The following is a 57,671-nucleotide window of genomic DNA, read 5'->3' on the forward strand; positions in this document are numbered from 1 at the left end:
TACTGCGTCGCACCAGCCGATTTCGTGGCCTACGTGCCCGATGCCGTGCCCGCCGAGGTGGCGGCGTCCGCGTTGCTCAAGGGGATGACCGCACACTATCTGCTCAAGTCGGTCTATCCGGTGCAGCAGGGCGACACGGTTCTGGTGCACGCCGGCGCCGGTGGTGTGGGACTGATCCTCACGCAGTGGGCGACCAGCATGGCGGTCAAGGTGATCACCACCGTCTCGACTACCGCGAAGGCCGAACTGTCCCGGCAGGCCGGCGCCGTCGAGGTCCTCGACTATCCGGAGGACCCCGAGGAGTTCGGTGCCAGGATCCGTGAGCTCACCGGCGGCCGGGGCGTCGCCGCCGTGTACGACGGGGTGGGTGCGTCGACGTTCGACGCCAGCCTCGCGAGCCTTGCCCTGCGCGGCACGCTCGCGCTGTTCGGCGCGTCCAGCGGCCCCGTGCCGCCCTTCGATCCACAGCGCCTCAACAGTGGGGGTTCGCTGTTCCTGACCCGGCCGACGCTGGCGCATTACACGCGCACACCCGACGAGTTCTCCTGGCGGGCCGGCGAACTGCTCGACGCGATTGCCACGGAGGCCATCTCGGTCACGGTGAGCGAGCGGTACCCCCTGGCCGACGCCGCCAACGCACACACCGACCTGCAGGGTCGCAAGACCGTGGGTTCAGTGGTGCTGGTTCCGTAGCCGTGCCCGACGACCTGATCGTGACGCGGGCGATCGTGGTGCCCGCGTCCGAGCTGAGCGAGCGCTTCTCGAGGTCGTCCGGGCCGGGCGGGCAGGGGGTGAATACTGCGGACAGCCGCGTGGAGCTGTCCTTCGACGTGGCCCGCGCACCGTCGGTGCCCGAGTGGTTGCGCTACCAGATGCTCTGCCGGCTGCGTAGCCGCCTGACCGCAGGCGTTCTCACCGTCACGGCCAGTGAACACCGCGGGCAGCTGCAGAACCGTGCCGCAGCCCGCGACCGCATGGCGCGCCTGCTCCGGGAGGCCGCTGCCGCCCCTCCGCCGACGCGTCGACCGACCAAGCCGTCACGGCGCGCGAAGGAACGTCGACTCGCCGACAAGAAGCGGCGGGGTGGCATCAAGCAGGGACGCGGAGGCGGCTGGGACCCGACCTAGATCAGTGGAGCAGCGTCGGCAACGCCAGCGCGGAGTCGACGGCCAAGGCGCAGAACACGACTGCTAGATAGTTGTTCGACTGCAGGAACAACCGCAGCGGCTTGACTGCCTCGCCGCGCTTCACCCCGGCATACAGCTGGTGGGCCATCGTCAGGAACCACGCGCCCGCGATCACGGCCACGGCGGCGTACAGCCATCCCGTGGCCAGGGCCAGCGCCAGCGTGGTCAGCACGGTCAGCCACGTGTAGATCAGGATCTGCTTGGTCACCTGACGTTCGGTGGCGACGACGGGCAGCATCGGCACGCCCGCGGCCTTGTAGTCGTCCTTGTAACGCATCGCCAGCGCCCAGGTGTGTGGCGGCGTCCAGAAGAAGATGATGCCGAACATCACCAGCGCCGGCCAACCGATGGTGCCGGTGACCGCGGACCAGCCGATCATCACCGGCATGCACCCCGCGGCGCCGCCCCACACCACGTTCTGCGACGTGCGCCGCTTCAGCAGCAGCGTGTAGACGAAGACGTAGAACGCAATGGTCGCGAGGGCCAGCACACCCGACAGCAGGTTGGTGGTCCACCACAGCCAGGCGAACGAAGCGACGGTCAACACCACGCCGAACACCAGCGCGTGCCGCGTCGGCACCGCGGCCCGGGCCAGAGGCCGCAGGGCGGTCCGCTTCATCACCTTGTCGATGTCGGCGTCGGCGACACAGTTCAGTGTGTTGGCGCCCGCCGCGGCCAGCATCCCACCAAAGAGGGTGTTGAGGATCAGCAGCGGGTCGACGGTGCCCCGGTCGGCCAGCAGCATCGCCGGGATGGTGGTCACCAGCAGGAGTTCGATGACCCGAGGCTTCGTCAGTGCCACGTACGCCAGCAGCGTGGTACGGGTTCGGCGCCAGCGCGACGTCGGGTTAGGCGCCTCGCGAAGGATACGGCGCTCGCGAATGCTCACGCAGTTGGTCTCCTCGGATATCGCGGCAGCACATGGCTTCTACTACAGGCGATGGTAGACCGTGGAACCGAGTGCTGGACAACGCAGGGTCACCGTAGGTGAACGCAGCACCAACTCGGCGACGCAGACTGCGGCGGTGAAGTGGTCCGCACTAGGGTATTCACTGACAGCTTGCCGACCCGAGGAGCTCGATCGTGACCACAGTGGAAGACATTTCCGCCCTTACCCGCCCACACCACCCGGACGACTGGGCCGATGTCGATTCCGTCGCCGTCGACACGGTGCGCGTGCTGGCCGCCGACGCGGTACAGAAGGTGGGCAACGGCCACCCCGGTACCGCGATGAGCCTGGCGCCATTGGCGTACACGCTGTTCCAGCGTCAGATGAGGCATGACCCGTCGGACGTGCACTGGCTGGGCCGGGACCGGTTCGTGCTGTCCTGCGGCCACAGCAGCCTGACCCTGTACCTCCAGCTCTACCTAGGCGGTTTCGGGCTGGAGCTCGAGGACATCGAAGCGCTGCGGACGTTCAAGTCCAAGACGCCGGGCCACCCCGAGTTCCGCCACACCAAGGGTGTGGAGATCACTACCGGCCCGCTGGGACAGGGCTTGGCCTCCGCGGTCGGCATGGCGATGGCGTCGCGCTACGAACGCGGTCTCTTCGACCCCGACGCGGCGCCGGGCACCAGCCCCTTCGACCACTTCATCTTCGTGATCGCCTCGGACGGCGACATGGAGGAAGGCATCACCAGCGAGGCCAGCTCACTGGCGGGCACCCAGCAACTCGGCAACCTGATCGTGTTCTACGACAAGAACCAGATCTCGATCGAGCACGACACCAACATCGCCCTCTCGGAGGACGTGCCTGCCCGGTACCGCGCCTACGGCTGGCACGTGCAGGAGGTCGAGGGCGGCGAGAACGTCACCGGCATCGAGGAGGCCATCGCCGCGGCGAAGGCCGTCACCGACAAGCCGTCGTTCATCGCGGTGCGCACGATCATCGGCTATCCGGCGCCCACCAAGATGAACACGGGCGGCGTGCACGGCTCGGCGCTGGGCGACGACGAGGTGGCCGCCACGAAGAAGGTGCTCGGCTTCGATCCGGAGAAGAAGTTCGAGGTGCGCGACGAGGTCATCGAGCACACCCGCAAGTTGGTCGAGCGCGGCCGCGAGGCCCACGAGAAGTGGCAGCCCGAGTTCGACGCGTGGGCCGAGCGCGAGCCAGAGCGCAAGAAATTGCTCGATCGGCTGATCGCCGAAGAGCTGCCCGACGGTTGGGACGCCGACATCACGTACTGGGAGCCGGGCTCCAAGTCGGTCGCCACCCGAGCCGCCTTCGGCCAGGTGCTCAACGACGTCGCGCCGAAGCTGCCCGAACTGTGGGGCGGCTCGGCCGATCTCGCCGGAAGCAACAACACCACCATCAAGGACGTGAAGTCGTTCGGTCCGCCGTCCATCTCCACGGAGGACTTCAAGGCGGACTGGTACGGCCGCGTGCTGCACTTCGGCATTCGCGAGCACGCGATGGGATCGATCCTCTCCGGCATCGTGCTGCACGGGCCCACGCGCGCGTTCGGCGGAACGTTCCTGCAGTTCTCGGACTACATGCGGCCCGCCGTGCGACTGGCGTCGCTGATGGACATCGACACCATCTACATCTGGACCCACGACTCCATCGGCCTCGGCGAGGACGGACCCACCCATCAGCCGATCGAGCACCTGGCTGCGCTTCGGGCCATCCCCAACCTGTCGGTGGTGCGCCCGGGCGATCCGAATGAGACGGCGTACGCGTGGCGCAGCATCATCGCGCGCGGCAACGGCAGTGGTCCCGTCGGTTTCATCCTGACCCGGCAGGGCATCCCGGTGCTGGAGGGCACGAACTTCGAAGGGGTGTCGAGGGGCGGCTATGTCCTCGGCGGGGGCACACCCGCCGACGATGCGGACGTCATCATCATCGGCACCGGCTCGGAACTGCAATTGGCGGTGGAGGCGAAGAAGTTGTTGGCGGAGAAGGACATCAACGCGTACGTCGTCTCGATGCCGTGCGTCGAGTGGTTCGAGAGCCAGCCCAAGGAGTATCGCGACAGCGTGCTGCCACCCGAGGTGTCGGCGCGCGTCGCGGTCGAGGCTGCCGTCGCGCAGAGCTGGCACAAGCTGGTCGGCGACACCGGCGAGATCGTCTCGATCGAGCACTATGGCGAGTCGGCGGACGACAAGACGTTGTTCCGCGAGTTCGGCTTCACGCCGGAGGCCGTCGCCGCGGCCGCCGAACGATCACTCGACAACTAAGGAGACTCATGACTCAGAACTCGAACCTCGCGGCGCTGAGCGCCGAAGGCGTATCGGTATGGCTGGACGACTTGTCGCGTGAGCGGCTGCAGACCGGCAACCTGCAGAACCTGATCGATACCAAGAGCGTGGTGGGCGTCACCACCAACCCGTCGATCTTCCAGGCCGCGCTGTCGAAGGGGGACGCCTACGACGCGCAGGTCAAGGAACTCGCCGAACAGGGCGCCGACGTGGAGGCCACCATCCGGACGGTCACCACCGACGACGTCCGCAACGCGTGCGATCTCTTGGCCAAGGCCTACGAAGCCTCCGACGGACTCGACGGGCGGGTGTCCATCGAGGTCGACCCGCGCATGGCGCGCGATCCCGACAAGACCATCCTTCAGGCCGTCGAACTGTGGAAGATCGTCGACCGGCCCAACCTGCTGATCAAGATCCCCGCCACCGAGGCGGGTCTGCCCGCGATCACCGCCGTGATCGCCGAGGGCATCTCGGTCAACGTCACGCTGATCTTCTCGGTCGAGCGGCACCGGTTGGTCATGGACGCCTACCTCGAGGGTCTGGAGAAGGCCAAGGAGGCCGGCCACGACCTCTCCAAGATCCACTCGGTGGCCTCGTTCTTCGTGTCTCGCGTCGACTCCGAGATCGACAAGCGACTCGAGGACATCGGCACCGAGGAGGCGCTGGAGCTGCGCGGTCAGGCCGGCGTCGCCAACGCCCGCCTCGCCTACGCCGCCTACCAGCAGGTGTTCGTGGGTGGCGAGCGCTACGCCAAGCTCTTCGCCGACGGCGCGCGGGTGCAGCGGCCGCTGTGGGCATCGACCGGCGTCAAGAATCCGGATTACTCCGACACCCTGTACGTCACCGAGCTGGTCGCCAAGAACACGGTGAACACCATGCCGGAGAAGACGATGGACGCCGTCGCCGATCACGGTGAGATCAAGGGCGACACGATCAGTGGCACCTCCGGCGCGGCGCAGATCCTCTTCGACCGGCTGGCCGCCATCGGCGTGGATCTGACCGACGTCTTTCTGACGCTGGAGAACGAAGGCGTCGACAAGTTCGAGAAGTCGTGGGGCGAGCTGCTCGAGGCGACCCAGGGTCAGCTGGACGAGAAGAAGTCCTGAGCCGACCCGTGGGCAGCACTGCGGCGGGCAAGGACTGGCAGAACCCGTTGCGCGACAAGCGGGACAAGCGCCTGCCCCGCATCGCCGGTCCGTGCGCGGTGGTGATCTTCGGGGTGACGGGAGACCTGGCCACCAAGAAGTTGATGCCGGCGATCTACGACCTGGCGAACCGCGGCCTGCTGCCGCCCACGTTCTCGTTGATCGGATTCGCCCGGCGCGACTGGGCGGACCAGGACTTCGGCGACATCGTCTTCAAGGCGGTGCAGGCGCACGCCCGCACGCCGTTCCGCCAGGAGGTGTGGGACCGGCTGAACGAAGGCATCCGCTTCGTTCAGGGCGCCTTCGACGACGACGACGCGTTCGCCCGGCTGTCGGAGACGCTGGCGAAGCTCGACGCCGAGCGCGGCACGGGCGGCAATCACGCGTTCTACCTGTCGATTCCGCCGAACGCGTTTCCCATGGTGTGCGAGCAGCTCTCCAAGTCGGGGTTGGCCCGTCCCGACGGCGATCGGTGGAGCCGCGTCGTCATCGAGAAGCCGTTCGGCCACGATTTGGACAGCGCGCAATCGCTGAACAAGGTGGTCAACAGCGTCTTTCCGGAGTCGTCGGTGTTCCGCATCGACCACTACCTGGGCAAGGAGACGGTGCAGAACATCCTGGCGCTGCGGTTCGCCAACCAGCTGTTCGACCCGATCTGGAACGCGCACTACGTGGACCACGTGCAGATCACCATGGCCGAGGACATCGGCTTGGGCGGGCGGGGCGGCTACTACGACGGAGTCGGCGCCGCCCGCGACGTCATCCAGAACCACCTCACCCAGTTGTTGGCGCTAACCGCCATGGAGGAACCCGTCAGCTTCAGTCCCGCCGAGCTGCAGGCCGAGAAGATCAAGGTTCTGTCGGCCACGCGATTGGCGGAACCGTTGGACGAGAACACTTCTCGCGGCCAGTACACGGCGGGCTGGCAGGGCGGCCAGAAGGTGGTCGGGCTCCTCGAGGAGGAGGGCTTCTCCCCTACGTCGACCACCGAGACCTTCGCAGCGATCGCTCTCGAGGTGGACACGCGGCGATGGGCCGGCGTGCCGTTCTATCTCCGAACCGGAAAGCGGCTCGGCCGAAGGGTGACCGAGATCGCGCTGGTGTTCAAGCGCGCCCCGCACCTGCCGTTCGATGCGACCATGACCGACGAGTTGGGCAAGAACGCCCTGGTGATCCGAGTGCAGCCAGACGAGGGCATCACGCTGCGATTCGGTTCAAAGGTGCCCGGCCACGCGATGGAAGTCCGTGACGTCAACATGGACTTCTCGTACGGCTCGGCGTTCGCCGAGGACTCCCCCGAGGCCTACGAGCGGCTGATCCTCGACGTCCTGCTCGGCGAGCCATCACTGTTCCCGGTGAACCAGGAGGTCGAATTATCCTGGGAGATACTCGATCCCGCGCTGGAGTACTGGGCGTCACACGGTAAACCCGACCCGTACGAATCGGGCGGCTGGGGGCCGGATTCGGCGTCGGAGATGCTCCGCCGGACCGGCCGGGAATGGCGGAGGCCCTAAGTGATCGTCGATCTCGAAGCCACCACCACCACGGCGGTCAACAAGAAGCTGGACGGCCTCCGCGAGGAGGGTGGCGCCTTCACGATGGCCCGTGTCCTCACGTTGGTCATCGCACCCGACAGTGAAGCCATCCTCGAGGAATCCATCGAGGCGGCCAACGCCGCGAGCCGCGAGCATCCCTGCCGGGTGATCGTGGTCCTTCCGGTCGATCGCGACGCCGCCGATCCCCAATTGGACGCGCAGATCAGGGTCGGGCACGACGCAGGTGCCGGCGAGGTGGTCGTGCTCAAGCTGCACGGCCCGCTCGCCGCGCACGCGAGCAGCGTCGTCACGCCGTTCCTGTTGCCGGACACTCCGGTGGTGGCGTGGTGGCCCGACGTGGCGCCCCGGGTACCTGCTCAGGATCCCCTGGGCCAGTTGGCCATTCGGCGGATCACGGATGCCACCTACGGAACCGATCCGCTGGCCTGCATCAAGAGCCGGCTGGAGGGCTACACCGCAGGCGACACCGACCTGGCGTGGAGTCGGATCACCTACTGGCGCGCGATGCTGACCTCGGCGCTGGACCAGGGACCGCACGAGGACATCCAGTCCGCGCTGGTCTCGGGCCGCAAGGAGGAACCGGCCCTTGACATCCTCGCCGGGTGGCTGGCCAGCCGCATCGACGGTCCGGTGCAGCGCGCCGTCGGTGACCTCAAGGTCGAGATCGTGCGTGCCAGTGAGACGATCACGCTCAGCAGGCCGCAGAAGGGGGTGACGGCGACGTTGACCCGGACCGCGAAGCCGGAGGCCAAGCTTCCGTTGGCCCGCCGGGAGACTCGCGACTGTCTGGCCGAGGATCTTCGGAGGCTCGACGCCGACGAGATCTACCTCGCAGCACTACAGGGCATCGACAAGGTGGAGTACCGGTCATGAGCGACAACGTCATCGAGACCTACGCAGATGCCGACGCCCTGGTGGCGGCGGCTGGCGATCGGCTGGTCATCGCGATGGCGGGGGCCATCGCCAAGCGTGGGGTCGCCTACGTCGTCCTCACGGGTGGCGGTACCGGCGTCAAGATGTTGAAGCACCTCAGGGACCACGGTGAGGCGGTCGACTGGTCGATGGTGCACCTGTTCTGGGGTGACGACCGCTACGTCCCGGCCGACGACGACGACCGCAACGACAAGCAGGCCCGCGAGGCGCTGCTGGATCACATCGACATCCCCGACGCCAACGTGCACGCCATGCCCGCCAGTGACGGTGAGTTCGGCGATGACATCGATGCTGCGGCGCTGGCCTACGAACAGGTGTTGGCCGCCAACGCAATCGGCGGCGCACCCACCCCGGAGTTCGACGTGCACCTGCTCGGCATGGGCGGTGAAGGGCATGTCAACTCGCTCTTCCCGCACGCCGCGGCCACCCGGGAGACCGAACGCATGGTCGTGGGCGTGACCGATTCGCCCAAACCGCCCCCTCAGCGCATCACCCTGACGTTGCCCGCGGTCGTCAGGTCGCGTGAGGTGTGGCTGGTCGTCTCCGGTGCGGAGAAGGCCGAGGCGGTGGCGGCCGCGATCGGTGGGGCAGCAGCGGACGACGTGCCCGCCGCAGGCGCCGCCGGGCGCGACACGACGGTGTGGCTCCTCGACGAAGCGGCCGGCGCAGACCTGTAGCAACCGCCATACTGATCCTCATGGCAGACGAAGGGGTCGGTCCCGGCGCCGCAGGCGGTCGAGGACGGAGTCGCACGGCCACCGGTCGGCAGCGCATCAGGACCCTGACCCAGGCCGCGCTCAACGCCGACGTCACCGTCGAGCAGGTCGACACCTTGCTGACCGCACTCGGTGAGACGCTGCACGATCTCGACAAGTCCACCAGCGGGCTGGACACCACGCTGGAGCGCTTCAACGAGACCATCACCCGCATCGACGAATTGGCGCCACGACTCATTGGAGTCGTGGAACGCCTCGAGGCGATCGTCGACCGGGTGGAACGCATCGTGGGCATCGGTGAGTCGGTGATGGCACCGTGGTCCGCGACGGAGCATGCGGTGCGGGGCGCACTGAACGCGGTGCGCAGGAGCACCGGTCTGTGAGCGGCCAGGCCTAGTGCCCGGCCCACTGGACGTACTGCCCGTGGCCCACGGCGTGGGGCTGCCCTGGGACGTGCCGGTCGACGACGCGGTCGCGGTGATCGCGACCGCCCGTGCGGCCTGCGGCGACTCGTTCGTGCTGCGCAGCGGCGGCGACTACCTGTTCACCTTCTCCCCGGTCGGGGTCGAGTCGTTCTATGCGCTACCCGAGGATGTGGCCAGCAAGGGACTCGCGGACTACCTGATGTTGCGCCGCAAGCTGCCCGACGAGGTGTTCGCCGGCCGTCGGGTACTGCCCGGCTCGCTGTTCCGTCGCGATGACGTGTCGTCGTATCTGACCAACCTCGACCACGCCCTGGATGCGACCGAGGCCGAGCTTGGCGAGCGGGGCACGCTCGAGCTCTTCGCGCTGACCCGGCGGCTGGGCCACCGCATGGGACTGGCCTCCTGGGCGGGCCCCGGCTGCGCCGACGGCGAGGCCTTCGAACGGCTGGTACGCGCGTTCGACGTCCTCGACGGGTCGGACGCGTTCGTCCATCCCGATGCCATGGCGGCGGTGGCGGCGTCAGATCAGCGCGCCGAGCGCGCCGCCCTCGAGGAGGTGGCCGTGGTACTGGAAGATGCCGTGCGGCAGCATGATCCGGAGGCCAGCCCCGGCGGAGGGCTCTTCGACCGAATCGTCGACGCATGGGCGTCGGAGGCCGGCGAGGTCCGCCGTCGCGGTATCGCGATGGACGTCGCGCTCATCCACATCGCCTCGATGTCCAACCTGATGGCCGCGCTGGGCTGGGCGATCGTCGACCTGCTCGAACATCCCGACCAGCTCCGCGAGGTCACCGCGGGCGACGGAGCCCTCGCGCAGCGCTGCGCCCTGGAGAGCACGCGGCTGGCGCAGCGGTCGATCATGGCCCGTGCCGTGGTGCAGTCGGTTTCCTTCGATACCGGCGCGGGTGTCGTCGACGTCCCCCCGGGGTGGACCATCGCCACCCTGCTGCCGCTTCTCAACACGTCCGCGGCCGCCGGCCTCGAGGTCTGGGAACCTGCGCGCTGGCACCGGCACCGTCTGGCCGACACCTCCGCGTTGGCCTCTCCCCTACTGGTCACCGCCTTCGGGCACGGCAAGCACTCCTGCCCGGCCCAACCGTTCTCACTGGCCGCGATGACGATGGCGATGACGCGCCTGCTCGGCCGGTACGCAATGACGCCTGGATGGACGCATTACCCGCGCCCGGTGCCCGCCCAGATCGGCGGAGTGGCGAGATCCGCCGACTCCTGCCGAGTGGACTACGTGCGGCGCTGAATTCGCGGGCCCGCCCCTGTATTCCGACCCTCTATATTCAAGCGATGTCCATCGCCCCGTCCGACATCCTGCTCACTGATCGCGTCGCCGTGGTGACCGGCGGCGGCGCGGGAATCGGGCGCGGTATCGCCGCGGGCCTGGCTGCCTTCGGAGCGAAGGTGGCCATCTGGGAGCGCGACCCCGCCACGTGCGCAGCGGCGGCCGAGGAGATCGGCGCCCTCGGCGTCGTCACCGACGTCCGCGAGAGCGACCAGGTCGACGAGGCGCTGACCCGGACGGCGGCCCAGCTCGGGACCGTGACGATCCTGGTGAACAACGCTGGCGGGGTGTTCAACTCGCCAATCCTCGACACCAGTGAGAACGGGTGGGACGCCCTCTACCGCGCCAATCTGCGGCACGTGCTGCTGTGCACCCAACGCGTGGCCCGGGGTATCGTCGGCGCCCGACTCTCGGGCAGTGTCATCAGCGTCACCTCGATCGAAGGCGTCCGGGCCGCGCCGGGTTACGCGGCCTATGCCGCGGCCAAGGCCGGGGTGATCAACTACACCAAGACCGCGGCCCTCGAATTGGCCCCGCACGGTATCCGGGTGAACGCGCTGGCGCCCGACATCACGTTGACCGAGGGGCTCGCGCAGCTGGCTCCGCCCGGGGCAGAGCAGCGCTTCGGTGCCACCGTGCCGATGGGCCGCGCTGGTCACGTCGACGAGATGGCCCGCGCTGCAGTCTTTCTGGCTTCCGACATGTCGAGCTACCTCACCGGTCAGACCCTCCACGTAGACGGTGGAACCGATGCCGCGGGCGGCTGGTATCACCACCCCGAGACCGGCGTCTACGTGCTCGGACCGAGCAGCTGAGGACTCAGACGAAGTCCGATCCACCGTCCACGTTGACGGTGGCGCCGGTGACGTAGCCGTTGCGGCGGGACACCAGATACGTCGTGACCGAGGCGATCTCCTCGGGCAACCCCGCCCTGCCGAGGTCGCACGGCTGGTGAAAGTTGTTCTCTATCCACGTCATCACGTCCACCGGGTTGGTGGCGTCGAGCCCGTCAATGGCGAGGATGTCCTTGAGGTTCTCGGTGAAACTGGCCGTTACGATGGTGCCGGGGCACACGCAGTTGACGAGGATGCCGTCCTTGGCAAGGCTTTTCGACAGGTTCTTGGTGACACTGCTCAGCGCAGTCTTCGACGCGGTGTAGGCGACGATCCGGGGGCTCTGCCGCTGGATCGAATGCGCGGACAACGTCACGATGCGCGCCCACTCCGCCGACCGCAGCATCGGCAGTGCGGCCCGGACCGACCGGACCCCCGACATGGTGCCGAGCGCGAACGCCGCGTCCCAGTCGTCGTCACCCATCTCCTCGAAGTAGCCGTCGCTTGGGCCGATGGTATGGACGAGGCTGTTGAGTTCGCCCCAACGATCGGCGACTTCGGCGAAACCCGCGGAGATGGACTCGGCGTCGGCCATGTCGACGCTGATCCCGCACGCGTCGGGCGCCCCCGCGGCGAACAGCGACTCCACCGCCGAGTCGAGCGCAGCCCGCCCTCTCGCCATCACCGCAACGCGAGCGCCCTCGGCGGCCAGCGTCTGGGCGATCGCCAACCCCATACCCTTGCTGCCGCCGGTCACCACTGCCGCCGCGCCCGCTAGTCCCAGATCCATGCTTCTCCCGCTATCCGTGCGGCCGCGTCGCGGCGAGGTGGGTGGTGCTCTCGTCGAGAACGTCGGCAATGGACTCCGGTGCCACGCCGAGACCGCGAAGGCAGAAGGTCAGCACCGTCCTGCGCACCTCGCGGCGGTCTTGATCGCCGCTCGCCCACTGTTTTTCGACGCTCGACCACAGCGCGCCATGGATCGAGAGAGCGTGGGCGGCGGGTTCGACGTCGGTGAAGCTGCCCAGTAGCAGGCCCCGCGCAAGCTCATCGATCAACGGTGCCATGATCTCGGCGTACGCGGCGCCGACGACTTCCGGGGCGGCGAACATCTGCGACTGCGCCTCGAGGGACATCTGCCGCAGATCAGACTCGATTCGTTCGTCGAATGCCAGATCCAAGCGCCCGTCGATCCATGCGACGACGGCGTCGATCGGGTCCGAGCTGGTGGCCATCCGCTCCCTCAGCCTGCGGGTCTCGGCGCGTGCCATGTCGAGGAACACGGCCGACACCAGCTGGTCCTTGGAGTCGAAGTGGCGGTAGAACGCCCGTGTGCCGATGCCCGCGCCGGTCAGCACCTGCGCGACGCTCACACCCCGGACGCCCTCCTCGCGGACGACCGTCGCCGCGGCGGCGATGATGGCCTTGCGAACCCTGGGGTCGGGGTCCAGCCGGCGAGACGACCGCGAGGCATCCTCCGTCATGGCCTGTCCATCACGCTGAAGCGTCGTAGGTCGCCAGGTATCCGGCGAACGCCTCGCGAACCTGCCCATCGGTCAGCCCAAAGTCGGCCAGCTCGTAGGTGTGCGTCCCCCGCTGGCCGGGCTGGTGCCCGTCGGCCCACTCCCGCACCTTCGCCCGCGCGGCGTCGCCGAACTCCAGGCCCAGCTTCTGGTAGCAGTCGGCGACCGTTTCGACGGGGTCGTTCTGCAGGTCGGCGAACGATACGTCGACGAAGCGCTCGTCACCGAACTGCCGGCGGAAGTCCATCGCCCGCTGCGTTCCCTTGGCCCACCACGCCAGCTGCTCGGCGCCGAGTTCGTGCAGATCCCTACGGTCGCTGCTCCAGCTGCGGACGTAGGCGATGAGACTGCACACCGATCCCAGCACCTTGGCCGGATCACGATGGCTCCAGAGGAACTTGGCGTTGGGGTATACCTCGACGAAGGCGTGGAGGGCGAACACGTGCACCGGCGTTCGTAGCTGCCAGAGGCTCGGCTTGCAATGCCACTGAAGGAGTTTGAGCACCTGCCGGTGGTATTCGTAGGTTTCCCGCATGTCGGTCTCCAAGAGCCACTCGATGTAGCTGGGGACGCGGACCACACCGTCGAAGTGATAGGTCCGGAAGCTCATGCCCATCAAGTCCTGGCACTCGGTCGCGGCCTCTGGTCCCATGCTCATCATGGTTTTGAACTCGGGAAACATGGTGTCGATCATCGTGATGCCCTCCGCGGCCTGCGCGATCCGCGGGTCGGTGAACTGCGTGGCGGCCTCCGGTGGGGGCGTCGGCGCCTGTGATTCCCAGGTACGAAGTGACCTGAACTGCGGGTCATTGGCCACCAGCTGACCCAAAGCCGTTGTGCCAGTGCGCGGTAGACCGAGGATGACCACCGGACCATCGATGACCTCGTCGGCGATCTCCGGATGCTGCTTGTAGGTATCGATGACCTTCAATCGCTGAATCAGCGCATTGCTGATGGTTGCGTGCTGGATGACGGTACCCAGTTCGTTGAGGTCGGCCTCGGTGTTCAGCCCGTCGACGGTGCGCTCGAGCCCCTCCCGGTAGTAGGACGAGCCGAAGTCGTCGAGTCCCGTCGCGGCGCGGGCACCGTCCTGCAGCTCGTCGGCGGAGAAGCTCATTGGTAGAACCTCTTCTGCACGGCGCGGCGGCGCGCCTCGATCACCCGGACCCGTTCTTCACGCGTGGTCATCGTGGTGTCGGCAGGCAGCGCCGCGCGCACGTCGTCGACCTTCACCAGGCGCGTGCGCGGAACGGGCGCGGTTTCGGTTCGCACACAACGCAGGAGCATCGCACCGTTGCTATGCCCCGCGGTGTCCAGCCAGTTGGCCACGCCGGGATCCCGGGCCGCGAGCACGAAGCGCACCAGCCCATCGGAGTCCACCACCGTCTGGTGTCCGTTCAGGCTGGACTGGTGGCGGCCGTAGTGGATGGTCTCCAGCCACGGGTTGCCGAGCGAGATGCTCCAATAGACCCCTTTCGGCGGCTCGACTTCGACCACCAGCGCCTCGTCGGGCTCGAGTTCGAACCGGCCGATCACCGGCCGGTTCTCGGCCGCCGCGCCCATGGCTGACATGTCCATGGGCGGGATGAAGTCGTTGGCCTGAGGCATCGCGCCGAAATCGAGGAAGAACTTCAGGTTGTCGTAGACGAACTCCCCCACGGCGTAGAGCTGCCGTGCCACCGAGAGACCGGGCTCCACCGATCGGTCTGAGGGCTCGACGCCGTCACCGATACGCTCGACCTGCAGTGCGGCGAGCACCTCGGTGTCCCAGTCGTACAGGAAGTTTCGCACCGTCAAGGTTGGGTGCTGACCGGCGAGCTCCAGCCAGTTCCCGTCGTGCTCGTCAGCCGACAGGATGACCTCGAAGTTGCCGTCGGCATCGACCTCGAGGTCGTCGACCAGAACGTTCGCGGTGGCGGCCATCCCGTCCATCGTCTGCAGCCCGACGTAGCGTGCAGTGCCCCGGTTGCCGCGGAGACGATACGTCTCACCGGCCCGGAAGCTAGCGTTCAGGTAGACGCAATCGGGGCATTCCAGACCCCAGGTGACGATGTCGTCCATGCCGGCCCGGGTCACCGCGAGCACGGGGTCCGGATCCACGCGCAGCGCCGTGTCGATGCCCACCGCGAGCAACACCATCAGGTGACGCATGCCAGAGGCGAAGTCGATGCGGTTCTTGTTGACCGGCGTCGACACCACGAGTTCCTGGGCGGCGGTCAGGCGCTCCTGAAGGTGGGCCCAGGCCGGAACGAGCTCGGGATCGCGCCCCTCACCACCCGAGAGCGCGAACTCGGCGATGGAGTGCGGCAGCCATGCCATGGGGTTCTTCCAGGCGGCAGTCTCGGTTCCGTCGGTCACGTGCGCTTCGCTCTCCGTCCACGTCGTGCGCCGACGATGAAAACGACGTTTTCACTTCGGCCCACCGGACATTACACCGAAGGCCGATATTGTCAATGCACGCCCGGCCGCGCCCGGCCTGGAGTCGACGGTGCCTAGCCGCTGTTGCGCAACGCCGTCGCCAACCCGCTCATGGTGAGCAGGATGCCGCGCTGCACCAGTTCGTCCTGGTCACCCGACCGGAAACGACGCAACAGTTCGACCTGCAGGTGGTTCAGCGGTTCGAGGTACGGGAAGCGGTTGAACACCGAACGCGCGAGGGCGGGGTTGTCCGCCAGCAGATCGTCCTGCCCGGTGATCTGTCGGAGCATCTTGAGGGTTCGGTCGTGTTCGGCCACGATCTTGTCGAACACCCTGTGCCGCAACGCTTCATCCTCGACCAGTTCCGAGTAGCGGGCCGCCAGACCCATGTCGGCCTTGGCCAGCACCTGGGCCATGTTGGACAGCACCGAGCGGAAGAACGGCCACTTCTCGTAGAGGTCCTGGAGCACCGCGAGCCTGGCCTCCTCGCCATCGGACCCGTCGGCGACCCACTCCTCGAAGGCCGAGCCCGTTCCGTACCAGCCGGGCAGCATCACCCGCGACTGGCTCCACGACAGCACCCACGGGATGGCGCGGAGGTCGGATATCGCCGTGGTGGGCTTGCGGGAGGCGGGTCTGCTGCCGATGTTCAGCGCGCCGATCTCGCTGACCGGCGTCGACGCCTTGAAGTACTCCACGAAACCCGGTGTCTCGTGCACCAATTCGGAGTATGCGCGCTGGGCCCTGGCGGCCAGATCGTCGAGCACCTCGTAGGCGGGTTCGGCCGCGTCACCGAGCCCCTCGACGTCGAGCAGCGTGGACTCCAGCGTCGCGGCGAGCAGGGTCTCCAGGTTGCGGAGCGCGATGGTGGGTTCGGCGTACTTGGCGGCGATGACCTCACCCTGCTCGGTGATCCGCAACGAGCCCTTCACCGCACCCGGCGGCTGCGCCAGGATGGCGTCATAGCTCGGGCCGCCGCCGCGGCCCACGGTGCCACCGCGACCGTGGAACAGCCGCAAGCGAATTCCCGTCTTGCGAGCGGACTCGACGAGGTCCAACTCGGCGCGGTACAGCGCCCAGTTGGCGGCGAGGTAGCCGCCGTCCTTGTTCGAGTCGGAGTAGCCGAGCATCACCTCCTGATGCTCGCCGCGAGCGTGGACCAGGGCGCGGTACAGCGGAATGTCCAGCACCGCTTCGAAAATCGACGACCCTCGTTGTAGGTCGTCGATGGTCTCGAACAGCGGCACGACGCCGACCGGACTGTAGGGCTCGTCGCCCGATGCGTCCAGCAGGCCGGCCTCCTTGAGGAACACCGCGGCTTCGAGCATGTCGGAGACCGACTGGCACATCGAGATGATGTAGTTCGGCACCGCGGCGGGCCCGAACACCTGCACGGCGCGGGCGGCTGCCGCGGTGATGTCCAGCTCCTTGCGGGCCAGCTCGGACAGCTCCGCACCGGGGCTTACCAGCGGTCGGCGGGTGGCGAGTTCGGCCGCCAGGATCTCTACTCGGTCTGCCTCGGACAACGATCTGTAGTCGGGGTGCACGCCCGCCCAGGCCAGCAGCTCGGCCATCACCTCTTCGTGCACCTCGGAGTTCTGCCGTAGATCCAGGCCGGACAGGTGAAACCCGAAGACGTGCACGGCTTCCCGCAGGCGAGCCAGACGGTCGTCGGCCAGTACGGCGCTACCGTTGGCCCGCAGCGACGCATCGACGACGTCGAGATCCGCCTGCAACTCCGCCGGGGTTCGGTAGCCGTCCAGCCCCAGGTCGAGTTGATGCTCGGGCTGGCGGTCCAGAATCTCGGCTGCCGTCGCCGTCAAGCGACCGTGGATCACCCGCAGCGCACGACGGTACGGCTCGTCGACGCGCGCGGGCTCACCAACCGTGTCGGCCAGCGCGCCGAGCTCGTCGCTGATGCGCACCAGACGCACCGACATCGACAGTTCCTCCTCGAGCGCGGTCAACTCGACGAAGTAGTGCGCGAACGCGGTATAGGCGGCGTTGCCGGTCGCAAGTCGAACGACCTCGGCCGTCACGTTCGGGTTGCCGTCCCGGTCACCACCGATCCAGGAGCCGGGGCGCAGGATGGGCTGTTCGAGCACGTGGGCGCCGGGCCAACGCGCCCGCAGCGCGGTGCGCACCTCGGCGTTGACCCGCGGGATGACCTCGAAGAAGGCAGCCGGGTAGTAGCGCAGGCCCGTTTCGATCTCGTCTTGGATCTTCAACCGCGACAACCGGATCAGCGCCGTCTGCCACAGGACGAGGATGTGGCGGCGCAGCTCCTGCTCGATGCTCCTACCGTCGTCGGTTCGGCTCTGGCCGTGCAGCCGCTGGCGCATCAGCTCGGTGATCCGATGCTGGGTGTCGAACACCGTCCTTCGACGGGTCTCGGTGGGATGCGCGGTGATCACCGGTGACACCAGCGCGCCCGTGAGGGCGTCGACGACGGTGGCGGAATCCAGCTCGGCGGACTCCAGCTTCAGATAGGTGGCAGCGAGGCTGCCGCGCTGCGGCGGTTCACCGGCCTCCACGTGAACGGCGCGCCGGCGTTCGCGGTGGATGTCCTCGGCGACGTTGGCCAACAGTGCGAAGTGCGTGAAGGCCCGGATGACCGGGATCGCCTCGTGGATGTCGATACCGTCGAAGAGGCTCGCCAGCTCGGCGCGGTCGATCTCGGAACGCCGCACCTGGAACGACCCGACACGGGCCCGTTCGACGAGGTCGAAGACGTGTTCACCGTTCTGTTCGCGCACCGTGTCGCCGAGGATCGTGCCGAGGAGCCGGATGTCCTCGCGCATCGGTTCGGTCGCCTCTCGCCCCACCTGGGTTCGGCGAACCGAGCCGATGGGTGCGAGAGCGGTGTCGGGTGCATCGGCCATGAGGTCAAGTATCGACGTACCGGGATCGGGTCGCAGTACGAGCCCACGGGTCGGGTTCGTCGGGTTCGTTGGCGAGGAGTCGGGTAGCGTCGGCGCAGGCGTCCAGGGCGCCTCCGGTCCGCGGAAAGAGGCCCAACCATGGCCCCATCTCTGCCCACCAATCCCTCCCTCGAGCGTTTCCGTCGGGACGCCCGCCGGCTGCAGCGCGCGGTGCGGGACGGCTCCGACGACGGCCATGACGAGGCTCTCGCCCTGGTGTCACGGCTCCATCCGAACGGAAGGCCCCTCGACGCAACCACATTCGCGTTGACGGCGGCCCAACACGTGGTGGCACGGCAGGTGGGCTTCAGCAGCTGGCCGCGACTACGCGCCTATCTGCACACGGCCGAGGATCTCCGCCGTGACCCGACCGTCGTCAGCGACGGTGACCCGGTCTCTCACTTCCTGTCGCTGGCATGCCTGACCTACTCCCAGGTCGACGGCCCGGCCCGGTGGTCAGCCGCCGGCGAGATACTGCGCGCCCACCCCGACCTGCCCGAACGGAACCTCTACGTCGCGGCGGCCGTGGGTGATGCGTCGGCGGTCCTGGCGCATCTCCGGGACCGTCCCGACGGGGCGCGCGAACGGGGCGGGCCGTCCGGGTGGACGGCGTTGTTCCATGTGGCCTGTGCGCGGGTGCCGCAACGGGATCCGCTGGGGACGGCTCGGCTCCTGCTCGACGCCGGCGCCGACCCGGACGCCGGGTACCTGTGGCTCGGTCTACCGACCCCGTTCACCGTGTTGACCCTCTGCTTCGGCGAGGGTGAGGCCGGCCCCGGCAGACAACCGCGGCACCCGGCCGGTGCGGAGCTGGCCGAGGTGTTGCTCAGCCGCGGCGCCGATCCCAACGACGCGCAGACGTTGTACAACCGAATGTTCGGCCGCGATGACGGCCACCTGCGGATCCTGCTGGCGGCCGGACTTGGTCACGGCGACGGCGGGACGTGGCATCGACGCCTGGGCGAAGCGCTGGAGGGCCCACTGGAGATGGTCCAGCGTCAGGTCGACTGGGCGCGGGACCGCGGGTTCGCCGAACGCCTCGAACTCCTCGCTGCCCACGGTTTCACCAGCGGGCGGCCGCCTGACGTCCCGTCACCGTGGCGGCCCGACGGTCCGGAACCGCCCATCGCCTCGGCGGGCACGCCGGATGGCGTCCGGGCGCTGGCGGAGGCAGGCGGTGACCTCGACGCCCTCGTCGACGGCCGCACGATGCTGCACCACGCCGCGTGGATCGGGGACGTCGAGCTGGTTCGGGCGCTGCTGGAGTGCGGGGCGGATCCCGACGTGCTCGACGCCGAACACGGCACCACGCCCCTGAGCTGGGCAGAATACGGTCACGCCGAGGTGACCGCGGCGATCTTGCGGCTCAGGCGCCGTACTTGATCTGCAGCGCGACGGCGATGATGGAGACGAGCCAGATGCCGGTCACGAAGTAGGTCAGCCGGTCGAGGTTCTTCTCGACCACGGTCGAGCCGGACAGACTGGACTGCACACCACCACCGAAGAGCGTCGAGAGACCGCCACCCTTGGCCCGATGCAGAAGCACCAACAGGATCACCAGGACGCTGGTGACGACGAGGGTGATCTGCAGAGCGAAAATCATGGTCGCCAGGATACCGGTCGCAGACCCATGCTCAGGGCAGGGGCCCGCCGGCGGCGATCGCGGACAGGATGGCGAACTGCTCACCATCGAGGGAGGCTCCGCCGACCAGGGCCCCGTCGACGTCCGCCTGCCCCACGATCTCGCCGACGTTCTTGGCGTTCACCGAGCCGCCGTAGAGCACGCGTACGGCCGCGGCGACGTCCACCGACGCCAGGTTGACCAGCTCGCTGCGGATCGCGGCGCAGACCTCCTGCGCGTCGGCGGCACTGGCCACCCGACCGGTGCCGATCGCCCAGACGGGCTCGTAGGCGATCACGCTGGCGGCGATCTGCTCGGCCGACAACCCCGCCAGCGAGCCCTTGAGCTGATCGACGTTGTAGGCGACGTGGTCTCCGGCCTCGCGGATCTCGAGCCCCTCGCCGATGCAGATGATCGGGGTCAGACCGTGCTTGAGTGCGGCAGCGGCCTTGGCGGCGACCAGCGCGTCGTCCTCGTCGTGATAGATGCGCCGCTCGGAATGACCGACGACGGCGAACGTGCACCCCAGCTTGGCGAGGAACGCGCCGCTGATCTCACCGGTGTAGGCACCGGAGTCGTGCCGGGACACGTCCTGCGCCCCGTAGGTGAGCCTGAGCTTGTCGCCGTCGACGAGGGTCTGCACACTGCGCAGATCGGTGAACGGCGGGATGACCGTCACGTCGACCTTGTCGAAGTACTTCTCCGGCAACGAGAATGCGATCTTCTGCACCAGGGCGATGGCCTCGAAGTGATTGAGGTTCATCTTCCAGTTGCCGGCGATCAGCGGCTTGCGTGACACGGGAGCTCCTAGTGGTCGAGGGCGGCCAAGACTTCGAGACCAGGCAGGTCCTTGCCCTCAAGGTATTCCAGCGATGCCCCACCCCCGGTGGAAATGTGCGAGAAGCCGTCCTCGGGAAGTCCGAGCTGACGTACCGCGGCAGCCGAGTCACCGCCACCGACGACGCTGAACGCCCCCTTGGACGTGGCGCCGATGACGGCCTCTGCGACACCCTTGGTGCCCGCGGCGAACGCCGGGAACTCGAACACGCCCATCGGGCCGTTCCAAAAGATGGTCTTGGCGTTGGACAGCAGTGCGGTGAAGCGCTTCACCGACTCGGGCCCGATGTCCAGTCCCATCCTGTCCTCCGGAATCGCCTCCGCGGACACGGTTTCCGCGGGTGACTCAGAGGAGAACTCCGCCGCCACGACGATGTCCACCGGAAGGTGGATGACGTCGCCGTAGTCCTCGAGAAGCTTCTTGCAGGTGTCGATCATCTCGGGTTGCAGCAGTGACTTGCCCACTGAGACACCTTGGGCGGCAAGGAAGGTGAAGCACATGCCCCCGCCGATGATGAGGCTGTCGGCCTTGGACGCCAGGTTCGCGATGACGGCCAGCTTGTCGGAGACCTTCGAGCCGCCGAGCACCACGGCGTAGGGCCGTTCGGTCGAGGACGTCAGCTGCTCGAGCACCTTTACCTCGGTGGCCACCAACGTGCCCGCGTAGTGGGGCAGCAACGTCGCCACGTCGTACACCGACGCCTGCTTGCGGTGCACGACGCCGAAGCCGTCGGACACGAAAGCGCCGTCGTCCCCGACGAGTTCGGCCAGCGCCTTCGCCAACGCCAACCGTTCGCCGTCGTCCTTGCTGGTCTCCCTGGCTTCGAAGCGGATGTTCTCCAGCATCAGGACGTCACCGTCGGTCAGGCCTTCGGCGCGCGCGAGCGCATCGGAACCCACCACGTCGCCGGCGAGTTGGACGTGCCTGCCCAGTTGCTCGCCGAGCGCAGCGGCGACCGGCGCGAGGGAGTACTTGGGCTCCGGTCCGCCCTTGGGCCGGCCCAGGTGGGCGGCGACGACGACCTTGGCCCCCGCCTCCGAGAGGGCCTTCAGCGTCGGCACGGAGGCGAGGATTCGGCCAGGGTCGGTGATGTGGCCCTCGTCATCGAGTGGCACGTTCAGGTCGGAGCGCACCAGCACGCCACGGCCCTCGACGCCTTCGGCCAGCAGGTCTTCGAGCGACTTGAGCGAGGATTCAGCCACGGCTTGGCTTACAGCGACTTGCCGACGAGCGCGACTAGGTCGACGAGGCGGTTCGAGTAACCCCACTCGTTGTCGTACCACGACACGACCTTGGCCTGGTTGTCGATCACCTTGGTCAGGCCGGAGTCGAAGATCGAGCTGTGCGGGTCGGTGACGATGTCGCTGGAGACGATCGGTGCGTCGTAGTACTTGAGGATGCCCTTGAGCTTGCCCTCCGCGGCGGCCTTCATCGCGGCGTTGATCTCCTCGGCGGTACCCGGCTTGGCCAGCTCCACGGTCAGGTCGGTGCAGGAGCCCGTGGGGATCGGCACCCGCAGCGCGTAGCCGTCGAGCTTGCCCTTCAGCTCGGGCAGCACCAGGCCGATGGCCTTCGCGGCGCCGGTCGAGGTGGGCACGATGTTGAGCGCGGCAGCGCGAGCGCGACGCAGGTCGCTGTGCGGGCCGTCCTGCAAGTTCTGGTCCTGAGTGTAAGCGTGGATCGTCGTCATCAGACCCCGGATGATGCCGAACTCGTCGTTGAGGACCTTGGCAAGCGGCCCAAGGCAATTCGTGGTGCACGAGGCGTTGGAGATGATGTTCTGGCTACCGTCGTACTTGTCGTCGTTGACGCCGAGCACGATGGTGATGTCCGGATCGGTGGCCGGGGCGGAGATGATGACCTTCTTGGCTCCTGCGTCCAGGTGCCCCTTGGCCTTGGCCGCGTTTGTGAAGATGCCGGTTGACTCGACGACGACGTCGACGCCCAGGTCGCCCCACGGCAGCTCCGCCGGGCCGGCCTTGACTTCGAGAGCCTTGATCTTGGTGTCGCCCACGACGATGGTGTCGTCACCCTCGAGGCTGACCTCGTAGGGCAATCGGCCCAGGATCGAGTCGAACTTCAGCAGGTGCGCGAGCGTCGCGTTACTGGTCAGGTCATTGACCGCGATGATCTCGATGTCGGTGTTGTTGCCCAGCGCCTTCTGGGCGTCCAGGGCCCTGAAGAAGTTGCGCCCGATTCGACCGAAGCCGTTAACGCCTACCCGAACCGTCACTGTCGTGCTCCTTAGATCTCGAAGATGCCCCGGCGTCTCAACCAGACGCTTGCCACGTCACATTGGTCGGGGATCAGCCTAGTGGTGCGGCCATCCCGACGCGAAGGCTGTGGTCAATGGGCGGCCAGACTCTGATCGCGGTACGGGTTGCCCAGCCATCTGCGGCGCAGCGCCTGCAGGGTGCCGTCGGCTTCGAGCCCCGCCTGAGCCGCGGTGATCGCCGCGAGCGTCGAGCCGTCCCCCGGGGCGACGCAGATGGCGATGTCCTCTCGGGTGATACCACGCTGCACCACCTCGACGTCGGGGACCGACCCGACGAGCTCGGTGAGCACGGGTCCGAGCTTCATGACGGCGTCGCAGCCACCGGTGGTGAGGTCCGATAGAGCCGAACGGATGCCGGCGTAGTCGTACACCCGGACACCCCCTGCCTTGCCCTCGGCGACCAGCCGGTCGGCGACGAGCCGACTGGTGTTTCCCCGCTGCACGCCGATGGTCAAACCGGCGAGGTCGTCGACCGACCTGACCGCCGGGAATCGAGCAGTGTCGACCGCCAGCGCCTGACCCGACACCACGTAGGGCGGCGCGAAGCGCGCCTTGCGAGCTCGCTCCGGCGTGACCGTGGTGCCCGCGATGACGCAGTCGTAGGCGCCGTCGGCCAGCGCCTCGAAGATGCCCTCGAAGTCGGACCCCTCGTAGTCGATGACGTGGACCGTCGCGCCCATCGCCGCACCCACCGCGTCGATCAGCTCGACGTCGAGTCCCCCGCCGTCGGCCATGGCGTTGAATGGCGGATCGGGAAGCGCCATCCCCACCCTGAGGGTGCGCACCGGGTCACGCGTCGTCAAGTAGGTCCGGCGTGACGGCCGACTCCGTATCGGGAATGCCGTCATGCTTGGCCTTGCGGTCCGCCATGGACAGCAGCCGCCGAATACGGCCGGCCACTGCGTCTTTCGTCATCGGCGGTTCCGCGAGCCGGCCCAGTTCCTCCAGGGACGCCTGCCGGTGCTCGACCCGCAGCCTGCCCGCGGCCGACAGGTGGTCGGGGACGGAGTCGCCGAGGATGTTCAGCGCGCGTTCGACGCGCGCCGCGGCGGCCACCGCCGCGCGGGCAGACCGGCGCAGGTTCGCGTCGTCGAAGTTGGCCAGCCGGTTGGCGGTCGCCCGGACCTCGCGTCGCAGGCGACGCTCCTCCCACGTGAGCCGGGTGTCCTGGGCGCCCATCCGCGTCAGCAGCGCACCGATCGCCTCCCCGTCGCGGACCACCACCCGGTCACTGCCCCGGACCTCGCGGGCCTTCGCGCTGACCCCGAGCCGACGTGCCGCCCCGACCAGGGCCAGCGCGGCCTCCGGACCAGGACAACTGATCTCTAGCGACGACGAACGGCCGGGCTCGGTCAGCGAGCCGTGCGCCAGAAACGCTCCCCGCCAAGCGGCTTCGGCGTCACCGACACTGCCGCCGACGACCTGGGCTGGCAACCCGCGCACGGGGCGGCCGCGCAGATCCAGCAGCCCCGTCTGACGGGCGAGGGCCTCGCCGTCCTGTGCCACCCGCACCACGTACCGGGTGCCCTTGCGGATACCGCTGGCCGTCATCACGTGGACCACGGCGTTGTAGCCGTAGAGATCGTGGATGTCCTTGCGCAGCCGTCGAGCGATCACTCCGAGGTCGACCTCCGCCTCGACGACCACCCGGCCCGCCACGATGTGCAGCCCGCCCGCGAATCGCAGCAGGGCAGCCACCTCCGCGCGGCGCGCGCTCACCGAATTGATCACGAGCCGGCTGAGTTCGTCCTTGACCTCGGCTGTCATCGCCACGAAATCGTCACCTCTCGTCGACCGACCGCGCGGCCGGAGTCGGCGCCGTCGGCGCCACGGGTGCACTACCGCGCAGCCGCACCCGCTCAAGCGCCGCAGCCAACCTCGCCGGGTCATGTAATGGTGTACCAGGTCTGGAGACGTCAGCAAACTCAACCTGAGCTTCGAGGCTGGCTGCGGTGCGCCGAAGTTGTTCCCGTTCCCGTTCTCCCGGCACGCGGCACGCGTCGACGACGATGTCGTGCACGGTGAAACCTGGTGCGTGCTGGGCCAATACGTGGATGTGGCGCTCGGCGGAGAAACCCGCCGTCTCGCCGGGTTCGGCCACCAGGTTCAGCACCAGGGCCTTGCGCGCCTCGGTTGCCTGCAGGGCGGCCACCAGCTGCGGCACCAAGACGTGCGGGATGACGCTGGTGAACCACGAGCCCGGGCCGAGGACCACGAGGTCGGCGGCCATGATCGCGTCGACCGCCTGCCGTGTCGCGGGCGGATTGCCGGGTAGCAGGCGCACGCGTCGCACCTTGCCGACCGTGGTGGCCACCGCCACCTGACCTCTGATCACGCGGCTCATCCTCGGATCCGATTCGAGGCCGGCGACGTCGGCCTCGATCTGCAGCGCGATCGGGCACATCGGCAGCACCCGGCCCTTCAGGTCGAGAATGCGGCCGAGTTCGTCGAGGGCGGCGACGGGGTCGGCGAGCACCTCGTTCAGGCCGGCGAGCAGCAGATTGCCGATCGGGTGCCCGGCCAACGCGCCGCTGCCACCGAACCGGTGCTGCATGATGGTGGCCCAGAGATGCCCGTGTGGAGTGTCGGATGCCAACGCCGCCAACGCCATTCGCAGATCACCCGGCGGTACTACATCGAGTTCGCTGCGCAGCCGACCCGACGAGCCACCGTCGTCGGCGACCGTCACGACCGCCGTCACGTGAGGCGTCAGACGGCGTAATGCCGACAGCGTCGCGTACAGCCCGTGGCCACCGCCCAGCGCGACGATCCGTGCACTCACGGCTCGACTCCCACGCGTTCCGGTCCTCGCTCGTTCCTCGCTGCGATCCTCACGCGCGCTCGTCTTCGTGCACTCATGGCTCGACTCCCACGCGTTCCGGTCCTCGCTCGTCCCTCGCTGCGATCCTCACGCGCGCTCGTCTTCGTGCACTCATTCGCGGCCCAGATCCCGATGCAGCACCCGCACCGTCAGATCGTCGTCACCGTCGAGACGCCCCGCGAGGGCTTCGGCGATCGCCACGCTGCGGTGCTTGCCGCCCGTGCATCCGATCGCGACGGTCATGTAGCGCTTGCCCTCCCTGCGGTAACCGTCGATGACGACGTCCAGCAACCGATGGTAGGTGTCGATGAAGTCCGCCGCCCCCGGTTGGCCCAGGACGTAGTCACGCACCGCCGGATGCTGGCCCGTGTGCGGCCGCAACTCGTCGACCCAGTGCGGGTTCGGCAGGAAGCGGACGTCCATCACGGTGTCGGCGTCCATGGGCAGGCCGTACTTGTAGCCGAACGACTCCACGGTGACGTTGGTGTGCGCCACGGTCTCGGCGGCGAAGGCGCGCTCGATGGTCTCGCGCAGTGCGGGCACCGGCAGCGACGACGTGTCGATGACCAGGTCCGCGGCGGCCCGGATGGAGGCCAGCATCTTGCGCTCGGCGGTAATGCCCTCGGCCAGAGTCTGGTTGCCCTGCAACGGATGACTGCGCCGGTTCTGCTCGTAGCGACGGACGAGGATGTCGTCGGAGGCCTCGAGGAAGAGCACGCGAGGGGTGATGTTGCGGGTAGCCAGTTCGTGACGCACCCATTCCAGGTCACCGGTGAAACCTCGCGAGCGGACGTCCATCACGACGGCGAGCTGGGTGATGCGCGAACCCGCCGCCAGGCCCAGCTCGACCATCCGAGCGATCAGCTCCGGCGGCAGATTGTCGGCGACGTACCAGCCGAGGTCCTCGAGGACCTTGGCCGCGGTACCCCGCCCTGCTCCGGACAGGCCGGTGACGAGGACGACGTCGATACCGGCCGCCGGTTGATCGTCGGCATGACCGTCCTGGAGCTCGGTCATGCGTGATCGGCCTCCTGGATCGTCGTCGGTGAAACCTCGGCCATGATCGTAGGCACGCCGAGCGCCTCGAGGACGGCGTTCGCCGTGGCTACTCCGATTCCCGGCACCGCGGTGATCTCCTCGACGCTGGCGTCCTTGAGCCTCGCCACCGAACCGAAGTGCGTCACCAAGGCCTTGCGCCGGTGCTCCCCCAGACCCGGAATGGAGTCTAGTGCCGACGCGGTCATGCGTTTCGACCGCTTGCTGCGGTGGTAGCTGATCGCGAACCGATGCGCCTCGTCGCGTACGCGCTGCAGCAGGTAGAGCCCGTCGCTGTTGCGGGGAAGGATGATCGGATCCGGGGACATCCCGTCCAGGTTCGGGACCCAGACCTCCTCCAGCCGCTTGGCCAGCCCGATGACGGCCACGTCGGTGACGCCGAGGTCATCGAGGACCGCCGCGGCCGCGTTGACCTGCGGGGCGCCGCCGTCGACGACGAAGAGGTTGGGTGGGTAGGCGAACCTGCGCGGACGGGCGTCCTCGGTCAGCGGGGCCTGCGCGTCGGCGACGTGCCGCGCGAAGCGACGCCGCGTCACCTCGGCGATCGATGCGACGTCGTCGGAACGACCTTCGCCGGCCGCCTCGCGGATGGCATAGTGCCGGTAATCCGACTTGCGGGGCAGACCGTCCTCGAACACCACCAACGATGCCACCACGTCGGTGCCCTGAACGTGGCTGATGTCGACGCACTCGATGCGCAGCGGCGCGTCGGTGAGACCCAGGAATTCCTGGATGCTCTGCAGCGCTTCGGATCTGGCGTTGAAGTCGCCGGCGCGCTTGAGCTTGTGCTGGTTCAGGGCGTCCTGCGCATTGCGATGAACCGTCTCGGCCAGCGCACGCTTGTCGCCGCGGACGGGCACCCGGAGCTGAACGTTGGCCCCGCGCAGTCCGGTCAGCCAGGCCGCGAGCTCGTCGGCGTTGTCGGGCAGCACCGGGACCAGCACCTGCCGCGGCACCAGATTGGTGGCGTCATCTGCTCCGGCCGGGCCGCCGAGTTCGGCCTGGTCGCCATAGAACTGCGTGATGAACTGCTCGACGAGGATCTTGAGACCCGACTTGCCCGGCGCAGCAGCACCCGTCACCTCCGGCTCCGTGGACTTCTCGACGACCCAGCCGCGCTGGCCACGGACCCGCCCGCCCCGCACGTGGAATACCTGCACGGCGGCTTCGAGCTCGTCGTCGGCGAACGCGACGACGTCGGCGTCGGTGCCGTCGCCGAAGACGACGGTCTGCTTCTCCAGGGCACGCTTGAGGGCTCCGATGTCATCCCGCAGCCGGGCGGCCCGCTCGAAGTCGAGCTGCTCGGCGGCGGCGTTCATCTGCTGCTCCATGTCACGGGCCAGCCGGTCGGTCTTGCCCGCCAGGAAGTCGCAGAAGTCGAGCACGATCCTGCGGTGCTCCTCGGCACTGACCCGTCCCACGCACGGTGCAGAACACTTGTCGATGTAACCGAGCAAGCACGGCCGGCCAATCTGGTTGTGCCGCTTCAACACTCCCGCCGAGCAGGTGCGGGCGGGAAAGACCCGGGTGAGCAGGTCGAGCGTTTCCCGGATCGCCCAGGCGTGGGAGTACGGACCGAAGTAGCGCACACCCTTGCGGCGCGGACCGCGGTAGACGAACAGCCGCGGATACTCCTCGTTGAGCGTGACGGCGAGTACGGGGTACGACTTGTCGTCGCGGTAGCGGATGTTGAACCGAGGATCGAACTCCTTGATCCAGTTGTATTCCAGCTGTAGCGCTTCGACTTCGGTGCCGACGACGGTCCACTCGACACTGCCCGCGGTCGTGACCATCTGCCTGGTGCGCGGCGCGAGCCCGGACAGATCGGCGAAGTAGGAGTTGAGTCGGCTTCGAAGGCTCTTGGCCTTGCCGACGTAGATCACCCGGCCGTGCGGATCGCGGAACCGGTAGACGCCGGGCTCGAGGGGTATCGAGCCCGGGGCAGGCCGGTAGGTCGCTGGATCGGGCACGGCTCCAGGGTAGTTCGCCGTCCGACACGTGGAGGCCACCGGACGCGTGCGACCCGAAACCCTCAGCTCAGCGCATCGATGAAACCGCGGTACGCGGCGGCCTTCGCCTCGTAGTTGGCGAACAGGTCGTAGCTGGCCGCTCCCGGTGACAGGAGGACGACGTCGACGTCGGGCAGCGACGCCGCCGTCCGCACCGCCGCCTCGAGACTGTGCACCAGGTGGGTGCGCGACGGATGCGCGGCCGCGAACGTCTGCCCGATGGCGGCGCCGTTGGTCGGTGACTGGATCAGCGTCACCCGGCGTTCGCCGCTGCACAGGTACCCGTCGACCTGGTCGTAGTTCAGCTGACGATCCATCCCGCCCACGATCACCGCCACGTGCTCATCGGCCCGCATCGCGCGGAGTGCGGCGACGACGCTCTCCCCCGTCGTCGCCAGGGTGTCGTCGATCCATCGGAGGCGTCCGGTGGTCCGCACGGTCTGCAGCCGGTGCGGCAGCCCCTGGTAGTCATCGACGGCGGCGTCGAACTCGGCGGCCGTCACCGGCCGACCGATCACCTCCGCGGCGGCGAGGGCAGCCAGCGCCCCGTTCACCAGGTTGTGCTCATAGCTCATCACCGCGCGCCCGTCGCTTCGCTCGCCCCCGGCGATGCGCCGCACCTGCTCGGGGTCGGCGAGTCGAAGTTCCAGGTGGGTCGGCGGCACCCCTAGGCGCTCGAGGGTGGTCACCACTTCCCGGGTCGTGACCAGCGAGCGGGCGCCGTTGCGGAAGACGTTGGCCTTGGCGAGGTGGTAGGAGTCCTTGTCGCCGTGCCAATCCAGATGGTCCTCGTAGAGGTTGGTGATCACGGCCACGGCGGGTGACGTCGTGAGCAAGGCCGCCTGCTGGCTGGACAATTCGGCGACGACAACGACGCCGGGGCCGGGTGTGAGATCCGACAGCGGCGTGCCGATGTTACCCGCGACGACGGCGTGGACCCCGAGCTGCCGAAGGAGGTGGCCCAGGAACGACGCGGTGGTGCTCTTACCCTTCGTGCCGGTGACCCCGATCGTCGCCGCACCGTGGCGAGACATGAACCAGTCTGCGGCACTGGAGATTCGGATTCCCGAGCGGCGCAGATCCGCGAAGACGGGTTGCCGCCAAGGCACACCGGGGCTGACGAAGACGACGTCGCACGCCCGCAGTCGGTCGAGGTGTTCGGGGCCGCGGAACACCTCGAGACCTGCGATGCCGGCGGGCTCCTCGTAGGGGCGTCGGCCCACGTCGTCCACCGCCTCGATGCGGGCCGCACCCGCCGCGGCGGCGGTTCGCGCCATCGACACGCCCTCCCGGCCGAACCCCCAGATGCCGACGGTGAGGCCGGTCACGTCCGACGGTGAGGTGGTCATGTCACGCCAGTGCGGCGAGGTACCGGGCGGGAACGAAGTTCACCGCTGTCGCCCCCTCTTGCGCCGAGTCGTCGGAGGTGGCGACCTTCTCGAGTTCGGTGCGCCGAGAACGGAATTCCTCGACCAGGGGAACGCCTTCCCACTCGTCGTCGTCGAGAACCGACAGCAGGGACTCGGCCGCCTCGTAGTATTCGCCGACGCATTCGAACGGCTTGTGCACACCGAGGCCCACGATGTCCTCGAACCCGGGCCGGTTTGCCACGTCGGCGTAGAGATCGTGACCGAAGATGGCCTCGACCTCCGCGCGACCCAGTCGCGGCGCCATGAGGCCGTAGACGAAAAGGCACTTGGGGCAGTGCCCGCACCAGGTGGCACCCCGGCGCCCCGAGTCGATCGCGAACGGGCGGTTGCAGCTGATGAAGTCGCGGAAGTACTGCGGGCTGCCACGGAACCGGTCGGCGATCTCGGACTCCGACAGCGGCCGAAGCAGCGAGAAGTAACGGTCCGGGTTCAGGCCGTAGGCGCTCAGGGTGTCCCGCAGGAGTGACTCGTAGGAAATGCTCTTGGACCATTGATGATTGACGTCACGGCCGAGCCACGTGATGTTGCCGACGTTGGACGACCGCTCGTTGGACAACACGACCGGGCCGAGGCCGTTCGCGTCGGCGACGATGAGCCCGATGACGCTGTTGATCGCCGTGACGGGAACGTGCCCGTTGTGCGCGCCCCGGTCGTTGGCCTCGATGAGTCGTCGGTCGATGCGGCGCGTCACCCGGAGACTGTCGAGTCCGCTGATCTCGATGCACCGGTCGATGGGGTCGAACTTGTTCACGCTGAACAGCGTGGGACGAAAGCCCTGGCGCTTGAGTGCTTCGATGCTGACGACCGAGTCCTTGCCACCACCGACCGGCACCAGCGGTTCGGCGTCGGCGTCCCAGGCGTCCCCGCCTGCGGTCACCGGAGCGGCGTCGGGTCCGGCGATCTCGGGTGTCAGCGCGTCGGGAAGTGCGTTGCGGTAGGCGAATTCGCCGAGTCCGCCCGCGATGAGCTCACGCAGGTACCCGCGCTCGAACTCACCCGTGGGGAAGGCGATGTCGATACGCGGCGGGGCAGCGGCCTTGTAGTAGCTCAGCGAGCAGGTCAGTGCGAGCAGGCGCAGCAGGCGGTCGTCGGGAGCGCGATCACCGAGCGCGGCACCGAAGTCCACCACCTCGGTGAAGGACTCGTCCGCGGCATCGTGGGAAACGTTGGCGCGCAACGTGTAATGGGCGCTGAACACACCGTCGGGCGACACGTCGTAGCCGTCGATCGTCATCGCCCGAAACGACGACGGATCGAAGCCGCTCATGACCATCTCGCGAACGCCGGTACCGTCTCGACGTCCACGGGCCACGCCTTCCCGTCGAGCTCGGCGACGGGATGGATCTCGTAGCGCGGTGACACCCACCAGACGCGGTCCGCGTCGGGCGAGGGCGCGTCGATCCGGCTGATCGGCGCCAGCGCACCGCACGCCGCCAGCTGATCGAGGACCGACGTCGGCTCCGCGTTCTCCACTCCGACACAGCCGCCGGAGGCCTGGAAGACCAGGGCGCCGAGGAGCGGCTCCCCGTCGGACAACCCGTCGGCGTAGCCCCGGCCGTTCAGCCAGCGCTCGCACTGATCGACGTCGGCCCTGCTGACCGTCCGTGCGGCCATCCGCTGCCACCAGGGATCCGAGGCGCGGTGGGCATGGCGCACCGACTGGTCACCGGCGATGCGGACCGGCTCGGCCCGCAGCGGTCGCACCGCCGCGCCCGACACCAAAATCTGCGGATCGCCGTCGGCCTCGACGAGGGTGACGCTCGCGGCGATCAGCGGGGCGGACGTGGCGTCCGGGAGACCGGCGGCGAAGGCCGACAGCGCGGCCGCCACGTCACCGGCCGTGGGCATGCGGATGGCGAAGAACTCGGCAGGCTCCCGCAGGTGGCGCCAGACGAGATCGGCATCGGGTCGGCGCCCGGGAACCATCGGGATCGTGATGGTGGGCGACGTCCCGGGCCGCGCGGTCAGCTGGGCGGCACAGAGGGTACGGAGGTCGGGTTCCAGAGTGGTCACCGACGTGCGAAAATGGCTCACTGTCTGCGCATTCTAACGTACCGACGAAGGGTCCTGGCGACGCCGCATGAGTGCCCCGATGGTCACCCGGCTCACCGAATCCGACTGGCGCGTGTTCGCCACTCTCCGGCTTCGCGCGTTGACCGACACCCTCGGCGCCGGGAACCTGCAGTACCGCCACGAGATGACGTTCACGGCGGCGCAGTGGCGGCGCCGGCTGCGTGCGCACGCCCAGTTCGCGGTCCTGGTCGACGACCACCTCGTCGGACTCATCGGCGCACAGCGGCAGGGCGCTGAGGCGGTGTACCTGTATTCACTGTGGCTGGAACCGCACGCGCGCGGTCGCGGCCTCGGACACGATCTGGTCAGCGCCGCGATCGACTGGGCCCGCAGTCAGCGGGCGCGCATCGTGACCCTGCGTGTCGACGCCGCCAACGCCACGGCCCGCGGTGTCTACGAGCGGTTGGGTTTCGGAGTGGTCGGCGCATCGACGACGGCCACCGAACTCACCATGTCCCTCATGGTCGGGTGACGTCGGGGCGATAGCGCGACACCAGGATCCGCACGGCGTCCATCGCGTCGACGGCGCGGCCCTTGTCGACGGACTGGATCGCCATCAGCGGGATGTACTCGTCATCGGGAAGATCGACCCTCGCCCAGCGAGCCCCCGGTGGAAAGGTGACGTCGACGACGTCGGACCACGGGATGAGACGGTAGCTCAACAGGTTTCGTACGCGCAGACCACCGGGACCGACCTGCAGCCGGGGTCGGGCGAACACCAGGACCAGGCCTCCGATGATGATGCCGAGCAGTCCGATGGCCACCTGATCGGCGGTCTGGAAGATCACTCCGGACGTGCCGACCTTCAGCAGGAAGCCGACGGCGATGTGGGCCGCGGCGATCACGAAGGCGGCGCCGTAGGCGAAGTAGGGCGTCAGGTGGGGCCTGACCTCGAGGTCGATGCCGGCAGCGGCGTCGGTCACGGCTTCTGGCGCAGGTCGCGCAGTGTCAGCGCCGTCGACAGGGCGGCGGCGGCGGCCTGGGCGCCCTTGTCCTCCGCGGAGCCCGGCAACCCCGCACGGTCGAGCGCCTGCTTCTCGTCGTTCGTGGTGAGGACGCCATTGGCCACCGGGGTGCCCTCGTCGAGCGATACCCGGGTCAAACCCTGGGTCACCGCGTCGCACACGTAGTCGAAATGCGGTGTCTGACCCCGGATCACGACGCCAAGTGCGACGACGGCATCATGTGACTTGGCCAATTGTTGTGCCACGACAGGTATTTCGATGGCACCGAGCACCCGGATCACGTCCGGGTCCTCGACGCCGGATGCCGCGGCGGTGCGACGCGCACCGTCGAGCAGGGCGTCGCAGATCTCGGTGTGCCAGGTGCTCGCCACGATCGCCAGCGTCAGACCCGAGGCATCGACCGGCGGCATGTCCGGAACCCCTGCGCCACCGCTCACGTGGTCACGCTGCCGGGATCGGTCGCCGTCGGAGGCAGACGGTCGCCGAGCAGGTAGACGCCCTCGTCGTAGCCGTTCATCTTGACCGACTCGTCGTAGTCGTCGAGCCCGGTCAGGTCGTGGCCCATCCGGTCGCGCTTGGTCATCAGGTAGCGAATGTTCTCCGAGTTGGCGCGCACCGGCAGCGGTACCCGCTCGATGATGTGCAGCCCGTAACCGTCGAGACCGACCCGCTTGGCGGGATTGTTGGTCAGCAGCCGCATCGAACGGATCCCGAGGTCGACCAGGATCTGCGCCCCGATGCCGTAGTCCCTGGCATCGGCGGGCAGCCCGAGCTTGAGATTGGCGTCGACGGTGTCGTCGCCGGCGTCCTGCAGCTGATAGGCCTGCAGCTTGTGCAGGAGCCCGATGCCGCGGCCCTCGTGTCCGCGCATGTAGAGCACGACGCCCCGGCCCTCGCGAGCGACCATCGCCATGGCGGCGTCGAGCTGGGGGCCGCAGTCGCAGCGCCGCGAACCGAAGACGTCACCGGTCAGGCATTCGGAGTGCACGCGAACGAGGACGTCGTGCCCGTCGCTCTCCGGTCCGACGATGTCGCCGCGCACCAGGGCGACGTGTTCGACGTCGTCGTAGATGCTGGTGTAGCCCACCGCGCGGAACTCCCCGTGGCGGGTGGGAATGCGAGCTTCGGCGATCCGCACGATGTGCTTCTCGTGCTTGCGCCGCCACTCGATCAGGTCGGCGATCGAGATGAGTGCCAGACCGTGGTCGTCGGCGAACACCCGCAGCTCGTCGGTCTGGGCCATCTCGCCCTCGTCCTTCTGGCTGACGATCTCGCAGATGGCGCCGGCGGGTTGCAGGCCGGCGAGTTTGGCCAGGTCGACCGCCGCCTCCGTGTGGCCGGGGCGGCGGAGCACACCGCCCTCCTTAGCGCGCAGCGGTACCACGTGTCCCGGCCGGGTGAAGTCGCCGGCAATGGCCGTCGGGTCGGCGAGCAGACGCATGGTGGTGGCGCGGTCGGACGCCGAAATGCCGGTTCCGACATCTCTCTTGGCGTCGACGGTCACGGTGTAGGCGGTGCCGTGCTTGTCCTGGTTCACCGCGTACATCGGCAGCAGGCCGAGCCGGTCGCAGACCTCACCCGACAGCGGCACGCACAGGTAGCCGGAGGTGTACCGCACCATGAACGCGACCAGTTCCGGGGTGGCCTTCTCGGCCGCGAAGATCAGGTCGCCCTCGTTCTCGCGGTCCTCGTCATCGATGACCACGACGGCCTTGCCCGCCGCGATGTCGGCTATCGCCCGTTCGACGGAATCCAGCCTCGTCATCTCTGCCACCCTTGCCGTCCCGATCGGGACCATCGTGCACCGCACCCTTGATCGTCCATCAGTATGAACCAATTCGGCGTGACACTTATTGCCCGCTCCTTCGGGACCCCGGCGAACAGGGCCGACGTTGCAATCAGGGCTGGTGGGAAAGCAGCCGCTCGACATACTTCGCGATGACGTCGACCTCGAGGTTGACCGGTATGCCGACGCCGGCCCGCCCCAACGTCGTCATCTGCAGCGTGGTCGGGATGAGCGACACCTCGAACCAGTCGGGCCCCAGGCTGGAGACCGTCAGCGAGATGCCGTCAACGGTGATCGACCCCTTCTCCACCACGTAGCGCGACAGCGATACCGGCAGTGAGATGCGCACCACTTCCCAGTGCTCCGACGGCGTCCGCGCCAGAACGCGTCCGGTGCCGTCCACGTGGCCCTGCACGATGTGCCCGCCCAGCCTGCTGTTGAGGGCCGCCGCCCGTTCGAGGTTGACGTGGCTGCCCACCTCGACTCCCTGCAGGCTCGAGCGGTTGAGGGTCTCGGCCATCACGTCGGCGGTGAACGCCCCGTCGGCGAGCAGTTCCACGACTGTGAGACAGACGCCGTTGACGGCGATTGAATCGCCGTGACCGGCGTCGGTCGTGACGAGGGGACCACGGATGACGAAACGTGCGGCGTCGGTGAGATCCTCCTTGCCGACGACCTCACCCAACTCTTCGACGATGCCGGTGAACATGCTGACCAGGCTAGTCAGAGTTGCTTCTGCCCGAAGTAGGTGGCCACCGGGTTGTCGTTGAAGTTGGCCACCGGGATGTAGCCCTCCCGCTCGTAGAGGCGCTGCGCCTCCGGTTGACGTGGTCCCGTGTCCAACCGCGACACCATGTAACCAAGCCCCCGCGCGGCGTCCTCCAGCGCGTAGAGCAGCTCACGTGCCAGCCCCTGACCGCGCGCCTCGGGGGTGACGTACATCCGTTTGATCTCGCAGGCGCCGTCGGGCAGTCGCTTCAGGCCACCGCCGCACAACGCCACCCCGTCGCGGTATCCGACGAGGAACACGCCGCCCGGCGGACCCAGTTCCGTCGGCCCGCCCTCGGCATGTCGGGCGCGTCGAGGTCCAAGCCGCCGGATCCCTCTGCGCCGAGGTCCCAGTACAGCGCGCGCATCTCGTCGAGCATTGCCGCGACCAGCGCCGCGGCATCGCCGACGTCGGAGGGAACCGCGCGAAACACCAGCACCGCTCTACTCCTACCCGGTGCCCGCCGCAAAGGTCCACCCATTCGCACCCACTACGATGCAACCATGCCGACGCGCCCTCGCATTGCCGTCCTCGTGTCCCTCTTCGCTGCGCTCCTGCTCATCGCGGGCTGCAGCTCGTCAGAGAAGTCCAGCGCACCACTGCCCGACGGAGCAACTCTGGTCAAGGACTCCAACGAGACCACCAGTAAGCAGCAGAGCGTGCACCTCGAGCTCACGGTCACGGGCAAGATTCCAGAGCTGCCCATCGAAACCCTCGGTGGTGACCTCACGAACACCCCGGTGGTCGCCGCCCAGGGCAAGGCCAGCATCATCGCCTTCGGCCAGACGTTCAAGGACGTCGACTTCGTGGTCGCCGACGGCGACCTGTACGGCGCGCTGACTCCCGGCAGCTTCACCAACTTCGGCCCCGCGTCGGAGATCTACGACGTGTCGAAGATCCTGAACCCCGACGTCGGACTGGCCAACGTCCTCGCCAACTTCACCGAAGCGAAGGCCGACGGCCGCGAAACCATCAACGGGGTCGACACCGTGAAGGTGACCGGCACCGTGACCGCCGACGCCGTCAACGGCCTCGCCGACGTCGGTGCCACCGGTCCCGTCCCCGCGACCGCCTGGATCAAGGAGGACGGCGACCACGAACTGGTGCAGGCCAAGCTCGATCCGAGTCAGAGCAACAGCGTTCAGATGACGCTGACCGACTGGGGCAAGAGCGTGACCGTCACCAAGCCCGCCGCGTAATGGCCGGGGCCCACGGCGCGATCGAGCCGAAGGCGTCCAGCCGGCGCATCGCGATCACCGCGGGCGGCCTCGCCGTGCTGCTGGGTGCGCTGGACACCTATGTCGTCATCGCGATCATCAACGACATCATGCGGGACATCGGGATCTCGCTGAATCAGATTCAGCGCGTCACCCCGGTCATCACCATGTACCTGCTTGGCTACATCGCAGCGATGCCCCTGCTGGGTCGCGCTTCGGACCGGTTCGGCCGCAAGCTGGTTCTGCAGCTCAGCCTGGCGGGCTTTGCCGCCGGATCGGTGGTCACCGCGCTGTCATCCGACCTGTTCACCATGGTCATCGGACGCGCGATCCAGGGCACCGCGAGCGGTGCGCTGTTGCCCGTCACCCTCGCGCTGGCCGCCGACCTGTGGGCCGAGCGCAACCGGGCGTCCGTACTCGGTGGCATCGGGGCAGCACAGGAACTCGGCGCCGTGCTGGGACCGCTCTACGGCGTCGCCGTGGTGTGGGCCTTGAGTACGTGGCGCGACGTGTTCTGGATCAACGTGCCGCTCGCGATCATCGCCATGGTGATGATCCACTTCAGCCTGCCCGCCAAGGACGAGGACGGGCCCAGGGAGAAGGTCGACGTCGTCGGCGGGCTGTTGCTCGCGGTCGCCCTGGGGCTGATGGTCTTCGGCATGTACAACCCCTCGCCAGACGGCAAGCAGGTCTTCCCAAGCTGGGGTTTGCCGGTCCTGGGCGTCGCGCTGGTAGTGACGATCGCGTTCTTCGTCTGGGAGAAGTTCGCCACCACCCGACTCATCGACCCGACCGGCGTGAGGTTCGGGCCGTTCCTCGCGGCCCTCGGCGCGTCGCTGTGCACCGGCGCGGCGCTGATGGTCACCCTGGTCAACGTCGAGCTGTTCGGCCAGGGCGTACTGGGCAAGGAGCAGACCGAGACCGTCTTCCTGCTGGCGTGGTTCCTCGGCGCACTCCCGGTCGGCGCCGTGATCGGCGGCTGGATCGCCACCAAGATCGGGGACCGCATCATGGCGTTCGTCGGCCTGCTGATCGCCAGCTTCGCGTACTGGCTGGTGTCGCACTGGACCGTGGACGTGATGTCTACCCGTCACGACCTCGGGCTGTTCTCCGTACCCGCCTTCGAGACCGATCTGGTGCTCGCAGGTGTTGGCCTCGGCCTGGTCATCGGTCCCCTCACGTCGGCGACGTTGCGGGCCGTCCCCGGCGCCCAGCACGGAATCGCCTCTGCGTCGGTCGTCGTCTCTCGCATGATCGGCATGTTGATCGGGCTCGCCTCGCTCAGCGCCTGGGGCCTATACAAGTTCAACCAGTACCTCGCGGAGATGCCGAAACCCAAGGGCACCAACCTGATGGAGATCGGCGCGCAACTCGCCGCCAACGTGAAGACCGCCTACACGATGCAGTACGGCCAGATCTTCTTCATCACGATGATCGTGTGCGCAGTGGGCGCGGTCCTTGGATTGTTGATCACCGGTAAGCACCAGCAGGCCGAGGAGCCAGACGCCGCGACCCAAGCCGTCAGCGCCAGGACCTAGTCGGTCCGGTCAGCAGCGTTCGACGCCCGGCGTGATCAGCTTGACTTCCGGACGCGCCTCATCGGCGTCTTGCGTGCCCAGCACCGCACGCAATGGCCGGAAGACCATGTCCACGATGGCGCCCTGATCGACGGGGCGAAAGCTGAGCCAGTCCTGCAGTGCAGTCATTGCTCTCGTCCTTCTTCGATGGGCAGTGGGCCCGGGTGGTCGCGATCTTGGTTCCGATTTTACGTGGACAACCGTCGCCGACATGCTCCGCAAGAGGGCCCCGAGGTCTCAAACCGGTAACGAGTCCCCCAACGGCGGTATTCCGTGGGTGATGCGAGTCACATTGGCGCCCAAGCGAATCGCAGGTCTCACCGCCTCGAGGTTTGCCATGGCTCAGCCGGGAACCAGGCTCATCCGAAGATCGGGGCCCAGACGCAGCACGCCGTCGTAGCGCCACTTCTGCGCCGCAGTGATGCTGGCCACGCCCACGTCGTCGACGGCGGTGATCGGACCACCGAGCAGGATCGGCGCCACGTAGCCGAGGATGCGATCGATCAACCCGGCACGCAGGAAGGCTCCCGCGAGCGTCGGTCCCCCCTCGAGCAGCACGTCGGTTCGGTCCGACAATGCCTGGATCACCTCGTGGGGCTCGCGGGTGCGGATCACCATGGTTCGGGAGTCGTCGTTGAGGACCCTGGCGTCCGGAGAGATCTCCCGCTCCCCGACCACTACGCGCAACGGTTGCCGCTCGCACAACGAGCCGTCGGGCAGGCGCGCCGTCAACGTCGGATCGTCGAAGAACACGGTGCCGGTTCCCACGATGATCGCGTCGGCGGCCGCGCGCAGGCGGTGGACGTCGACACGCGCCGCCTCGCTGGTGATCCACTGGCTGCTGCCGTCGGCGGCGGCGCTGCGGCCGTCGATGCTGGAGGCGAACTTCCACGTGACGTGCGGCCTGCCGGTGCGCTGCCGGTGCAGCCACTCCCGCAACGCTCCCCCGGCGACGTCGTCACCGAGCACGCCCGCCTGGACCGTCCGGCCAGCATCGGCCAGCCCCTTCGCCCCGCCCGCCGCCACCGGGTTGGGATCGTCGACGGCATAGACCACGGTCGAAATACCTGCTGCGACAAGTGCATCCACGCATGGGGGCGTCCGGCCGTGGTGGCTGCACGGCTCGAGTGTGACGACCGCGGTACCTCCCACTGCGCGCTCGCCCGCCCGTCGCAGCGCCACGATCTCCGCGTGCGGACCTCCGGTGGGTTGCGTCGCGCCCACCCCGGCGATGGCACCCTCGCGGTCCAGGATGACCGCACCGACGGGCGGATTCGGATACGTGGTGCCCTTGACGGCATCGGCCTGGGCGATGGCCGACCGCATCGCGTCCTCGACGTTCATGCCCTCAGGTGCTTGGACGCCGAGGCAGCCTGACGCCGCAGGTTCGCCACGGCGAGCGCCGGGTCCGCCGCGCCGAACACGGCCGATCCCGCCACGAAGCAGTCCACACCCGCTTCAGCGGCGGCCTCGATGGTGTCGGCGTTGATACCGCCGTCGATCTCCACGACGATCGTCAGCTCGCCCGCGTCGACCAACCTCCGCACGGCTGCGACCTTGGGCAGCACCTCGGGCATGAACTTCTGGCCGCCAAACCCCGGCTCCACCGACATCACCAGCAGCGTGTCGAAGTGACGGAGGATGTCGAGGTAGGGCTCGATCGGGGTGCCGGGTTTCACGCTCAGACCGGCCTTGGCGCCCGCCGCCCGGATGTCACGGGCCACGCCCACGGGATCGTCGGTCGCCTCGGCGTGGAACGTGACGTTGTATGCGCCGGCCTCCGCGTACGGAGGGGCCCAACGCGCGGGATCGTCGATCATCAGGTGACAGTCCATCGGGATGTCGGTCGCCTCGAGCAGACTCTCCACCACGGGCAGACCCAGGGTCAGGTTCGGCACGAAGTGGTTGTCCATCACGTCGACGTGAAGCCAGTCGGAGCCGACGACTGCGGCGGTCTCCTCGGCGAGCCGGGCGAAGTCGGCGGCCAGGATCGACGGAGCGATCAGGGGTTGTGCCATGGCGGCCAGCTTAGGTACGGCGGGCAGGAGCGAAGCGACCCGGGGGGAATATCTGCGCGGGCAGGAGCGAAGCGACCCTGGGCGTTTATGTGGGCGATGACCGCTGCACGCGAAGCGCTGCCGCGAACATCGCGTCGGTACCGTGCCGGTGCGGCCACAGCTGCACGTGCGGGCCGGACCCGAGACCCGTCATCGGCGTGACGCCGGCATCGAACAGCGGCCGGGTGTCGATCGCCTGCACGGGTTGGCGGCGCAGCGCGTCGGCCACCACCCCGACCGTCTCCGCGAGGTGCGGCGAGCACGTGGCGTACAGCACCACACCGCCGTCGCGGGTCAGCGCGATGGCGGCGGCCAGCAGTTGCTTCTGGAGCTTCGCCAGCGCGGGGACGTCACCGGGTTGGCGTCGCCACCGCGCCTCTGGCCTACGCCGGAGCGCTCCCAGCCCGGTGCACGGCGCGTCGACGAGCACCCGGTCGAACGACGCAGCAGGCAGACCCGATTCGCGCCCGTCGACGCGGAGCACCTCGACGCCCAAACCGCGCACCGCCTGCTCGACGAGTTCGGCTCGGTGGGGCGTGGGCTCGATCGCCGTCACGAGGGCACCGGCGTCGGCGGCGATGGCCCCGAGCAACGACGCCTTTCCGCCTGGGCCGGCGCACAGGTCCAGCCATCGTTCATCGGGGCCCTCGAGCGGCGCCAACGTCAGCGCCCTGGCGACGAGCTGACTGCCCTCGTCCTGCACCTGCGCCGACCCGTCCCGCACGGCGTCGAGCTGGCCCGGGTCACCCCCCGACAGGTAGACCGCATACGGCGAGTAGCGCCCGACCTCACCGTCGGCGGCCCGCGCCAGGTCTTCGGCCGTCAGCACACCGGGCCGGGCGGCAAGATGCACCAGCGGCCGGCCGTCGTCACTGGCGAGCAACGCCCCGAGCTCGGCGGCGTCCGCGCCGAGGGCGTCGGCGAAGGCCTGCGCGATCCACCTCGGGTGGGCATGGGTGAACGCCAGGTGGCCGACCGGGTCGGTGTCGGCGGCCGGTGCCAGCTCGGCGACCCAGGACTGTTCGTCGCGGGCGGCGATGGTCCGCAACGTCCCGTTGACGAATCCCGCACGCGCCGTGTCGAGTTCGATGGCCGCCTGCTCGACGGTGGTGTCGACCGCAGCGTGGGCGTCCACTCGGGTGCGCAGCAGTTGATAGGTGCCGAGTCGCAGGAGGTCGAGCAGCACGGGGTCGATGCGGTCGACGGGACGGTTCGCGGCGTGGACGATGACGGCGTCGAGCAGACCGAGTGCGCGGCACGCGCCGTAGGCCAGTTCGGTCGCGAAGGCGGCGTCGCGCCCGGCGACGTGACGTTCCCGCAGCAGCGCGGGCAGCACGAGGTTGGCGTACGCGTCGCGCTCCGAGACGGCGCGCAGGACGTCGAACGCCGCCTTGCGGGCCGGATCGAGTGGTTTGCGCGGTCGGCGCCGAGCACCGTGGGGCCGGCTCACGTGGCGCTCGCGTTCTCGTCGAGGCGGGCACCCCTGGCCCAGTCGGCGGCCTTCATCGGTTTCTTGCCGGGGGGCTGAATCTCACCGAGGAGCACCGGTGCCGACGCCGTGCCGACGTACACCCCCCGACGGTCGGTACGAATCTTGCCGGGCGGCAACGATTCTGCCTCCGCGACGGTGACGGGTCCGACCTTCACGCGCAGATCGCCGATCATGCTCCAGGCTCCGGGGTTGGGTGTCACGGCACGGATCCTGCGGTCGACCACCTGAGCGGGTAGGTCCCAGCGCACCATGGCCTCCTCGACCGTGATCTTCGGCGCAACGGTCACGCCGTCGGCCGGTTGCGGTACCGCGGTGAGTGATTGGTCCGCGATGCCGTCGAGTGTCCTCTCCAGGAGCACGGCCCCCGAGACCGACAGCCGTTCGAGCAGTACGCCCGCGGTGTCGGTCGGGCGAATAGTCTCGGTCACCACGCCGAAGACCGGACCCGAGTCGAGGCTCGGCTCGATCCGGAATGTCGTCGCCCCGGTCACCTCGTCGCCTGCCGCGATCGCGGCCTGCACGGGGGCGGCGCCCCGCCAGGCCGGAAGCAGGGAGAAGTGCAGGTTGATCCAACCCAGGGGTGGCACCCCGAGCAGCCCCTCGCGCAGCAGCGCGCCGTACGCCACCACGGCGCAGCAGTCGGGTGCCAGATCGTGCAGCTCGGCGACGAACTCGGCGCCGTTGGGCCGGTCAGGCCGCAACACGGGGATGCCGTGGTCGATGGCGAATTGCGCCACCGGCGACGGCGAGGGGCGTCCGCGTCGGCCGGACGCGGCGTCGGGCCGGGTCAACACGGCGATCACGTCATGGTTCTCGGAGGCGATTAGCCGCTGAAGGGACGGGAGAGCGGGCTCCGGGGTGCCCGCGAAGATGATGCGCACGCCGCTAGCCGGCGCTTCCGGTGGGGAGCTGGTAGTACTCGCGTTCGGACACTCCGGCCAGCGGCGCGACGAACATCCACGGAATGGTGGTGACGGCCTTGTTCAGCGTGGCGACCGCATCGTTGTAGTACTGGCGGGCGAAGGCCAGCTTGTTCTCGGTGTCGGCGAGATTGTCCTGCAGGTTGAGGAAGTTGCTCGACGAGTTCAGTTGGGGGTAGGTCTGACCGAGCGCGAGCAGGGGGCCCAGGGCGGTGTCCAGCTCGTGTTCCGCGGCGCTGCGCTGCGCGACGGACTTCCCTCCGGTCGCGGACGTGAGCGCCGCCCGCGCATCGGTGACGTGGTCGAGCACGCCCTTCTCGTGGGCGGCGAAGGTCTGCACGGTGTGCACCAGGCTGGGAATGAGGGACGCCCGGCGGGTCAACTCGACGTCGATACCGGACAGTGCCTCCGAGACCCGGACGTCAGCGGAACGAATCTTGTTGTACCCCATGACGAATCCGACGAGAACGAGGACGAGTAGAACAACGACCAAGATCAGGACGTAACTCACCACGAGCCTCCTCCTCCGCCGCCGCCTCCGCCGCCACCGCCCCCACCACTGGAGCTGCTACCTCCCGACGAGGACGACGACGACTGCGACGCGGTGTAGGCACCGATCGATGACGACAGGGCCGATTCGAAGCTGTCGAAATTCGGACCCCCGGACGAACCGCCGAAGCCCCATCCGCTCGACGTCGACGACGAATTGTACCAATCCGGCTGCGGGGCAACGGCTCCCACGGTCTCACTATACTTCTTCGCCCACATCGCCGCGGCGCCGCCCGCGATGGCGAACGGGATGTAGGCGGTGTAGAGGTCCTTGCGTGCCGCGAAGTCGAAGCGGGTCTCCGCCGAGTCGGTGGAGAGCAAACGGTGGAATCCACCTGCCTGCGACCACAATCGGCGGCCAGCCTCGGTGCGCCGGGTGCCGACGCCGTCGGACCACGACCGCCTCGAGAACAGGAAGAAGGCGACGAATGGCAACGCCCACGCGGTGGTGGGAAAGCCCCAGCGGAAGAAGGCGCAGATGGCGAGGACCACGGCCAGCGCGTTGGCCGCACGCACCCAGAGTTCCTTCTTGCGCTGGACGATTAGACCCTCACCGGTCGCCCAAATCTGCACTGCCGCGGCCATGTCGGTCTTGGCCGTGGTGAGCTTCTTGCCCGCCGTGACCGATTTCGAGGCCATGAACTCCTTGCCGGGGCCCATCACCTTGAGTGCCGACCCGACGGCGACGGCCACCGGATCCACGTCCGCCCACGCTGAGTTCTGCGCCGTCCCGCGCACTCGCCAGCTGTCCGAGTCGACCTGCCTGAGGTCGACCAACTTGCGCTCGGCGAGGTGGAACAGGGTGGCTGTCAGTCCGTTCTGGGGTACCGCCTCGGTGCGGATGTACTCAGTCTGTACCGGGCCCAGTCCTGGCGGAGGGCCGTACTGGACGGGGAAGCCGGGGTCGGGTTCGACGGTGGTGCGGTACCACAGGTAGGCGACCAGCGCCCCCGCCACCGACAGTCCGACCACCCAGACGACGCCACCGAGCGACCGTCCCAGGACGGGGTCCCACGGGTAGGACCACGGCAAGCTGATCCGCGCCGGGGTCGGTACGTCGACGCCGGCCCTCATGGTGACCGGGGTTCGCGGCGCCAAGTTCTCCGCGCGGAGTTCGACGGTGCTGCCCGACACGGAGAGTCCATCGCACGGGCGGCCGTCGCCGAAGCCGACGGCGCATTCTGCGCCCGTGACGTCGGCCGGCAGCGTCGCGCGAACCCGGACCCGCTGGATGACGTTGTTCCAGGACGGCGCGATCACGTTCCAGAAGAACACCGACGTGGACTCCGGATCGCCGACGACGTTCGCGAAGTCACGGTTCTCGCCGGTACTTCCGGGATCGAGCACGCCGGGGATGGTGTAGCGAAGTTCGTAGGTGTGCGTGCCCCACGGCAGGGTGCTGTCCGGGTCACCGATCTTGGCGACCCGGAATCGATCACCCGACTCCGACAGCAGCTGATAGGGCACCGGCTCGCCATCCATCAGGATGGAGGTGACCGTCGGCTCCTGCCGCACTCTCGGGCTGTTCGGATTGGCGACGTCCCAGTAGCGGAAGATGCCGTGTCTGCCCGACGGGAACTCGCCGCGGATGGTCTCGACGGCGTTCAGCGTGCCGTCGGCTCCGACGGTGAAATCGGCCTGGTAGTCGCTGATCACCACGGGGTCGTCACCGGGTGGCGAGGCAGACGTGCCCTGGAACAGCACGGGCCAGAACAGGCCAACGGCGATGAGGCCCAACAGGATCAGCCAGCCAAGTACTCGCTTCACTGCACCTCCCGTACCAACCCGCCGCTCGACGTTCGCCTCACCCTATGTGCAAGGGGTCGATTTGCACCCGAACGGGCGGCTGATCGTGACGGGCGCTGAACACACCCGTCGCGCGACGAAGCGCCGAGGCCAGCTCCAGTCCGGTGTGCCGAGGGACGCGGACGAGCATCCGCCTCACCTCGGCGTCGCGTTCCGTGCCGGGGAGTCGACGGGCCCCCGGTGGCAGCTCGACGGGACCGAGGACGTCGGCATCCTCGGGTAACCGGGCGGCCGCAACCAGAGCCATGATGGCGGCGGGGTCTCCGTCGACGGCGGCCATGTGCACGGCGGGCGGCAGGCCGACCTCGGCGCGCGCGGCGAGTTCGGATTCGGCGTGCCCGACGGGATCCCACCGGACGAGCGCCTGCACGGTCGGGATCGCCGATTCGGCCACGATCGCGACGACCCCGCCGTCGCCCCGGTGCCGAACCAGTGCCGCCGCGGCCATCCATCGCCGCAGCGCGTCCTCCGAGGCTCGCAGATCCTGGCGGCCGAGCAGGGCCCAGCCGTCGAGGAGCAGCAGCGCGCCGTAGCCGCCGGGGGCCCGGGGTTCAGCGCCGGGCGTGGCCACGACCAGGGACGGCGCCGCGGGCACCTCGGTGACGACCGCGTCGCCGCCCGAGGTGATCACGGTGGTCCCGGGGAAGGCGCGGCCCAACTCCTCGGCGGTGCGCCGGGCACCGACGACGACGGCGCGCACGGCGTCCGAACCACAGCGCACGCAGCGCAGGGCCGGTTCGGTGCGGCCGCACCAGCGACAGACCGCGCCAGCCCCGCGGTCGGGCAGGGACATGGGACCCGTGCAATGCCTGCACCTGGCGATGTTCCGGCACTTGCCGCAGGCCAGCGCAGGCACGTACCCGCGCCGCGGGACCTGCACCAGTACCGGGCGCTCGGCCTTCAACGCCGCGCGGGCGGCATCCAGCGCCATCGTGGGCAACCGTGCGGTGTGCGAGGCGGCATCGCGTTCCTGGGCGAAGCCGCTGTCGTCGAGCGCGACCACCCGCGGCGTCCGAGCCCGCACCACCGGTCGGGTGGCCACTAAATCGTGGGCCCACTTGCTCGAGACCAGGGCCTGGGCCTCGGCCGTCCGGGCGTAGCCGGCGATCAGCGCCCCGCACCGCAATTGGTGCGCGCGCAGCATCGCCACCTCGCGGGCGTGGGGGTAGGGCGCCCGCGGTTCGGTCAGGGTGTCGTCACCGTCGTCCCACACCATCACCAGACCGAGATCGGCGACCGGGGCGAACACCGCGCTGCGGGTGCCGATGACGAACCTGGCGTGACCCCGCAGCACCGACAACCAGCGGCGGTAGCGCTGTGACGGCCCGAGACCGGCGGACAGCGCGACGACGGCGCCCTCGTCGACGTGTCGGATCGCGGCCGCGTACAGCGCGTCGACGTCACGCTGGTCGGGGACCACGGCCAACGCCGAGCGGCCCGATCCGACGACGACCGCGGCGGCTTCGGCCAGCCGGTCGGTCCACTGTTCCCCCGGCAGCGCCTGCCATACCGCGCGGGCAGCCCGGCCGTCGGCGAGCGCGCCAAGGTAGTGCGGGGCGCGACCGTAGGCTGCCCAGGCCGCCGGATCGACGGCTCGTACAGTGGATGCCGGCGGGTCCGGTGCGGGCTGCTTCTCGACTCCCGCGTGGCGGGGCGGCACCGCGAGCCGGAGGACGTCGGGCCGGGTGCCGGCGTATCGGGCGGCCACGGCGTCGGCCAGTCTGCGGACGTCGGGGGTCAACACCCGTTCGTTGGACACGACGCGGTCCAGCCAGCCCAGCTTGCCCTCGTGGTCGGTGTCGGAACGCCGCTCGAGGACGAAGGCGTCGACCAACCTGCCGTGGAACCGCACCCGGGCCCGCACTCCCGGTTGCGCGTCATCGGACTGCTCGGCGGTGACGAGGTAGTCGAAGTCCCGGTCGAGATGCGGTACTGACAGCATGGGGAGCACGCGCGCGATGGGCTCGTGCTCGGCCGCCTGCCTGATCTCGGTCACGCAGGTGGTGTAGCAGAGCGGTCCGACGCCGGTCGCCCACGGCCGAAGAAGAATCCGGCGGTGATCAACAGCAGCGACGCGGCGTAGGCCCACCAGATCGGCACCGCCAGCGCCTCCGATTGCAGCACGAACTTGCCGATCCCGATCATGCCGTCGGACACCGCGAAGCACACCGCGCCGAGAGCGGTCCAGGGCGTCGGCAGTCGCGCCATCAGTGCTGCGCACACCATCGCCGCCAGCACGCCCATGTACAGGATCACCGGGATCGCCATCCCCTCGGCAATGAGCCGCGGCCAGAACCACACCAGCAGCGTCACGCAGGCGGTGCAGACCACGATCGCGGCCGCCACTCTTACCGCAGTGGCGTCGGCCAACGGGAGCAGCGCGGCCAGGAAGCAGAGATGCGCCACCAGGAAGGCCCCCAGTCCGAGGACGAAGGACGGCTGCCACCACGGCATCGCGAGGAGGAAGTCACCCGCGGCCGAGCACACCAGGGCCGGGATCAGCCAGCGACGTTCGCGTCGTACGGGATGGCTGATCGCCGCGGCGGCCAGCAGCACCGCGGTCAGCGCCTTCACGGCGGGCTGGAGCGCGAACTGCCCGGTCAGCTCGGCGCCCGAGGGTGACCGCAGGGCCGTGACGACGAGGAAGATCCCGTACCCCGCACCGACGACCAACGCTGCGCCCCACAACGTCCGCGTCCGCCGCGATGCGTACGGTGAGGCGATGCCCGTCACCGACGACTCAGGCGACTCCGCCGACAAGCCAGGTCTGGATGCCATCCTGCAGAAGGTACTGGAAGCGGTGCCCTTCCAGTTGACGACCGACGGCGGCCCGGAGGCGGCCCGGCAGAGGTTTCGCGACCTGCCGCGGCGCCCGGTCCATCAGCATCTGCGCGTGGAGGACCGGACGATCGACGGCCCCGGCGGCCCGGTGCCGATCCGGCTGTACTGGCCGCCGGAGGCCGCGCACGGACCCGTACCGGTGGTGATGTTCTTCCACGGCGGGGGCTGGGTCGTCGGCGACCTCGACAGCTACGACGGCGAGGCCCGCGGACACGCGGTCGGGTCGGGTGCGCTGGTGGTGTCCGTCGACTATCGCCTGGCACCGGAGCATCCGTACCCGGCGGCGGTCGACGACGTCTGGGCGGCCACGCAGTGGACGGCAGCGCACGCCGCCGAACTCGGCGCCGACGCGTCTCGGTTCGCGGTCGCCGGCGACTCGGCAGGCGGCAACCTCGCCGCGGTCGTCGCGCAGTTGGCGCGTGACGCGGGCGGTCCTCCAATCGCGTTGCAGCTGCTCTGGTACCCGGCGACCACCTGGGACACCTCACTGCCGTCGTTCACCGAGAACGCCGATGCCCCCGTCCTTGCGGTCGATGCCGTCGGCCAGTTCTCCCGCTGGTACGCCAACGGCCAGGATCTGAAGAACCCGCCCGCGACGCTGGTGCCGGCGCGCGCGGCGGACCTGTCCCGGCTGGCGCCTGCATACGTCGCGGTGGCGGGGTACGACCCGCTGCGCGACGACGGCGTCCGGTACGGCGAGCTGCTCACGGCCGCGGGAGTACCCGTGGAGGTGCACAACGCAGAGACGCTGGTGCACGGGTACCTCGGATATACCGGCGTCGTGCCTGCGGCCACCGATGCCGTCGAACGTGGGCTTTCGGCGCTTCGTCGCGCGCTAGCCTGAGGCGCATGACGGACACCACCTCCGAACGGCCAGGCATCGACCCCGCCCTCAAGTCGCTCCTCGACGCGGTGCCGCTCGAGTTCACCATCGACGACGGCGTGGAGGTGGCGCGGGAGAAACTCCGCGCGATGAACCCGCCCCCGGAGATGTTGCCGGACATGCGGATCGAGGAACGGGAGATCGGGTACGGCGATCTGGCCGACATTCCCGTCCGCATCTATTGGCCGCCGATCGAGGACCACACAGACCTTCCCGTCGTGGTCTTCTACCACGGCGGTGGGTGGGCGCTCGGTGATCTCGACACCCATGATCACGTCGCGCGCGCCCATGCCGTCGGGGCCGAGGCAATCGTGGTGTCGGTCGACTACCGTCTGGCGCCGGAGCATCCGTTCCCCGCCGGGGTCGACGATGCGTGGGCGGCCCTGCAATGGGTCGGGGAGCACGCCACCGAACTCGGCGGCGACCCCGCTCGGATCGCCGTCGCGGGCGACTCCGCCGGTGGCAATCTGTCCGCGGTGGTGGCGCTGCGGGCGCGCGATGCCGGCGGGCCTCCCCTGGTGTTTCAGCTGCTGTGGTACCCGGTCGCCGTCGGTGACCTGTCGGCACCCTCGTTCACCGAGAACGCGGACGCGCCCATCCTCAACGCGGACGTCACGGCGGCGTTTCTGACCTGGTATCTGCCCGGGCGGGATCTGTCCGATTCGACGGCACTGCCCACCGACATCGCGCCGGCGAATGCCGCGACGCTGGCCGGTCTGCCGCCGGCCTTCATCGGCACCGCAGAGCACGACCCACTGCGCGACGACGGCGGGCGCTACGCCGAATTGCTATCCGCCGCTGGCGTTTCCGTCCAGTTGAGCAATGAGCCGACGATGGTGCACGGCTACGTCAGCCTGGCGATGGTGTCCCCCGCGGCGACCGACGCCACCGACCGCGGGCTGGCGGCACTGAAGGCCGCCCTGCATCCCGAACGGAGGCAAGGATGAACGCACCCGATTTCCACACCATCATCGTCGGCGCCGGGTTCTCCGGCATCGGCGCGGCGATCGAACTCGACAAGGCCGGTCTCGGCGACTACCTCGTCATCGAGGCGGGTGAGGAGCCCGGCGGAACCTGGTACTGGAACACCTATCCCGGCATCGCGGTGGACATTCCGTCGTTCTCGTACCAGTTCTCCTTCGAGCAGAGCGCCGACTGGTCGCGTACCTATGCCAAGGGCCGTGAGCTGAAGGCCTATGCCGAAAGGTGCGTCGACAAGTACGGGCTGCGTCGCAAGATTCGGTTCGCCACCAAGGTGACGGCTGCGGCATTCGACGACGAATCAGATTGCTGGCGAATCGATCTCGATACCGGTGACGCTCTGACGGCACGGTTCGTCGTGAACGCCAGCGGTGTGTTGACGGTGCCCAACCTGCCCGACATCGACGGCGTCGACAGCTTCGCCGGCATCACGATGCACACGGCCCGCTGGGATCACTCCCAAGACCTGGCCGGCAAGCGCGTCGCGATCATCGGCACGGGGGCGTCGGCCGTGCAGGTGATTCCCGAGATCGCGCCGGTCGTCGAGAAGCTCACCGTGTTTCAGCGGACGCCGATCTGGTGCATGCCCAAGCTGGACGTCCCGCTACCCGCGGCCGCACGGTGGGCGATGCGCATCCCCGGCGGCAAGGTCATTCAGCGCGCGCTCAGCCAGGCCTACGTCGAGTTGACGTTCACGATCTCCGCGCAGTACTACACCTGGTTCCCGCTGGCCAATCGCGCCGAGAAGATGGGCCGGGCGTTCCTCAAGCGCGAGGTGCACGATCCCGACGTCCGCGACAAGCTGACCCCGCGGTATGCCGTCGGGTGCAAGCGCCCCGGATTCCACAACACCTATCTGTCGACGTACAACCGCGACAACGTCGAACTGGTGACCGAGCCCATCGACAAGGTCACCGGCTCTGGGGTCGCCACTACCGACGGGGCCACGCGTGACGTCGACGTGCTGATTCTGGCAACGGGTTTCAAGGTGATGGACGTCGACAGCATCCCGACCTTCCCCGTGACCGGGTCGGGCGGACGCTCGCTGGCGGAATTCTGGTCGCAACACCGCCTGCAGGCCTACGAGGGCGTCAGCGTTCCCGGCTTCCCCAACTTCTTCAGCGTGATGGGCCCCTACGGTTATGTCGGCTCGTCGTACTTCGCCCTGATCGAGACGCAGACGCACCACATCGTCAGATGCTTGACGCAGGCGTCCCGTGAGGCCGCGACCCGGGTCGAGGTCTCGAGCGCGGCCAACGACCGGTTCTTCGCCGAGATGATGCGCAAGCGGCATCGACAGATCTTCTGGCAGGACAGCTGCGCCCTCGCCAACAGCTACTACTTCGACCAGAACGGTGACGTCCCGTTGCGACCGACCACCACGGCCGAGGCGATCTGGCGCAGCAGGCATTTCCCGTTGGCCGACTACGAGTTCAGCACATAGTCGATCAACGTGGCGGACCGACGATGACGCTGTCGTACATCTCGGATGCCTCGGCGAGCAGCGCGGGCGAGATCTCGAAGCCGTCGGGTCGTGGTGTCGACCTGTCACGTCCCGCGTGCCGGAACATTCTTTCGATCCCGGCAGGCGTATTGATCATCAGCAGGTCGGCTCTCTTCGACGTGATCCGGTAGGCGTGCGGAATCATCTTGGGTAGGAATACGATTCCCCCCTCGGCGAGTTCCATCACTTGATCGTCGACCCATACCAGCGCCGTGCCCTTGATGAGCATGAAGACTTCGTCTTCGTGGGTGTGGCGGTGATAGGGCGGCGCTTCGCCCTCGCTCACGTCGAACCGCCCGACCATGAGTTGGCCGTCGGTGGCCTTGCCGTCGAGCAGGATCGCTAGCGTGCCTCCGTCGAGCCATTCCAGTTGCTGCTGCCGGTCAGGTTGGGCGAGGTAGGCGGCGCTCACAACTGCACGCCGCGGGTCAGCGCGCCATCGACGAGCAGGTTGGTTCCGCTGATGAAGCTCGCCGCCGAACTGCTCACGAAGACAACGGCATTGGCGACCTCCTGCGGCGTCGCCATCCGACCCGTCGGGTTCAGCCCGAGGGCCGTCGCGAAGAGCTCCGGGTCGTTCTCCTCGATCGATGGCCAGACTCCGCCGGGGAAGTAGGTGTTGCCCGGGCTGACGGTGTTGGCGCGCACTCCTCGCCCCGCCAGCTGGTACGCCAGGCCTTGCGTGTAGTGAATGACGGCAGCTTTCATGGTGCCGTAAGCCCCTGCGAAGACGTCGATTTCGCGGCCGGACACACTGGAGATGGTGACGATCGACCCCGCCCCGGTCGCCAGCAGATGCGGTAACGCGGCGTCGACCAGACCGATGGTGCCCATTAGATCCACGTCGATGCTGCTCCGCCAATCATCGGAGAGGGCGCTGACGTTGGCCACCACGCCATCGATGCTTCCCAGTGATTCGGCGCTAGTGGCGACCCAATCGGCAAGTGCGGGTTGATCAGCCACGTCCACCGCGGTGCCGAAGGCAATGCTGCCATCTCCGGACAGCTCCGCCTGCGCCTCGGCAACCGCTTCCGGCGACCGCGCGCAGAACGCGACGTCGGCGCCTTCGGCCAGCAGCCCTTCGACGATGGCCCGGCCGATCCCGCGGGTGCCGCCGGTGACGAGGAAACGCTTACCAGTCAGTCCGAGTTCCATGTATCTCCCTTAGTATGAGATCGATCCGAGTGTTCTTGCAGCAGTGCGTAGTTCGTCGTGCATTCCGCCGAATGCGGGCGCCGGCGGCAGGAGCCGCTTGTCCACCTTTGTGACAGCGCTGTAGTTCGTGTCGACGACGTTGGCGATGGGCACCTGCGAGATTTGGCTGAGCAACTGGTAGGCGTCGAGACGATCGAGGCCGTACAACTGACCCAGCCAGTCGATCATCTCCACCTGCCCCGCCCGCCAGGCCTCTTCGAGGGGGCGCCCGGAACCGATGCACATCAGGTGGGTGTCGGTCTCGATCCTCGGCCAGGCCGGACCACTGCCCTTGATCAGCTCGACGATGGCGGTCACGTGCATCGCGCCCTCCACCGCGGTGCCGCAAGATTCGCCCTCACCCTGCCGGTAGTGGCCGTCACCGAGTGAGAACAGCGCGCCGTCGACGTTCACGCGGAGGTAACACGTGGCGCCGGCTGCCATTTCGGGACTGTCCATGTTCCCACCGAAGTAGTCGGGCACCAGCGACGTGCGCACTTCGCGGCGAGCAGGCGCCACGCCGACCGTGCCCAGCATGGGGTTGGCAGGCAAGCGGAGCTGAAAGTCACTGGCCAACGCCGAGAACCCCAGGGTCTCGGTCCCGGCGTCGTAGTCGTAGACGTAGGTGCGCTCGGGCAACGGGTCCTGCAGCGTCGGGTTGACCGGGATGCTGGTGAGCCCGCCGAAGAACGGGATCAGCGTCGATGCGCCCCAGGTCCGCGCCGGCGTCAGATCGACCAGATGGACGGCCAAGGTGTCGCCCGGCGCGGCGCCCTCGATCCAGAAGGGGCCGGTCTGGGGATTGAGGTCCTCGGTGTTCAACGCGGTGCTGGCGACGTCGTCCCGGCTGGTGATCCGGCCGCCGTAGGCGTCCTCGGTCCACAGCGTCAGGGCCGTACCCGGCTTGATCCGCATCACGGGCGCCGCCCCACCGAAGGTGTAGGCAAGTTGGTCGACAGTCGGCACGAAGGTCACGTGATCCATGACCCCATCCTGCTGCACCCCGCCCACCCCTGCCCCGCGAGCAGACGCAAAAGGCCCTCAATCATCGCGGCGGGTTCACACGGTCGTCGCAACACTCTCGATGTGAGAGGTTGCGGCGATCGTGTCGTTTTCGGAGGACTGTGGTGAGTTTGGGGATCGGCTAGCAAAGCTCGTTGATGCTGGTGTGCCGGTCGTGGATGCGGCGGGCGCGCTGGGGATCTCGCGGCAGCGGTGTTATGCGATTCTGCGTGCAACGGGCCGGCCGATGGGGCCGCCGCGGAGTCGGCCGACGGTGGATCCGCAGCAGCTGGTGGCGGTGTTCACGGCGACCGCGTCGGTCAATGCAGCGGCGAAGTCGTGCGGTGTCTCGCATTCCCTGGCCAGGCGCCTGCTGGTGGCCGAGGGCCTGGTAGGCGATGTGCGTCAGCCGGTGGGCAAGCCCGATGCCAAGAGCCGGTTCTTCGAGCTGCTGTCGACGGGCTGGTCAGCCAGTAGGGCTGCGCGCGAGGTCGGGGTCAACGAGCGCACGGCCCGCGATTGGCGCGATGGGATCCGCCGAGTGGGCAAGACACGTGTTCATCCCGATGGCACGGTCACCGATTACGCGACCGGCACGCGGTACACACGGCCGGTGAATAGCACCATGTCCCGCAGGATGGGCGAGGCCCACGCACCTGAAGTCGACGACCGGTACCTGTCGTTGCAGGACCGTCTCGCGATCGCCGACGGTCTCCAGGCCGCCCTGACGCTGACGGTGATCGCTGCCGGGATCGGCAAGCACACTTCGACGGTGTCGCGTGAAGTTCGTGGACGCAGCATCGGCGGGTTGTATCTGCCGTATCGAGCGCATAACGCCGCCGCGGTCGACCGGGCCCGACCCAAGCAGTCCAAACTGGTCACCAACCAGAAGCTGCGCCAGGCGGTGGACGATGGGCTCTCGCTGCGCCACTCGCCCGAGCAGATCTCCCACCGCCTCGTCAAGGACTTCCCGGACGACGAAAGCATGCGGGTGAGCCACGAAACGATCTACCAAGCGTTGTACTTCCAAGCCCGCGGTGGTCTGAAACGTGAAGTGGCTCAGGCACTTCGATCAGGCCGCACACGTCGCAAACCGCACCGCGCACCGGGTGCGCGTACCCACCGGTTCACCGACCCGATGATCATGATCTCCGAGCGGCCGGCCGAGGTCGCCGACCGCGCCGTGCCGGGGCATTGGGAGGGAGATCTCATCGTCGGTGAACTGAACAAGACCGCGATCGCCACCCTCGTCGAGCGAGCGACTCGCTACACGCTGCTGGTGCACCTGCCCGACGGCCACGATGCCGAAGCCGTCCGCGACGGCCTGATCGCCACCATCTCGACGCTGCCAGCACATCTTCGAGGATCGCTGACCTGGGACCAGGGCGCAGAGATGGCTCGGCACAAGCAGTTCTCGATGGCCACCGACATGGCGGTCTACTTCTGTGATCCGGCCAGTCCCTGGCAGCGCGGTACCAACGAGAACACCAACGGCCTGCTGCGTCAGTACTTCCCCAAGGGCACCGACTTGAGCGTGTTCGGGCCCGAGGACCTCGAACACGTCAGCCAGCAACTCAACGGCCGCCCACGCAAAACGCTCGGCTGGGATACTCCAGCCGAGCGTCTGCGTGATCTACTAATGACCACTTAACCAGCAGTGTTGCGACGACCCCTAGAAAACGCCCGCGATTGAGGGCCCTTCGCGTCTGCTCGCGGACTGCTCGCGGGGTTACACGGGGCTAGACGGACGCCTTGAGCTCGTCCACCTTGTCGGTCCGCTCCCACGGCAGGTCGACGTCGGTGCGCCCGAAGTGCCCGTAGGCGGCGGTGGGCGCGTAGATCGGCCGCAACAGGTCCAGATCGCGGACGATGGCCCCGGGACGCAGGTCGAACACCGAGGTGATGGCCTTCTCGATGCGGGCGGGGTCGACGGTCTCGGAACCGAACGTCTCGACGAACAGCCCCACGGGGGCGGCCTTGCCGATGGCATAGGCGACCTGGACCTCGACGCGCTCGGCCAGCCCCGCCGCGACGACGTTCTTGGCCACCCAGCGCATCGCGTACGCGGCGGAACGGTCCACCTTCGACGGATCCTTGCCGGAGAACGCGCCGCCGCCGTGGCGGGCCCAGCCGCCGTAGGTGTCGACGATGATCTTGCGGCCGGTCAGACCGGCGTCACCCATCGGGCCGCCGAGCACGAACTTGCCGGTCGGGTTGACCAGCAGGCGGTAGTCGGAGGTGTCCATGGACGGGTGGTCGAGGTCCGCCAAGACGGTGTTGACGACCTTCTCGCGAATGTCGGGCGTCAAGCCGGCTTCGAGATCGATGCCGTCGGCGTGCTGCGTGGACAGCACGACGGTGTCCAGGCGGACCGGGGTGTTGCCGTCGTACTGCACGGTCACCTGCGTCTTGCCGTCGGGCCGCAGGTAGTCCAGCACGCCGCTCTTGCGAACCTCGGTCAACCGGCGAGCGAGACGGTGCGCGATCGCGATCGGCAGCGGCATCAGCTCGGGGGTGTCCTTGATGGCGTACCCGAACATCAGGCCCTGGTCGCCGGCGCCCTGCGCGTCCAGCGGATCGCCCGCGCCCTCGACCCGGGCCTCGTGCGCGGTGTCGACGCCCATCGCGATGTCGGGCGACTGCGCGCCGATGCCGATGTTCACGCCACAGGTCTCGCCGTCGAAGCCCTTCTCCGACGAGTCGTAGCCGATCTCGAGGATGCGCGCGCGCACGGTCTTCGGGATGTCGGCGAACGCCTCCTTGGCCGTCGTCGTGACTTCACCGACGACGTGCACCTGTCCGGTGGTCACCAACGTCTCCACCGCGACGCGGGACTTCGGATCCTGCGCCAGCAGTGCGTCGAGCACCGAGTCGCTGATCGCGTCGCAGATCTTGTCGGGGTGCCCCTCTGTCACCGACTCACTGGTAAACAGCCGACCTTTGCTCACGGTGTCATCCCTTTCCAAAGCTTAGTTATGCGAATCATCTTGGTGCCCTGCTGCAGCCAAGCCTGCGCCGTACTCCGGCGCAACACTTACGCGCAGCGTGTCGCCGTCGAACCCGTCACTCGGCACGGTTCCCGAGGAACGCCACGATCGCGTCCACGATACGGCTCGACATCAGTGTCTTCGAACCGTGCTCCAGGGCGACTTCGTTGCCGTCGGCCGCCAACAGCCAGCCGTCGTTGTTGTCCACCTCGAAGGCGCGGCCCTCCCCGACCGCGTTGACGACCAGGAGGTCGCATCCCTTGCGCTCCAGCTTCGCCCGCGCGTGGAACAGTACGTCGCCGTTGGCGTCACCCGTCTCGGCGGCGAATCCGACGACGGCGCGCATGTTGGGCAGTTGGCCGTCGGCGCGCGCCCGCACGCATTTCGCCAGCACGTCGTCGGTCCGGGTCAGCTCGATGACGGGCGCGGCCTCGGCACCCGGCGCGTGCGACTTCTTGATCTTGCTGGTCGCGACGTGAGTGGGCCGGAAGTCAGCCACTGCGGCGGCCATCACGAGCACGTGCGCGTCGGGCGCGTGCTTGGACACCGCGTCCTGGAGTTGGCTGGCCGAACCGATGTGGACGACGTGCACGCCGGCGGGGTCGTCGAGTCCCGCGGTGTTGCCGGCGATCAACGTGACGTCGGCGCCGCGCTGGGCGGCGACGCGCGCCATGGCATACCCCTGCTTGCCCGAACTGCGGTTGCCGATGAAGCGCACGGGGTCGAGCGGCTCACGCGTACCACCCGCGGTCACCAGCACCTTGACGCCCGCGAGATCGAAGGGCAGCGCGTCGGGTCGGTCCAGCAGGAGCTGCGCCAGCGTGGAGATCTCGTCCGGTTCCGGCAGTCGGCCGGCACCGCTGTCGGAT

General features: G+C 68.3%; 56 protein-coding genes (2 of these 56 cut by a window edge). 18 read left to right on the forward strand and 38 right to left on the reverse strand.

The genetic code is table 11. The features are described from left to right. Positions 1–693 carry the 3' portion of a quinone oxidoreductase family protein gene (locus tag QUE68_RS15830; RefSeq protein ID WP_284227029.1) on the forward strand. The gene continues 282 nt to the left of window position 1, outside the view, so only the last 693 of its 975 coding nucleotides appear in the window; its start codon lies beyond the left edge, outside the window; it ends in the stop codon at positions 691–693. A gap of 2 nt (positions 694–695) precedes the next feature. Further along, on the forward strand, positions 696–1,127 hold the full coding sequence (gene arfB, locus QUE68_RS15835) for an alternative ribosome rescue aminoacyl-tRNA hydrolase ArfB (protein ID WP_284235843.1): 432 nt from the start codon (positions 696–698) through the stop codon (positions 1,125–1,127). A gap of 1 nt (position 1,128) precedes the next feature. On the opposite strand, the gene QUE68_RS15840 is transcribed toward arfB, so the two are convergent. Continuing rightward, the gene (locus tag QUE68_RS15840; RefSeq protein WP_284227031.1) at positions 1,129–2,076 is read right to left on the reverse strand and encodes a heme o synthase; all 948 of its coding nucleotides are present in this window, start codon (positions 2,074–2,076) and stop codon (positions 1,129–1,131) included. A gap of 194 nt (positions 2,077–2,270) precedes the next feature. On the opposite strand from QUE68_RS15840, the gene tkt reads away from it, so the two are divergent. Genes tkt through QUE68_RS15880 form a run of 8 tightly spaced genes read left to right on the forward strand, consistent with a single transcriptional unit; the run spans position 2,271 to position 11,269 of the window. After that, positions 2,271–4,364, forward strand: a complete 2,094-nt coding sequence (gene tkt / locus QUE68_RS15845) for a transketolase (RefSeq protein ID WP_284235841.1) — start codon at positions 2,271–2,273, stop codon at positions 4,362–4,364. An 8-nt stretch (positions 4,365–4,372) separates the two neighbouring features. Continuing rightward, positions 4,373–5,491, forward strand: a complete 1,119-nt coding sequence (gene tal, locus QUE68_RS15850; protein ID WP_284227033.1) for a transaldolase — start codon at positions 4,373–4,375, stop codon at positions 5,489–5,491. A gap of 8 nt (positions 5,492–5,499) precedes the next feature. Then, complete coding sequence (gene zwf / locus QUE68_RS15855; protein ID WP_284235840.1) at positions 5,500–7,044, forward strand: glucose-6-phosphate dehydrogenase; 1,545 nt, start codon at positions 5,500–5,502, stop codon at positions 7,042–7,044. Beyond that, on the forward strand, positions 7,045–7,959 hold the full coding sequence (gene opcA / locus QUE68_RS15860; RefSeq protein ID WP_284227035.1) for a glucose-6-phosphate dehydrogenase assembly protein OpcA: 915 nt from the start codon (positions 7,045–7,047) through the stop codon (positions 7,957–7,959). Beyond that, a complete protein-coding gene (gene pgl, locus QUE68_RS15865) occupies positions 7,956–8,696 on the forward strand; it encodes a 6-phosphogluconolactonase (RefSeq protein WP_284235838.1) in 741 nt (246 codons plus the stop codon). The genes opcA and pgl overlap by 4 nt, the downstream gene beginning before the upstream one ends. A 20-nt stretch (positions 8,697–8,716) precedes the next feature. Next, positions 8,717–9,118: an ATPase gene (locus tag QUE68_RS15870; protein ID WP_284227037.1), complete on the forward strand. Its 402-nt coding sequence runs from the start codon at positions 8,717–8,719 to the stop codon at positions 9,116–9,118. Between the two features lie 13 nt (positions 9,119–9,131). Then, a complete protein-coding gene (locus tag QUE68_RS15875; RefSeq protein WP_284235836.1) occupies positions 9,132–10,415 on the forward strand; it encodes a cytochrome P450 family protein in 1,284 nt (427 codons plus the stop codon). Positions 10,416–10,459: 44 nt separating this feature from the next. After that, positions 10,460–11,269, forward strand: coding sequence for an SDR family NAD(P)-dependent oxidoreductase (locus tag QUE68_RS15880; protein WP_284227039.1), 810 nt, complete (start codon positions 10,460–10,462; stop codon positions 11,267–11,269). A gap of 4 nt (positions 11,270–11,273) precedes the next feature. Here QUE68_RS15880 and QUE68_RS15885 read toward each other — a convergent pair whose 3' ends face one another. From QUE68_RS15885 to ppc, 5 genes are all read right to left on the reverse strand, one after another. Continuing rightward, the gene (locus QUE68_RS15885) at positions 11,274–12,077 is read right to left on the reverse strand and encodes an SDR family NAD(P)-dependent oxidoreductase (RefSeq protein WP_284235835.1); all 804 of its coding nucleotides are present in this window, start codon (positions 12,075–12,077) and stop codon (positions 11,274–11,276) included. Between the two features lie 10 nt (positions 12,078–12,087). Continuing rightward, positions 12,088–12,771, reverse strand: a complete 684-nt coding sequence (locus QUE68_RS15890; protein WP_284235833.1) for a TetR/AcrR family transcriptional regulator — start codon at positions 12,769–12,771, stop codon at positions 12,088–12,090. Between the two features lie 10 nt (positions 12,772–12,781). Next, positions 12,782–13,927 (reverse strand): sulfotransferase family protein, encoded by a 1,146-nt coding sequence (locus QUE68_RS15895; RefSeq protein WP_284235832.1) that lies wholly within the window; start codon positions 13,925–13,927, stop codon positions 12,782–12,784. Further along, entirely contained in the window at positions 13,924–15,129 is a 1,206-nt protein-coding gene (locus QUE68_RS15900; protein WP_284236217.1) for a DUF1214 domain-containing protein, read from the reverse strand. Before QUE68_RS15900 ends, QUE68_RS15895 begins: the two co-directional genes overlap by 4 nt. A gap of 173 nt (positions 15,130–15,302) precedes the next feature. Beyond that, entirely contained in the window at positions 15,303–18,110 is a 2,808-nt protein-coding gene (gene ppc / locus QUE68_RS15905; RefSeq protein ID WP_286274130.1) for a phosphoenolpyruvate carboxylase, read from the reverse strand. A gap of 138 nt (positions 18,111–18,248) precedes the next feature. Here ppc and QUE68_RS15910 point away from each other — a divergent pair, with 138 nt between their 5' ends. Beyond that, positions 18,249–19,532: an ankyrin repeat domain-containing protein gene (locus tag QUE68_RS15910; protein ID WP_284235830.1), complete on the forward strand. Its 1,284-nt coding sequence runs from the start codon at positions 18,249–18,251 to the stop codon at positions 19,530–19,532. Here QUE68_RS15910 and secG read toward each other — a convergent pair. From secG to QUE68_RS15970, 12 genes are all read right to left on the reverse strand, one after another. Beyond that, a complete protein-coding gene (gene secG, locus QUE68_RS15915) occupies positions 19,516–19,752 on the reverse strand; it encodes a preprotein translocase subunit SecG (RefSeq protein ID WP_284227046.1) in 237 nt (78 codons plus the stop codon). The genes QUE68_RS15910 and secG overlap by 17 nt on opposite strands. A 31-nt stretch (positions 19,753–19,783) precedes the next feature. Further along, positions 19,784–20,569, reverse strand: a complete 786-nt coding sequence (gene tpiA, locus QUE68_RS15920; RefSeq protein ID WP_284235829.1) for a triose-phosphate isomerase — start codon at positions 20,567–20,569, stop codon at positions 19,784–19,786. An 8-nt stretch (positions 20,570–20,577) separates the two neighbouring features. Next, the gene (locus QUE68_RS15925; RefSeq protein WP_284227048.1) at positions 20,578–21,810 is read right to left on the reverse strand and encodes a phosphoglycerate kinase; all 1,233 of its coding nucleotides are present in this window, start codon (positions 21,808–21,810) and stop codon (positions 20,578–20,580) included. Positions 21,811–21,818: 8 nt separating this feature from the next. After that, positions 21,819–22,841: a type I glyceraldehyde-3-phosphate dehydrogenase gene (gap, locus tag QUE68_RS15930; RefSeq protein ID WP_284227049.1), complete on the reverse strand. Its 1,023-nt coding sequence runs from the start codon at positions 22,839–22,841 to the stop codon at positions 21,819–21,821. Between the two features lie 113 nt (positions 22,842–22,954). Further along, entirely contained in the window at positions 22,955–23,668 is a 714-nt protein-coding gene (locus tag QUE68_RS15935; RefSeq protein WP_284235828.1) for an ABC transporter substrate-binding protein, read from the reverse strand. 4 nt (positions 23,669–23,672) lie between these two features. Continuing rightward, positions 23,673–24,650 (reverse strand): DNA-binding protein WhiA, encoded by a 978-nt coding sequence (whiA, locus tag QUE68_RS15940; protein WP_284230984.1) that lies wholly within the window; start codon positions 24,648–24,650, stop codon positions 23,673–23,675. Between the two features lie 13 nt (positions 24,651–24,663). Further along, on the reverse strand, positions 24,664–25,665 hold the full coding sequence (gene yvcK, locus QUE68_RS15945) for a uridine diphosphate-N-acetylglucosamine-binding protein YvcK (RefSeq protein WP_284227052.1): 1,002 nt from the start codon (positions 25,663–25,665) through the stop codon (positions 24,664–24,666). 150 nt (positions 25,666–25,815) lie between these two features. Next, positions 25,816–26,721: an RNase adapter RapZ gene (gene rapZ, locus QUE68_RS15950; RefSeq protein ID WP_284227054.1), complete on the reverse strand. Its 906-nt coding sequence runs from the start codon at positions 26,719–26,721 to the stop codon at positions 25,816–25,818. Beyond that, on the reverse strand, positions 26,718–28,730 hold the full coding sequence (uvrC, locus tag QUE68_RS15955) for an excinuclease ABC subunit UvrC (RefSeq protein WP_284235827.1): 2,013 nt from the start codon (positions 28,728–28,730) through the stop codon (positions 26,718–26,720). Before uvrC ends, rapZ begins: the two co-directional genes overlap by 4 nt. A 62-nt stretch (positions 28,731–28,792) precedes the next feature. Next, a complete protein-coding gene (gene murD, locus QUE68_RS15960) occupies positions 28,793–30,118 on the reverse strand; it encodes a UDP-N-acetylmuramoyl-L-alanine--D-glutamate ligase (protein WP_284235826.1) in 1,326 nt (441 codons plus the stop codon). 1 nt (position 30,119) lies between these two features. Continuing rightward, a complete protein-coding gene (locus tag QUE68_RS15965; RefSeq protein WP_284235825.1) occupies positions 30,120–31,466 on the reverse strand; it encodes a hypothetical protein in 1,347 nt (448 codons plus the stop codon). Then, on the reverse strand, positions 31,463–32,233 hold the full coding sequence (locus QUE68_RS15970; protein ID WP_284235822.1) for a hypothetical protein: 771 nt from the start codon (positions 32,231–32,233) through the stop codon (positions 31,463–31,465). Before QUE68_RS15970 ends, QUE68_RS15965 begins: the two co-directional genes overlap by 4 nt. 46 nt (positions 32,234–32,279) lie before the next feature. Between QUE68_RS15970 and QUE68_RS15975 the strand changes: the two genes are divergently transcribed. Continuing rightward, positions 32,280–32,744: a GNAT family N-acetyltransferase gene (locus QUE68_RS15975; RefSeq protein WP_284235821.1), complete on the forward strand. Its 465-nt coding sequence runs from the start codon at positions 32,280–32,282 to the stop codon at positions 32,742–32,744. On the opposite strand, the gene QUE68_RS15980 is transcribed toward QUE68_RS15975, so the two are convergent. From QUE68_RS15980 to QUE68_RS16005, 6 genes are all read right to left on the reverse strand, one after another. Then, positions 32,731–33,195: a PH domain-containing protein gene (locus QUE68_RS15980; RefSeq protein WP_284235820.1), complete on the reverse strand. Its 465-nt coding sequence runs from the start codon at positions 33,193–33,195 to the stop codon at positions 32,731–32,733. The two genes, QUE68_RS15975 and QUE68_RS15980, sit on opposite strands and share 14 nt — an antisense overlap. After that, a complete protein-coding gene (gene ribH / locus QUE68_RS15985; protein ID WP_284235819.1) occupies positions 33,192–33,674 on the reverse strand; it encodes a 6,7-dimethyl-8-ribityllumazine synthase in 483 nt (160 codons plus the stop codon). The genes QUE68_RS15980 and ribH overlap by 4 nt, the downstream gene beginning before the upstream one ends. Then, the gene (locus QUE68_RS15990) at positions 33,671–35,002 is read right to left on the reverse strand and encodes a bifunctional 3,4-dihydroxy-2-butanone-4-phosphate synthase/GTP cyclohydrolase II (RefSeq protein WP_284227065.1); all 1,332 of its coding nucleotides are present in this window, start codon (positions 35,000–35,002) and stop codon (positions 33,671–33,673) included. Before QUE68_RS15990 ends, ribH begins: the two co-directional genes overlap by 4 nt. Positions 35,003–35,135: 133 nt before the next feature. Beyond that, a complete protein-coding gene (locus QUE68_RS15995) occupies positions 35,136–35,732 on the reverse strand; it encodes a riboflavin synthase (protein ID WP_284227066.1) in 597 nt (198 codons plus the stop codon). Between the two features lie 14 nt (positions 35,733–35,746). Beyond that, entirely contained in the window at positions 35,747–36,052 is a 306-nt protein-coding gene (locus tag QUE68_RS16000) for a GNAT family N-acetyltransferase (protein ID WP_284235818.1), read from the reverse strand. Continuing rightward, positions 36,001–36,231, reverse strand: coding sequence for a hypothetical protein (locus tag QUE68_RS16005; RefSeq protein WP_284235817.1), 231 nt, complete (start codon positions 36,229–36,231; stop codon positions 36,001–36,003). The genes QUE68_RS16000 and QUE68_RS16005 overlap by 52 nt, the downstream gene beginning before the upstream one ends. A gap of 64 nt (positions 36,232–36,295) precedes the next feature. Between QUE68_RS16005 and QUE68_RS16010 the strand changes: the two genes are divergently transcribed. Together QUE68_RS16010 and QUE68_RS16015 are read left to right on the forward strand one after the other, a co-directional pair. After that, positions 36,296–36,991 carry an LppX_LprAFG lipoprotein gene (locus QUE68_RS16010; protein ID WP_284235816.1) on the forward strand — a complete coding sequence of 232 codons (696 nt, stop codon included), beginning with the start codon at positions 36,296–36,298 and terminating at the stop codon, positions 36,989–36,991. Continuing rightward, positions 36,991–38,547: an MFS transporter gene (locus QUE68_RS16015; protein WP_284235815.1), complete on the forward strand. Its 1,557-nt coding sequence runs from the start codon at positions 36,991–36,993 to the stop codon at positions 38,545–38,547. Before QUE68_RS16010 ends, QUE68_RS16015 begins: the two co-directional genes overlap by 1 nt. 9 nt (positions 38,548–38,556) lie before the next feature. On the opposite strand, the gene QUE68_RS16020 is transcribed toward QUE68_RS16015, so the two are convergent. From QUE68_RS16020 to QUE68_RS16060, 9 genes are all read right to left on the reverse strand, one after another. Further along, the gene (locus QUE68_RS16020; protein WP_284227071.1) at positions 38,557–38,715 is read right to left on the reverse strand and encodes a hypothetical protein; all 159 of its coding nucleotides are present in this window, start codon (positions 38,713–38,715) and stop codon (positions 38,557–38,559) included. Between the two features lie 213 nt (positions 38,716–38,928). After that, complete coding sequence (ribD, locus tag QUE68_RS16025) at positions 38,929–39,930, reverse strand: bifunctional diaminohydroxyphosphoribosylaminopyrimidine deaminase/5-amino-6-(5-phosphoribosylamino)uracil reductase RibD (RefSeq protein ID WP_284227072.1); 1,002 nt, start codon at positions 39,928–39,930, stop codon at positions 38,929–38,931. Beyond that, complete coding sequence (rpe, locus tag QUE68_RS16030; protein ID WP_284227073.1) at positions 39,927–40,604, reverse strand: ribulose-phosphate 3-epimerase; 678 nt, start codon at positions 40,602–40,604, stop codon at positions 39,927–39,929. Before rpe ends, ribD begins: the two co-directional genes overlap by 4 nt. A gap of 85 nt (positions 40,605–40,689) precedes the next feature. Continuing rightward, complete coding sequence (locus tag QUE68_RS16035) at positions 40,690–42,093, reverse strand: RsmB/NOP family class I SAM-dependent RNA methyltransferase (protein ID WP_284227074.1); 1,404 nt, start codon at positions 42,091–42,093, stop codon at positions 40,690–40,692. After that, positions 42,090–43,016, reverse strand: a complete 927-nt coding sequence (fmt, locus tag QUE68_RS16040) for a methionyl-tRNA formyltransferase (RefSeq protein ID WP_284227075.1) — start codon at positions 43,014–43,016, stop codon at positions 42,090–42,092. Before fmt ends, QUE68_RS16035 begins: the two co-directional genes overlap by 4 nt. A gap of 4 nt (positions 43,017–43,020) precedes the next feature. Beyond that, positions 43,021–43,569 carry a LemA family protein gene (locus QUE68_RS16045; protein WP_284227076.1) on the reverse strand — a complete coding sequence of 183 codons (549 nt, stop codon included), beginning with the start codon at positions 43,567–43,569 and terminating at the stop codon, positions 43,021–43,023. Then, positions 43,563–45,371 (reverse strand): DUF2207 domain-containing protein, encoded by a 1,809-nt coding sequence (locus QUE68_RS16050; protein ID WP_284227077.1) that lies wholly within the window; start codon positions 45,369–45,371, stop codon positions 43,563–43,565. Before QUE68_RS16050 ends, QUE68_RS16045 begins: the two co-directional genes overlap by 7 nt. Positions 45,372–45,408: 37 nt before the next feature. Continuing rightward, complete coding sequence (locus tag QUE68_RS16055) at positions 45,409–47,406, reverse strand: primosomal protein N' (RefSeq protein ID WP_284235813.1); 1,998 nt, start codon at positions 47,404–47,406, stop codon at positions 45,409–45,411. Further along, positions 47,403–48,188, reverse strand: coding sequence for a lysoplasmalogenase (locus tag QUE68_RS16060; protein WP_454786268.1), 786 nt, complete (start codon positions 48,186–48,188; stop codon positions 47,403–47,405). The genes QUE68_RS16055 and QUE68_RS16060 overlap by 4 nt, the downstream gene beginning before the upstream one ends. Between QUE68_RS16060 and QUE68_RS16065 the strand changes: the two genes are divergently transcribed. Genes QUE68_RS16065 through QUE68_RS16075 form a run of 3 tightly spaced genes read left to right on the forward strand, consistent with a single transcriptional unit; the run spans position 48,133 to position 51,559 of the window. Continuing rightward, the gene (locus tag QUE68_RS16065) at positions 48,133–49,095 is read left to right on the forward strand and encodes an alpha/beta hydrolase (RefSeq protein WP_284227079.1); all 963 of its coding nucleotides are present in this window, start codon (positions 48,133–48,135) and stop codon (positions 49,093–49,095) included. The two genes, QUE68_RS16060 and QUE68_RS16065, sit on opposite strands and share 56 nt — an antisense overlap. Before the next feature lie 5 nt (positions 49,096–49,100). Then, the gene (locus QUE68_RS16070) at positions 49,101–50,081 is read left to right on the forward strand and encodes an alpha/beta hydrolase (RefSeq protein ID WP_284227080.1); all 981 of its coding nucleotides are present in this window, start codon (positions 49,101–49,103) and stop codon (positions 50,079–50,081) included. Next, entirely contained in the window at positions 50,078–51,559 is a 1,482-nt protein-coding gene (locus QUE68_RS16075; RefSeq protein WP_284227081.1) for a flavin-containing monooxygenase, read from the forward strand. The genes QUE68_RS16070 and QUE68_RS16075 overlap by 4 nt, the downstream gene beginning before the upstream one ends. A gap of 4 nt (positions 51,560–51,563) precedes the next feature. Here QUE68_RS16075 and QUE68_RS16080 read toward each other — a convergent pair whose 3' ends face one another. The 3 genes from QUE68_RS16080 to QUE68_RS16090 are packed head-to-tail and all read right to left on the reverse strand — an operon-like array spanning position 51,564 to position 53,797. Continuing rightward, positions 51,564–52,031: a cupin domain-containing protein gene (locus QUE68_RS16080; protein WP_284227082.1), complete on the reverse strand. Its 468-nt coding sequence runs from the start codon at positions 52,029–52,031 to the stop codon at positions 51,564–51,566. After that, complete coding sequence (locus QUE68_RS16085) at positions 52,028–52,774, reverse strand: SDR family NAD(P)-dependent oxidoreductase (RefSeq protein ID WP_284227083.1); 747 nt, start codon at positions 52,772–52,774, stop codon at positions 52,028–52,030. The genes QUE68_RS16080 and QUE68_RS16085 overlap by 4 nt, the downstream gene beginning before the upstream one ends. Positions 52,775–52,783: 9 nt before the next feature. Beyond that, on the reverse strand, positions 52,784–53,797 hold the full coding sequence (locus tag QUE68_RS16090; RefSeq protein ID WP_284235812.1) for an acetamidase/formamidase family protein: 1,014 nt from the start codon (positions 53,795–53,797) through the stop codon (positions 52,784–52,786). A 469-nt stretch (positions 53,798–54,266) separates the two neighbouring features. On the opposite strand from QUE68_RS16090, the gene QUE68_RS16095 reads away from it, so the two are divergent. Further along, on the forward strand, positions 54,267–55,466 hold the full coding sequence (locus QUE68_RS16095) for an IS30 family transposase (protein ID WP_455013472.1): 1,200 nt from the start codon (positions 54,267–54,269) through the stop codon (positions 55,464–55,466). Between the two features lie 88 nt (positions 55,467–55,554). Here the strand turns inward: QUE68_RS16095 and metK are convergent, their stop codons facing one another. Both metK and coaBC read right to left on the reverse strand, forming a co-directional pair. Beyond that, complete coding sequence (gene metK / locus QUE68_RS16100; protein ID WP_284227085.1) at positions 55,555–56,763, reverse strand: methionine adenosyltransferase; 1,209 nt, start codon at positions 56,761–56,763, stop codon at positions 55,555–55,557. A gap of 115 nt (positions 56,764–56,878) precedes the next feature. Further along, positions 56,879–57,671, reverse strand: the 3' portion of a protein-coding gene (gene coaBC / locus QUE68_RS16105; RefSeq protein WP_284227086.1) for a bifunctional phosphopantothenoylcysteine decarboxylase/phosphopantothenate--cysteine ligase CoaBC. 464 nt of this gene lie beyond the right edge of the window; 793 of the gene's 1,257 nt are visible here — the last part of the coding sequence; the start codon falls outside the window, past its right edge; it ends in the stop codon at positions 56,879–56,881.

Origin of the sequence: Mycolicibacterium sp. TUM20985 (assembly GCF_030295745.1) — a bacterium.
In the GTDB taxonomy this organism is placed as follows: Bacteria; Actinomycetota; Actinomycetes; order Mycobacteriales; family Mycobacteriaceae; genus Mycobacterium.

Coding starts and splice junctions, on each gene's coding strand:
- QUE68_RS15880 (WP_284227039.1), top strand. CDS start 10,460: ATGTCCATCGCCCCGTCCGACATCCTGCTCACTGATCGCGTCGCCGTG.
- QUE68_RS16085 (WP_284227083.1), bottom strand. CDS start 52,774: ATGGAACTCGGACTGACTGGTAAGCGTTTCCTCGTCACCGGCGGCACC.
- QUE68_RS15965 (WP_284235825.1), bottom strand. CDS start 31,466: ATGAGCGGCTTCGATCCGTCGTCGTTTCGGGCGATGACGATCGACGGC.
- QUE68_RS16010 (WP_284235816.1), top strand. CDS start 36,296: ATGCCGACGCGCCCTCGCATTGCCGTCCTCGTGTCCCTCTTCGCTGCG.
- QUE68_RS15975 (WP_284235821.1), top strand. CDS start 32,280: ATGAGTGCCCCGATGGTCACCCGGCTCACCGAATCCGACTGGCGCGTG.
- QUE68_RS15885 (WP_284235835.1), bottom strand. CDS start 12,077: ATGGATCTGGGACTAGCGGGCGCGGCGGCAGTGGTGACCGGCGGCAGC.
- QUE68_RS15990 (WP_284227065.1), bottom strand. CDS start 35,002: ATGACGAGGCTGGATTCCGTCGAACGGGCGATAGCCGACATCGCGGCG.
- QUE68_RS15890 (WP_284235833.1), bottom strand. CDS start 12,771: ATGACGGAGGATGCCTCGCGGTCGTCTCGCCGGCTGGACCCCGACCCC.
- QUE68_RS15910 (WP_284235830.1), top strand. CDS start 18,249: ATGGCCCCATCTCTGCCCACCAATCCCTCCCTCGAGCGTTTCCGTCGG.
- QUE68_RS16065 (WP_284227079.1), top strand. CDS start 48,133: ATGCCCGTCACCGACGACTCAGGCGACTCCGCCGACAAGCCAGGTCTG.
- QUE68_RS16015 (WP_284235815.1), top strand. CDS start 36,991: ATGGCCGGGGCCCACGGCGCGATCGAGCCGAAGGCGTCCAGCCGGCGC.
- rapZ (WP_284227054.1), bottom strand. CDS start 26,721: ATGACCGAGCTCCAGGACGGTCATGCCGACGATCAACCGGCGGCCGGT.
- QUE68_RS16070 (WP_284227080.1), top strand. CDS start 49,101: ATGACGGACACCACCTCCGAACGGCCAGGCATCGACCCCGCCCTCAAG.
- QUE68_RS15895 (WP_284235832.1), bottom strand. CDS start 13,927: ATGAGCTTCTCCGCCGACGAGCTGCAGGACGGTGCCCGCGCCGCGACG.
- murD (WP_284235826.1), bottom strand. CDS start 30,118: ATGACCACCTCACCGTCGGACGTGACCGGCCTCACCGTCGGCATCTGG.
- pgl (WP_284235838.1), top strand. CDS start 7,956: ATGAGCGACAACGTCATCGAGACCTACGCAGATGCCGACGCCCTGGTG.
- ppc (WP_286274130.1), bottom strand. CDS start 18,110: ATGGCCGATGCACCCGACACCGCTCTCGCACCCATCGGCTCGGTTCGC.
- ribD (WP_284227072.1), bottom strand. CDS start 39,930: ATGAACGTCGAGGACGCGATGCGGTCGGCCATCGCCCAGGCCGATGCC.
- QUE68_RS15870 (WP_284227037.1), top strand. CDS start 8,717: ATGGCAGACGAAGGGGTCGGTCCCGGCGCCGCAGGCGGTCGAGGACGG.
- secG (WP_284227046.1), bottom strand. CDS start 19,752: ATGATTTTCGCTCTGCAGATCACCCTCGTCGTCACCAGCGTCCTGGTG.
- QUE68_RS15995 (WP_284227066.1), bottom strand. CDS start 35,732: ATGTTCACCGGCATCGTCGAAGAGTTGGGTGAGGTCGTCGGCAAGGAG.
- tal (WP_284227033.1), top strand. CDS start 4,373: ATGACTCAGAACTCGAACCTCGCGGCGCTGAGCGCCGAAGGCGTATCG.
- QUE68_RS16075 (WP_284227081.1), top strand. CDS start 50,078: ATGAACGCACCCGATTTCCACACCATCATCGTCGGCGCCGGGTTCTCC.
- whiA (WP_284230984.1), bottom strand. CDS start 24,650: ATGACAGCCGAGGTCAAGGACGAACTCAGCCGGCTCGTGATCAATTCG.
- QUE68_RS16090 (WP_284235812.1), bottom strand. CDS start 53,797: ATGGATCACGTGACCTTCGTGCCGACTGTCGACCAACTTGCCTACACC.
- QUE68_RS16060 (WP_454786268.1), bottom strand. CDS start 48,188: ATGGCATCCAGACCTGGCTTGTCGGCGGAGTCGCCTGAGTCGTCGGTG.
- rpe (WP_284227073.1), bottom strand. CDS start 40,604: ATGGCACAACCCCTGATCGCTCCGTCGATCCTGGCCGCCGACTTCGCC.
- QUE68_RS15900 (WP_284236217.1), bottom strand. CDS start 15,129: ATGGCATGGCTGCCGCACTCCATCGCCGAGTTCGCGCTCTCGGGTGGT.
- QUE68_RS16020 (WP_284227071.1), bottom strand. CDS start 38,715: ATGACTGCACTGCAGGACTGGCTCAGCTTTCGCCCCGTCGATCAGGGC.